The sequence below is a fragment of the Streptomyces sp. NPDC041122 genome (genome assembly GCF_055592445.1).
On sequence record NZ_JBVIYQ010000012.1, the window covers coordinates 54,461 to 109,631 of the forward strand.

Consider the following 55,171-nt stretch of genomic DNA (forward strand, 5'->3'; position numbering starts at 1 on the left):
CGAACGCCCGCACCCGCAGGCTGCGCACCCGCGCCTCGCCGCGCTCGTCGAGGGGGTCGGCGTCGATGTCGTCCCCGGCCTGGCGCAGCAGCGTGCCGGCGGTGTGCAGCAGCAGGTCGACGGCGCCGAGGTGGGCCGCCGCGTGGTCGTTGAGCCGGCCCGCCGCGGCCCGCTCGAACAGCGGCGCGGCGACCGCGTGGGCGCCGCCGAGCCAGCAGGCGGCCACGCCGATGCCGCCGTGCTGGAAACCGGGACGGTCCAGGTAGGAGTCCACCTGGCCGACCGCGCGTGCGGGCACGTCCTCGAACGACACGTCCAGGCTGTCGCTTCCGGCCATGCCGACGGCGGGCCACGTGCCCCGCACCGGTGTGACGCCGGGGTGCGCCAGCGCCACCGCGAAGAGGCGGTATCCGTCGTCCGCGTCGGCGCTCACCAAGGCGTGCGTGCAGGCGCGGGCGCCGGAGCAGTACGGCTTGACGCCGCTGAGCGTCCAGCCCTGCGCGGTCCGCGTCGCCCGGACGCCGGGGCCCGGCGGACGCGCTGCCCACACGCCCCACCGCTCCCCCGGCGCGGGCGCGGAAGCCTCCACCTCGTCCAGGATCGCCGCCGCGTCCAGATGTCCCTCGGCGAGCCGCACCAGCGACAGGTCACGCCGTCCGAGCGCCGTGAGAGCGGCGAACCGGCGGGCGGTCGACCGGCCGGGGAGCGGTACCCCTGCGGCCTCCCGCTCGACGAACTCCGTGAACAGGTCCGCGGTGCGCCGCTCCGCGGCGCCGAGCGGTTCTCGCTGCTCGGTCAGTTCCGGAGGCGTGGTGATCACGCGGACCTCCTGTGGATCTTCGATCTTCGACGACACCGACACGCGACCTGTTAACCGGAGGCTCCCGGTCAAAACCACCGGTCACTCTGTGTGCGGGCCGTGCTCCGGTGCGCGCGGGGCGGCACGGACGCCGGGCCGTGGACGCGAGGGGTACGTGACGGGCCGGGGAGAGGCCGTACGTGGGCGTACGCGGGCGTGTGTACTGGGACGGGTCGGCGCCGCACGTTCCGCCCCGCACAGTGACAGCATCGGCCAGCGCGCGGGGCCCCGCCACTTCAACCGGTGCGGCCTGCACGGGCAGCCACCGCCCACTCGCACCGCGCTTCCCGGGCCGCTCCCGCGCCACCCGCACCGGGCTTCCCGGGCTGCGCCGCGCCCGTACGCGTCGCACCCTGGAGTCATGTCACCGGCCCCGGGCGACACCCCGGCCCCGATAGTCGTCCACCGCCCCTCACCGTCGGGCGGGCGGCGGGTGACGGCGCGTGGGCAGATCCTCGGTCTCGCCCACTCCGACCACGACGTCGTGGAGTTCCTGCGCCGCGCCGGGCTGCCCGACGCGGAGGGCCTGCTCGACGACCCCGCGTGGGTGACGTGGCGAGGGGGCCGCGCCCACCACTACGAGGCGGCCTGAGGGTGACCCGGAAGCGGGGGGCGGCGTCAGCCGCTCGGCGCCGTGCTCCGGAACCGGGCGCGGTAGGCGGTCGGAGTGGTCCCCAGAGCGTGCTGGAAGACGCGGCGCATGGTCTCCGAGGAGCCGAGGCCGGACTCCTCGGCCACCTGCTCGACCGTGTCGTTGCCCGCTTCGAGGAGGGCGCGGGCGGCCTCGAGTCGTACGGATTCCAGGTACCGCCCCGTCGTCATCCCGGTCTCCCTGCGGAACAGCCTGCCGAGGTGGCGGGCGCTGACGCCGACGTCGCGCGCGAGCGAGTCCAGGCTGTGCGGGGCGGCCGGATCCGTTCCGACGCGGTCCATCACCTGACGTACCACCGGGTGCCGCGCCTCACGCGGTGTCAGCCGGGCGCTGAACTGGGACTGCCCTCCGGGCCGTGCCATGAAGACGACCAGCTCGCGGGCCACCTCCCGGGCGAGGTCGGCCCCGTGGTCGTCCTCGACCAGGCACAGGGCGAGGTCGATGCCCGCGGTGACACCGGCCGAGGTGATGACGTCGCCGTCCCTGACGAAGATCGGGTCGGTCTCCACGCTCACCTCGGGATAGGCGGTCGCCAGCTGTGCGGCGAGCTGCCAGTGCGTGGCGGCGCGCCGTCCGTTCAGCGTGCCCGTCTCGGCCAGGACGAAGGCTCCGGCACATACCGACGCGGTCCGCCGTGCGCGGCCGGCGACGTCGGTGACGAGGTCCACCAGCTGCCGGTCGGCGACGGCCCTCCGCCAGTCGCGCCGGCCCGGCACGACCACCGTGCCGAGCCGCCCGGGCAGCGCGTGCGCCTCGGCGTCGACGCCGATGCGCACGCCCGATGAGGTGCGGACGTCGGTGCCGGTCGGCGAGACGATCCGTACGTCGTAGCGGGCGCCGAAGGCGTTGGCCGTGGTGAAGACCTCGACGGGGCCGGTGACGTCCAGCAGTTGCACGCCGTCGAAGGCGGTCACCACGACCACGTGGCGCGCCGGCGTGCGGGCGGCTACTCGGCCCACGGGGAGTCCAGGATCGTGCGCACGAAGTCCCCGCGCTCGAATCCCGGCACGTAGTGCGCGAGCACATCGGCCTTCACGTTGCCGAACGTGGTCTGCGGCTTGGGGCGCACTCCGTCGGTGAAGGCCTCCAGGATGCGCTTCTTGAAGCCGGGGCGCGGGTGCGCGGCGACGACCGCGGCGCGGTCCGCCGCGTCGAGGTCGTGGTAGCCGATGCCGAGGACGTCGTACTCCACGCCCGCGGTGACCAGCGCCACCTCCGGTTCCATGTGCGCGGGGATGCCCGGGGTGGTGTGCAGGGCGATGGCGGTCCACACGCGCCGGATGCTGTCCTCCGGCACTTGGCGCGCCTGGAGGAACCGGCGGGCCTCGTCGGCGCTGTCCACCTCGAAGCGCCGCCCGCTGTCGTGGAAGGGTTCGTTCAGGCCGAGGTCGTGGAACATCGCCGCGACGTAGAGGAGCTCGGGGTCGAAGCTCAGGTCCCGGCGGGCGCCCTGGAGGCTGCCGAAGAAGTACACGCGGCGCGAGTGGTGGTAGATCAGCTCGCCGGTGCTGTCGCGCACGAGCTCGGTCGCCTCCCGCGCGAGCCTGGAGTCCGGCACCCGCACACCGGCCGGAGCAGAGGAGTCGTCCGTCATCGCCATCACCTGGTTCCTCGGTCCACCGGTCCTTCCGGCGACATCTCAAGTCTCCGGTGCGCCGGCGTGCCGCGCCATGGCTGTGGGGCCGTGTACCCCACAGATACGGACACGGCCGCCCCCGGGGTCAGTGCGCGGCGCCCAGCCGCTTGCGCACCGGTGTGCCGGTACGCGTGCGGTGCGCGAGACGGGCCGTGCGGGTGGCGACGTCCACCGTGTACGCCTCGACGGTCATCGCCCGCCCGGACACCTTCAGGACCATGAAGCCGTGCTCGGAGAAGTTCTGCCAGGCCGACGGGTGATCGAAGTGGGCTTTGCCGTCACCGGACTTGGCGGCCGCGCCGCAGACGATCTGCCGGGTGCCGCCGGTGCGGGCGGTGGGCTCCAGGATCTGCAGGGTGTGGTCGTGCCCGGAGAGGATCAGGTCGGCCTGCCCGCACACCACCTCCTCGTACAGCTCCTTGAGGTGGATGCCGCTGGTGTAGTTCCCGATCACGAAGCCGTCGTACGAACCGGCGCTGCCGTGCTGGCCGTTGTTGAGGTACGGGTGGTGGCCGAGCACGATCTTCCAGCGGGCCCGCGACGCCTTCAGCGCGCCGTCCAGCCAGCTGCGCTGCGCGCGCATGTACGGGCCGTTCCACCAGTAGTGCGGGTCGAGCTGGGCGACGTACGAGGAGACGGGGTTGGTGTCGAGCGCGAAGAACTCCACGACCGGGTCGCCGTCGTCGCCCGTGCCGGCCGGCAGGGCGACGTTGTAGTAGCGGCTCGGCATGTACCAGCGCGGTGACGTCGCGGCGTACGCGACCTCGCGGTCGCCGCGCGAGGGGTCGCCGCCGCTGCCGGGTATCAGGCCGGAGCAGTCGTGGTTGCCGAGGACCATCAGCCACGGGATGTCCAGACCGGAGTTGGGGTCCTCGAACTTGGTGCGGAACTCCGAGTCGTCGGCGGACTCGGGCCCGTTCTCGTAGATGTTGTCGCCGAGGCCGACCGCGAGGCCGATGCCCTCCGCGCGGCACACCTCGCGGGCCGCGGCGGCCACCGCGTGCTGGGCCTCCTCTCCGGTCCCTGCGTCACCGGTGAGGAGCACCGCGTACTCCCCGGCCCTGTTCGGGGCGGTCGGCAGCGGGAACTTGCCGGTGCGGGCGGTGGTGGCCGTCGCCGGAGCGGGGGAGCCGCCCGGCAGGACGGTCAGCGCGGCCGCCCCGGCGACCACGCCGCCCAGCACGGCCCGGCGGCGCGGCGCCCGCAGCTGCCTGACCCGCTCCCCCACCGGTCCTTCGGCCAGGGCCGGGTCGGCCGTCAGCCACTGATCCTCCGTCAGATCCGCGCTCGGCGGTATCAACTCGTCGTCGCACATGGAGGGTTTCTCTCATGGGAGCGCGTGCCGATGGTGGGGAACCGATGAACTCCTGGTGGACGAATGGACACGGATCATGGTCCGCCCGCGCGGAGTTCAGGCCGCCTCCACGACCTCGGGTGCCTGTGTCGGGTCCGTGGGGTTCTTCGGGTCCGTGCCCTTGGCGAACTGGGTGCGGTACAGCTCCGCGTAGCGGCCGTTCAGGGCGAGGAGTTCCTCGTGGGTGCCGCGTTCCACGATCCGTCCCGCCTCGACGACGAGGATCTGGTCGGCGGAGCGCACCGTGGAGAGCCGGTGGGCGATCACCACGGCGGTGCGGCCCTCCAGCGCCTCGCCCAGCGCCTCCTGGACCGCGGCCTCGGAGGTGTTGTCGAGGTGGGCCGTGGCCTCGTCGAGGATGACGACCCGCTGTCCGGCGAGGAGCAGCCGCGCGATGGTCATGCGCTGGCGCTCGCCGCCGGAGAGGCGGTATCCGCGCTCGCCGACCACCGTGTCGAGGCCGTCGGGCAGGGAGCGTACGAGGTCTTCGAGGCGGGCGCGCCGCAGGACGTCCCAAAGGTCGTCCTCGCTCGCGCCGGGCCGGGCGAGGAGCAGGTTGGCGCGGACGGACTCGTGGAAGAGGTGGCCGTCCTGCGTGACCATGCCGAGGGTGGCCCGCATCGACTCGGCGGACAGGTCCCGCACGTCGACGCCGCCGATGCGGACGGCTCCCGCGTCGGTGTCGTACAGGCGCGGCAGCAGTTGCGCGATGGTCGACTTGCCCGCCCCCGAGGAGCCGACGAGGGCGACGGTCTGGCCGGGTTCGGCGCGGAAGGACACGCCGTGCAGCACCTCGTCGCCGCCGCGGGTGTCGAGGGTGACGACCTCTTCGAGCGAGGCGAGGGAGACCTTGTCGGCGGACGGGTAGGCGAACCGCACGTCGTCGAACTCGACCGCCACGGGGCCCTCGGGCACCGGCACCGCGTCGTCCTTCTCCTCGATGAGCGGCTTCAGGTCGAGCACCTCGAAGACCCGCTCGAAGCTGACGAGGGCGCTCATGACCTCGACGCGGGCGCCGGCCAGCGAGGTCAGCGGCGCGTACAGCCGGGTGAGGAGCAGGGCGAGGGAGACGACGGCGCCCGCCTTGAGGGAGCCCTCCAGCGCGAAGTAGCCGCCCAGGCCGTAGACGAGGGCCAGCGCGAGGGCCGACACCAGGGTGAGGGCGGTGATGAAGGCCGACTGCGCCATGGCGGTGCGTACGCCGATGTCCCGCACCCGGTGGGCGCGCTCGGCGAACTCCGCGGACTCGTCGCCGGGCCGGCCGAAGAGCTTGATGAGGGTGGCTCCGGGCGCCGAGAAGCGCTCGGTCATCCGGGTGCCCATGGCGGCGTTGTGGTGGGCGGCCTCGCGCTGGAGCCGGGCCATCCGCGAGCCCATCCGGCGGGCGGGGACGACGAAGACGGGCAGCAGGACCAGCGCGAGCAGGGTGATCTGCCAGGAGAGCGTCATCATGACGACGAGGGTCAGGAGCAGGGTGACGACGTTCCCGACGACGCCGGACAGCGTGTTGCTGAACGCCCGCTGGGCGCCGACCACGTCGTTGTTGAGGCGGCTGACCAGGGCGCCCGTGCGGGTGCGGGTGAAGAAGGCGACGGGCATGCGCTGGACGTGGTCGAACACGGCGGTCCGCAGGTCCAGGATGAGCCCTTCGCCGAGGTTCGCCGACAGCCAGCGGCTGAGCAGTCCGAGCCCGGCCTCGGCGAGGGCGATGCCCGCGATGAGCAGGGCGTACCGTACGACGACCGAGGAGTCGTCGCCCGAGACGATGGCGGTGACGACGTATCCGGCGAGGACCGGCGTCGCCACGGCGAGCAGTGCGGTGACGATGCTGAGCAGCACGAACTGCCAGATGCGTCGGCGGTGGGGCCGCGCGAAGACGGCGATGCGGCGCAGTGTGGCGCGGGCGAAGGGGCGGCGGTCCTGCTGGGCATGCATGACGCTGTACATCTGCGTCCATGCCGTCGTTTCCATGCTCATGCGGAAAACGTTAGAACCTCAACTAAAGTTGAGGTCAAGCCCCGGCGGGTATTTCACCCTCCAGAACCGCCGTTCCCACCCCGGGGTGTCCGGGGCCGGACGGGCCCGGTGCCGGTCCGGCCGACACGGTCCCTAGCCGAGTTCGAGCGAGGTGACGCCGAAGACCCGCTCGTGCGCGTAGTCCCTGATGGGTCCGGTGTACATGCGGGCCGTGTCGAAGGTGGGCTTCATGCCGCGGGTCTCGGCGAGCGCCACCGCCTCCGGGTTGGTGTCCGGCACGTCCATCGCGACGGGAAGGCCGTCCGCCTCCGCGGCCAGCGCGTCGAGGAGCGCCTCGGCGTCGGCGCGGGTGTCCGCGAAGAGCGGGCCGACGCGGCGGGCGTCGCGGCCGGGCCTCAGCACCCCGTATCCGGTGAGCCTGCCGTCGACGATACGGGCGAGGGAGCGGTGGCCGGGGGCGGTCAGCCAGGACTCCAGGAAGCGTGGCCGGTCCGCGGGCAGGCACGCGCTGTCGTACGCGACGAGCGCCCGCAGGCCGGCCGCCTCCACCGGGCGCACGTGCCGGTCGGGCGCGTCGGTCACGGGGAGCGTGCCGAGGTATCGCTGGGTGCCGTGCTTCCGTACGAAGCCGGAGCGGCGGTAATTGTCCTGCTGGGCCGGGACGCCGTCCAGTCCCACGGTCCGGTCCCCCGCGTGCGCGAGCCCCGCCCGCCAGGTGGCGAGGCCGTGGCCGCGGCCGCGCAGGTCGGGGCGGACGAGGTAGCAGCCGAGGAAGGCGTACGCCTCCCCGTAGTTGACGACGGAGATCGCGGAGACCGGTTCACCGTCGACGCGTCCCAGGAAGAACCCGTCGGGGTCCTGCGCGAAGAACGAGGGGGTGTCGGTGAGGCCGGGGTTCCAGCCCTCGTCCGCCGCCCAGCCCGTCACCACCCGCCAGTCGTCGGGCGTGGCCCGTGTGATCGCGAGCCGCCCGGGGGCCGAATCCGTCATCGCTGCACCCTTCTCGATCCGATGGGGCGGCGTGGACCACCGCGCCCGGGTGCATCCTGCCCGACCCCGCGTCAGCCGATGCCCGCCACATGACGCTCGCGCGCGGCGCCGAACCCGGCCACGACCTGGGGCAGCAGCAGGACGAGCAGGAGGACCAGCGGCACGGTCCAGCTGTGCGAGACGTCGTGGACGGCGCCGAGCAGGGTCGGCCCGGTGGCGGCGAGGATGTAGCCGAAGCACTGGGCCATGCTGGAGAGTTGGGCCGCGTGCCGGGCGTCGGGGGCCCGCTGCACGATGAACAGGAGCGCCAGGCTGATGGCCGCGCCCTGGCCGAGGCCGAGCAGTGTCATCCACAGGTAGGCGCCGCCGACGGGCGCGGCGAGCAGTCCGCCGTAGCCGAGGGCGCAGAGCACGGCGCCGAGCGCGGCCAGGGCGCCCGGGCGCAGCCTGCCGCCCACGACGACCGGGGCGAGGAAGGAGCCCGCGATGCCGAGCAGCGAGGAGAAGGAGAGCATCCAGCCGGCGTCACCGGCGGCCATCCCCGCGTCCTGGAACACCGTCGGCAACCAGGCGGCCGCGGCGTAGTAGTTGAGGGACTGCAGTCCCATGTACGCGGTGACCTGCCAGGCCAGCGGGGAGCGCCAGAGGCCTCGCACGGGGTGGGCCGCCTGCCGGACCGTCGCCGCGCTCACCCGGGTACGGGAGCGCAGCTGCGGCAGCCACACCACCAGGGCGACGACCGCGAGGGCGCCCCAGCAGGCCAGGGTGGTGCGCCAGTTCATGCCGCTCGCCTGCTGCACGGGCAGGGTGACGCCGGCCGCGAGGGCGGCGCCGCCGAACAGCGACATCGAGTAGAGGCCGGTCATCAGGCCGGCCTTCGCGGGGAAGTCGCGCTTGATCAGGCCGGGCAGCAGGACGTTGGCGACGGCTATGCCGGCGCCGATGACGACGGTGCCCGCGAAGAGCGCGACGACCGAGTCGAGCAGGCGCAGGGCCGTGCCCGCGCAGATCAGTGCCATGGTGCCGAGCAGCGACCGCTCCATGCCGAAGCGGCGGCCGAGCCGCGGCGCGACCGGCGCGAGCAGGCCGAAGCAGAGCAGCGGGAGCGCAGTGAGCAGGCTGGTCGCGGCGGCCGACATGCCGCTGTCGTCGCGGATGGTGTCGGCGAGCGGGGAGACGGCGACGAGGGCGGGGCGGAGGTTGAGCGCCAGCAGGACGACGCCGAGAGCGAGGTAGAGGGCACGGCGCCCGACCGGGAGCGAGGAGGGGCCCGGCGCCGCGCCGGCCCCGGCAGACGTGGTCCCCTGGGCCGCACCGGCGTCGCCGGACCCGAGTTCCTGGGTCGCACCCGCTGCGACCGGCCCGTGCTCCGGGGCGGCGCCGGTCTCGCCGGACGTGCGCGCCGGGCCCGCACCGGTCCGCGCGGCGCCGTCGGGTGCGGCCCCGCCGGTGGCCGGTGCTGCTGTCTCACTCATGTACTGCTCCTGCTTCGCGTGCTGCTGGTGGCTCATGTGCGGTGTGCGGCGTCCGCCGCGTCCGGGTCGTCGTCGAGGACGTCGCCGGGATCGTCCAGCGGCTGTTCGCGCAGGGCGGCCATGCCCTCGGAGATGTGGGCGAGCACCGCGGCCTCGGCGGCCCCGGCGTCCCGCGCCTCGATGGCGTCGACGATCGCCTTGTGACCGGCGAGCTGGTGGCGGACGGAGTCGGGGACGGGCGCCCCCATGACGGACTGCACGGTGGAGCGCAGGGCGTCGCTGAGGTGTCCGTACAGCTCGGCGAGGACGGTGTTGTGCGCCGCGTCGGCGACGGTGCGGTGGAAGGCCATGTCCGCGTCGACGAACGCCGCGGTGTTGCCGCTCTCCCAGGCCAGGGTGCGCTCCTCCAGCGCGGCCCGCAGCGTCGCGAGGTCCTCGTCCGTGCGGCGCTCCGCGGCGTACCGGGCGGCGTCGCGCTCGAGGCCCGCGCGCACTTCGTACGCCTCCAGGATCCCCGCCCTGCGCATCCTGCGCTGGACCGCGGCGCCGAAGTCGCTGTTGGCGCGCACATAGGTGCCGTCGCCCTGGCGGGGTTCGAGCATGCCGGTGTGCACGAGGGCGCGGACCGCCTCGCGCACGGTGTTGCGGCCCACGGCGAGCTGCTGCACCAGCAGCGGTTCGGCCGGGATCTTCTCGCCGACGCGCCACTCGCCGTCGGCGATGAGGCTCTCCATCTGGGCGATGACGAGGTCGACGAGGTTGGTCCGGGCGGCGCTGCGCAACGGCATCGGTCGGCACACCTTCTCTCGGGGACGCCATACCTGGGAACATCCCATGTATACGAGACATGGGAACATCCCATGTTTCTCTCTGTCAAACGACGCGGACCCCGTCACGGACATGGCGCGAACGAGGCGCGAACGAGGGCAGACCGCCCGTCGGTCGCAGGTTTTACCCGCTCCCCCTGGTCTAGACCTTGACAGGTTCAGACCATTTCGCTTGAGTCGCGGCACCCCCATGGCGGCGCGGGCCCCAAACCGCCCTGCCCGTAAGGAGAGTTGGCATGATCAGACGCATCACCGGCTTCGCGGCCGCGCTCGCCGCACTCGGCGCCATGATCGTCCTCGGCCCGGCCGCCACCTCGGCGTCCGCCGCCGAGTGCGCGGCCCCGTGGAACTCCTCGTCCGTCTACACGGGCGGCAAAGCGGCCTCGTACAACGGGCACAACTGGACCGCCAAGTGGTGGACCCAGAACGAGACCCCGGGCCGCTCCGACGTCTGGGCGGACCAGGGCACCTGCGGCGGCGGCTCGAACCCGGGTGACCCCGACCCGTCCGGCTTCGTCGTCAGCGAGGCCCAGTTCAACCAGATGTTCCCGAACCGGAACTCGTTCTACACGTACCGGGGCCTGACCGACGCGCTCAAGGCCTACCCGGCCTTCGCCAACACCGGCAGCGACACGGTCCGGCGCCAGGAGGCGGCGGCGTTCCTCGCCAACGTCAGCCACGAGACCGGCGGCCTGGTGTACGTGGTCGAGCAGAACCAGAGCAACTACCCGCACTACTGCGACCAGTCCCAGCCCTACGGGTGTCCGGCGGGCCAGGCCGCCTACTACGGGCGCGGACCGATCCAGCTCAGCTGGAACTTCAACTACAAGGCCGCGGGCGACGCCCTCGGCATCGATCTCCTCAACAACCCCTACCTGGTGGAGCAGAACGCCTCCGTCGCCTGGCAGACGGGCCTGTGGTACTGGAACACCCAGAGCGGCCCCGGCACCATGACCCCGCACAACGCCATGGTGAACGGCGCCGGCTTCGGTGAGACCATCCGCGCCATCAACGGCACCCTGGAGTGCAACGGCGGCAACCCCGCGCAGGTCCAGAGCCGCATCGACCGCTACAAGGCCTTCACCCAGATCCTCGGCACCACACCGGGCTCGAACCTCAGCTGCTGAGGCCCGGACACGCCGCACCGTCCACCGTCCGGCGCCCTCCGGGCGGGCCCGCCCCACGGCCCGCCCGGAAGCGCGTCACTCACTCCGCGGGCACCAGCCGGAACACCGGATGCCGCGCCGCCTCCGCCGCGAACTCCGCGTCCGTCGACTCCTCGGTCACGTCGAAGTAGGGCCGGGTGACGGGGACTTCGCGCCAGTACTGGCGCAGCACCGGCACGCTCTCCTCGGGTCCGAGCTCGACCACGCCCACGCTCTCCGCGCCGCCGCCCCGGCTGAGGCCGATGCGTCCGGCGGCGCGGGCGTTGCGCACCCAGTCGCTCACCCCATAGGCGGCCACGACCCAGCGCTCGCCGTCGGCGGACATGACGTCCACCGGAGTCGAGTACACGCGCCCGGACTTCCTGCCCGGCACGCTCAGATTGTGCCGGTACGCCTTGCCGAGCCCGAGCCCGGTCATGGCGTGGAACACCCGATTGATCATGCGCGTGCCGAACGTCACGCGGTATGCCTTCGCCATCGCCCCTCGCCCCTCCTCGTACTGAACGGACGGAGCTTACGACGTGCCCAGCAACAGCAGCACCAGCGGCCCGACGAGGCCCTCGGGAGCCTCCGTGTCGGCGACGAGGCCGGCCATGTACTCCCGGAAGGCGCCCTGGTGGGCCCGGACGACGTCGGCCACCGCCGGGTCGACGGCGCCGAGCTCGCCGACTCGGGAGCCTCCGTGTCGGCGACGAGGCCGACCATGTACTCCCGGAAGGCGCCCTGGTGAGCCCGGACGACGTCGGCCACCGCCGTGTCGACGGCGCCGAGTTCGCCGTAGGCGTGGACGAAGGCGCATCCGCGGAAGTCCGGCTCGCCGAAATGCCGCGCTCGTACTCGTAGAAGAGCGCCTCTGCGGCGTCGAGGAGCCCGACCGGCACACGGCGTCCGGCACACGGCGTCCGGTACGCGGCGGCCTCCGCGTGTTTCTCCCGGGCGCGGACCACCGTGGGAGTCGGCCGCCCCTCCCACGGCACTGGGCGGCCGACTCCCCGCATGCCGCCTCGTGTGGGTCGGCCTACGCTGAGATGCCCCGGTACGCGGCGCGCGGAGCCCCGGTGCCCGGCGCCCGGGAGGCGCCGCCGGCCGCCCGCACGCCGCGCACCACGATCCGGGCACCTGGGCCCCCGAGGAGGAACCGCATGCCCATCGCCACGGTCAACCCGGCCACCGGTGAGACCCTCGAGACCTTCGAGCCGCTCACGCCCGACGAGATCCAGCAGCGTCTGGCGGCCGCCGACGCCGCGTACGCACACCACCGCACCACCGACTTCGCCGAGCGCGCCCGCCTGCTCGAGCGCGCCGCCGACCTGCTCGAAGAGGACGTCCCGGCCATCGCGCGCACCATGACGACGGAGATGGGCAAGCCGGTCAAGGCAGCGCGGGCCGAGGCGGCGAAGTGCGTCAAGAGCATGCGCTGGTACGCGCGGCACGCCGAGTCGCTGCTCGCGGACGAACACCCCGCGCGGGAGGACGTGGCCGACTCGGGCGCCTCGCGGGCCGTCGTCCGCTACCGCCCCCTCGGCGTCGTCCTCGCCGTGATGCCGTGGAACTTCCCGCTCTGGCAGGTCGTCCGCTTCGCCGCCCCCGCACTGATGGCCGGCAACGTCGCCCTCCTCAAGCACGCGTCGAACGTGCCCCGCACCGCCCTCTACCTCCAGGACCTCTTCACCCGCGCCGGCTACCCGGAGGGCTGCTTCCAGACGCTCCTGATCGGCTCGGGCGCCGTCGAGGACATCCTGCGCGACCGGCGGGTGGCCGCGGCGACGCTCACCGGCAGCGAGCCGGCCGGGCGCGCGGTCGCCTCCGTCGCGGGCGACGAGATCAAGAAGACCGTCCTGGAACTGGGCGGCAGCGACCCGTACATCGTGCTGCCGAGCGCCGACGTCGAGCGCGCGGCCGCGACCGCGGTGACGGCCCGCGTGCAGAACAACGGCCAGTCCTGCATCGCCGCCAAGCGCTTCATCGTGCACACCGACGTCTACGACGCCTTCCGCGACCGGTTCGTCGCCGGCATGCGGGAGCTGACCGTCGGCGACCCGATGGACGAGGACACCGACGTGGGCCCGCTCTCCAGCGAGCAGGGCCGCGACGACCTGGAGGAGCTCGTCGAGGACGCGCTGGGCCAGGGCGCCACCGCGCTGTGCGGCGGCGAGCGGCCGAAGGGGCAGGAGCGGGGCTGGTACTACGCCCCGACCGTCCTCGCGGACATCACCCCGCGGATGCGGATCCACCGGGAGGAGACCTTCGGGCCGGTGGCCACGCTCTACCGCGTCGCGGACCTGGACGAGGCGGTGAAGCTGGCCAACGACACGCCGTTCGGGCTGAGTTCGAATGTGTGGACCCGTGACGACGCCGAGGTCGAACGGTGCGTGCGCACCCTGGAGGCGGGCGGCATCTTCTTCAACGGCATGACCGCCTCCCACCCCGGCCTGCCCTTCGGCGGCGTCAAGCGGTCCGGCTACGGACGGGAGCTCTCGGGCCACGGCATCCGGGAGTTCTGCAACGCCACGACCGTCTGGCACGGCGCCCAGCAGGAGTGACCGAGGGGAGCGAGGGAGCCGTCCGTCACGCGGTCAGCAACGAGTCGTCCATGGTCCTCGCACCCGGCAGCCGGTGCCCCGCCGCGACGACGGCCGCGTCGACGTCGCTGGTGCCGGTCGCGAGGCACAGGCTGTACGCCACGTCCTCGTACGCCTGACGGCTCTCGGCGCTTCCCTGATCGGCGCGGAGCACCGCCAGGACCTTGTAGCGCTCCAGCAGGTCTTCCAGGACGACGGGGTGCGCCAGCAGCATGGGAGGCTCCCTGGGGGTCGGATGCGATGATCATTCGGACTCCGTCTGCCCGCCCGCGACGACTCGAATCAAACACGTGCCCGCGTTTCGCTCCCCCGTTTGTGGAGTCCCTGGTTCCTGGGGCACACGCGTGATGCGGACAACCGTTGGCGCTGCGCCCCGCCTCAGCGCCTCACGTGTCCGCGTTCTTGCCTATGTACAGCTCCGCGAAGGCCGCGGCCCCGGTGGGCGAGGCGAGGAGCCTGCGCAGCCGGGCATCCGCGACGCCCGCCTCGAACGGGTCGCCCGACGAGGCCCCGTGCAGCACGTCGGCGAACCACTGCGAGAACTCCTGGTACTGCCACACGCGCGGCAGACAGTCCGCCGAGTAGCCGCGCAGTCCGCTCTCGTCGCCGTCCCGGGCGTGTGCGACGAGGGCGTCGCCGAGCGTCAGCGCGTCGTGCAGGGCGAGGTTCATGCCCTTGGCCGCGATCGGCGCCGTGAGGTGAGCGGCGTCGCCCGCCAGGTACAGCCGGCCGCGGGACATGGGCGCCACCACGTAGTTGTGCATGTCCAGGACGCGTTTCTCGACGATCCGTCCCTCGGTGAGCGGCGGCGCCCCGTCGGCGGCCAGGCGCGCGTGCAGCTCCGCCCAGACCCTCTCGTCCGGCCAGCCGGCCGGGTCGTCGCCGGGCGGACACTCCAGGTAGTAACGGGTGATCCCGGGGCTGCGGGCCATGTGGGCGGCGAAGCCCCGGGGGTGCAGACCGAAGACGACGCAGTCCGACGACGGCGGCGCCTCGGCCAGCAGGGCCAGCCAGCCGATGCCATAGTCACGCCGCGCGACGACCGCGCCGTGTTCCGCGGTGAGATGGGCGCGGGTCACTCCGCGCGCCCCGTCACAGCCCGCCACGGCGTCACAGGCGATGCGCACGCGCCCGCCGGTGGCGGGATCCGTGTACGACACCGCGGGACGGGCCGTGTCGATGTCGTGCAGTCGTACGTCCCGGACACCGAAGCGGATGTCGCCGCCCGCGTGGTCCGCGTAGGCCCGCACCAGGTCCGTCACCAGCAGTGGCTGGGGATAGACGAAGTGGCGATGGCCCGACAGTTCGGCGTAGCGGAACCGGTGGCGCTCCCCCGCGCTGCGGAACTCGCACTCGGTGTGCGTCCGCGCGCGCTCCAGGAGCGGCCCGGCCAGCCCTCTGCGCTCCAGCGCGCGCACCGCCCACTCCTCCAGGAAACCCGCGCGGGGCCGCTGTTCGATGAACTCCCTGCTCTCCGTCTCCAGCACCACGCAGTCCACGGAGGCGGCACGCAGGATGTTGGCAACGGTGAGTCCGGCCGGTCCGGCCCCCACGACGACGACGGTCATCCGAGCAGTATGGCGGTGCCTCCCGGCGAGGGCCGCGGCGCGTCCGCCCTTTCCGCCCCGGGGGCCCCAGAGGTGTGGATCACGGTGGCAGGGGCACCCAGTTCCAGGACCAAAGCAGGCAGCTATCCGCCCGGGTCGCCGTATGTCACCACGTGTCACCGTTCGAGTGGTGGCCGGCGCCGAACCGGCGGAGCGTGGAGGGAGGAGCGTCTTCGTGGAGTTTCCGCAGACGGGAGATGCCGCATGACCGCGCACACACGGACACCGATGCCGACGCCGGCCCGCCCGGCGCCCCTGTTCACCCTGCCGGGCGTGTACGCGCCGCAGCACGACACCGAGCTGCTCACCCGCGCCCTGGATCGCGAAGACATCGTGGACGGCACTTCCGTACTGGATCTGGGAACCGGTTCCGGGGCGCTCGCCGTGGCGGCCGCCCGGCGGGGCGCGCGGGTGACGGCCCTCGACATCTCCTGGCGGGCCGTACTGACCGCCCGGCTCAACGCATGGCTCAGCCGGCAGTCGGTCACCGTGCACCACGGCGACCTGACGACCAGGGTGCCGCGGGGCCCCTTCGACCTGGTCCTCAGCAATCCCCCTTACGTGCCCTCACCCTCCCCGATGCTGCCGCGGCGCGGTGCCGCGCGCGCCTGGGACGGCGGACCCGCAGGCCGGCTCGTCGTGGACCGCGTCTGCGACACGGCGCCGCGGATCCTGCGGCCCGGCGGCGTTCTGCTGATGGTGCACTCCGCGCTCTGCGACGAGGAGCTCACCCTGGACCGGCTCGCGCTGCGGGACATGAAGGCCGAGGTCGTCGAGCGGCGGTTCATCCCGTTCGGGCCCGTACTGCGCTCGCGCCAGGCGTGGTTGCGCCGCCGCCACCTCATCGGCGACGACGAGACGAGCGAGGAGCTGGTGGTGGTCCGTGCCGAACGCGCCTGAACGCCCCCGCCGCGTCACGGTCGACCCCGAGGGGCCGCTGCTGATGGAGGGCCCCGTCGAGGTGGTGGCCGCCGACGGGACCGTCTCCGTCTCGGAGCGTTTCGCCGTCGCGATCTGCACCTGCCGGCGCAGCCGTACGTACCCCTGGTGCGACACCAGTCACCGCAAGCGGGTCAGGCCCCACGAGGAGAAGCCGTCCGCGCACGACACCGAGGAGCCGGAGGCCTCGTCATGACCGCCCCCACCGAGACGGCCGCGCCCGTCGAATCCCGCCGCCACGTCCCCGCACTCCCCTCCCCGCGCGGCACGTTGTCCCACGCCCTCGTCACCGCGCTGCGGGGCGAGGGCCCGGCCCCCGACCCCGGGCAGGCGCACCGGGCCGAGCCGTACGGGGACGACCTGCAGCTGGCGCTCTACGTCCTCTACGAACTCCACTACCAGGGGTTCTCCGGAGTCTCCGACGAGTGCGAGTGGGACCCGGCCCTGCTGGCCCTGCGGCGCGCTCTGGAGCAGCGCTTCCTGGACGCCCTCGACGCCGACGTGCCCCGCCGCGAGGACGCCGACGAGGCGCTGGGCGCGCTCCTGGTGGAACCGGTCGGGCACGACGCGTCGAGCGTCAGCCACCATCTGTGGCGCGACGGAGAGGCGTGGCAGATGCGGGAGTACGCGGCGCTGCGCTCCCTGTACCACCTCAAGGAAGCCGACCCGCACGCCTGGGTCATCCCCCGGCTGCACGGCCGGGCGAAGGCGGCGATGGTGGCCATCGAGTACGACGAGTTCGGGGCGGGGCGCGCCGAGGACGTGCACGCCCGGCTCTTCGCCGACCTCATGTCCGATCTGGGCCTGGAGACGGCGTACGGCCACTATCTGGACGCCGCCCCCGCCGAGGCGCTCGCCACCGTGAACCTGATGTCCCTGTTCGGACTGCACCGCGCCCACCGCGGGGCGCTGGTCGGCCACTTCGCCGCCGTGGAGGTGACCTCGCCGCCCGGTTCCCGGCGGCTGGCGGCGGCCCTGCGCCGGATCGGCGCGGGCCCCGCCGCCCAGCGGTTCTACGACGAGCACGTGGAGGCGGACGCGGTGCACGAACAGGTGGTGCGCCGTGACGTCGTCGGCGGCCTGCTGGACGCCGAACCGGGGCTGGAGCCCGATGTGGCCTTCGGCGTACGCACCACCGGCTTCCTGGAGGACCGCCTCGCCGCCCGGCTCCTTGCGGCCTGGCGCGAGGGCCGGAGCGCGCTGCGCGTACCGCTGCCGGACGCGCCCAAGGCGTCCGGCGCGTCCGGCCCGGGCGCCCTGGGCGCGTAGCGGCCCTTACGGCCCGTGGCGGTCGGTCAGCCCTCCTCGATCGGCGCACCGTGCTCGGGGCCGGTCAGGCGGAGCTGTACGTCGACCTCCTGGTCGCCGGACGAGGTGCCGACGGCCGCCACCACGAAGGCCGATTCGAGGGCCTCGCGCAGGCGGCCGACCGCGACCGGCCCGCCGTGCAGGTCGGCGGTGACGGGGCCCGCGAGCAGGGTGCCCGGCACGTGGCCCGGGCTCCGGGCGGCGAGGAAGCCGCCGGTCCAGACGGCGGGCCCGGGATCCTCGGTCTGGCGCGGCGCGTCGGCGCCGCGGTCGGAGGGGAAGTGGGCGCGCAGGACGGTGAAGACGGTGTCCGCGTCGGCCACCGAGCACTCGCCGAGGACGACCTGTACGAGGTCCGCGGACGGCGGGTGCGGGGCGGCGGGCGCCTGGTCGGGCGTGGGATTCATGGGGCGGTCTCCTTCCGGTGGTACGTGGGCGCGGGGTGTGTCACAGCTCCCGCAGCGCCGGCAGCAGTTTCTTCTCGGCCCACTCGATGAAGGGACGCTGGTGTTCGCCGCCCACCTGGACCAGGGCGATCTCGGTGAAACCCGCCTCGGCGAAGGGGCGTACGGCCTCGACGAAGGTGTCGACGTCGTCGCCGCACGGGATCTGCTCGGCCATGTCCTGCGGGGTGACGAACTGCGTGGCTCCCGCGAAGGCGGCGGGCCCTGGCAGTTCGGCGTTGACCGGCCAGCCTCCGACGGACCAGCGGAACTGGTCGTGGGCGCGGGCGACGGCCGCGTCCTTGTCGGGGTCGTAGCAGACGGGCAACTGGCCGACCCGGGGCTTGCCGCGGCCGCCGTGCCGTTCGAAGGACTCGACGAGTTCGGCCTTGGGCTCGGTGGCGATGACCAGGTCGGCGTGTTTGCCGGCCAGTGCGCAGGACCGCTCGCCGGAGACGGCGATGCCGATGGGCGGCAGCTCGGCGGGCAGGTCCCACAGACGGGCGTTGGCCACGTCGAAGTGGGTGCCCTCGTGATGGACGTTCTCGCCCGTGAAGAGCGCCTTGATGATGCCGACCGCCTCCTCGAACATGTCGAGGCGGACCCGCGCGGAGGGCCAGCCGCCGCCGACGACGTGCTCGTTGAGGTTCTCGCCCGAGCCGAGCCCCAACCGGAAGCGGCCCTCGGAGAGCAGCTGCATCGTCGCGGCCTTCTGCGCGACGACCGCGGGGTGATAGCGGGTCGTCGGGCACGTCACGTACGTCATGAGCGGGATGCGCGAGGTGGCCTGCGCCGCCGCGCCGAGCACACTCCATGCGTACGGGGAGTGTCCCTGGGAATCGAGCCACGGGAAGTAGTGGTCGGAGGTGACGGAGAAGTCGAAACCGGCCCGCTCCGCCGCGACCAGGTCGTCCACGAGTGCGCGCGGTCCCGCCTGTTCGGTCATCATTGTGTAGCCGATTTGCACCATAGATGATCGTTTTGCCGAATCACCTCCGCTGAAACCTCCGACGGTTCGACGCGCCACCGGACGGCTGCGGACGCCGTGCCGGGGTATCCGGGGTACCACAGTCACGGACAGAGAGGCAGCCTCCTTTGCGCACCGTAGGAGTGGAGGAAGAACTCCTCCTGATCGACCGCACCAGCGGGGAACCGCGGGCCCTTTCCTCGGCGGTCCTGGCCCGGGCGGCCAAGGACACCGCAGAGAACGCCGAGAAGGCCGAGAACGCTGAGCACGCCGAGAACACGGAGAAGGCGGAGAACGAGAAGCAGGACTGCGACTACCGCGAGCCCGAGGACGAGGCGTTCGAAAAGGAACTCCACGGACAGCAGCTCGAATTCGCCACACAGCCCCGGGAGAGCATGTCCGACCTCAAGGACGAGGTGGTCCGGTGGCGCGCGGACGCGGCCCGGCACGCCGGTGACGTGGGCGGTGCGGTCGCCGCCCTCGCCACCTCTCCGCTGCCCGTGAGCCCGTCGGTGAACACGGGCCACCGCTTCCAGTGGATGGAGGAGCAGTTCGGGCTGACCACCCAGGAGCAGCTGACCTGCGGCTGTCACGTCCATGTGTCGGTCGGGTCGGACGAGGAGGGCGTGGCGGTCATCGACCGCATCCGGCCCTGGCTGCAGGTCCTGGTGGCCCTGAGCGCCAACTCGCCCTTCTGGCAGGGGCACGACAGCCTGTACAGCAGCTACCGCAGCCGGGTGTGGGGCCGCTGGCCGATGGCGGGCCCGACCGAGATCTTCGGCTCCGCAGAGCGGTACGAACAGCAGGTGCAGGACATGGTCGCCACCGGCGTGCTGCGCGACCGGGGCATGGTCTACTTCGACGCCCGGCTCTCCCACCGCTACCCCACCGTGGAGATCCGGGTCGCCGACGTCTGCCTGGAGGCCTCGACCACCATCCTGGTCGCGGCCCTCGCCCGGGGCCTGGTGGAGACGGCGGCTCGCGAGTGGCGGGCGGGCCGCCCGCCCGCCGCGCACGGCATCCCCCTGCTCCGCCTGGCCTCCTGGCGGGCCGGCCGCTCCGGTCTGGACGACGTCCTGCTCCATCCGCTGACCATGCGCCCCACCCCCAGCCGCGAGGTGCTCCAAGCGCTCCTCGACCACGTACGGGACGCCCTGGAGGACAGCGGGGACCTCGACATGGTCCGCACCGGCCTCGCCGACCTGCTCAAACACGGCAACGGAGCACGCGTCCAGCGAGACCTCCTGGAGCGGACGGGCAGCCTGGGCGCCATGGTCGCGGAGTGCGTGAGCCGCACCCAGGCGGCGTAAAAAGCCGGCACCCGGCAGGCACACGTCCGTCCTCGGGGGAGATCGTTTGGGAGCGTGTGTCGCGGGCACACCGATGGATCGGCCCGCCGTGGACAGCGGCGGGCACGACCGCACCACACCCCGAGCGCGAGGTAGTCATGAACGACCAGAACATGGCGGACGACGCCTACCAGCCCACCGGCGACAACGAGGAGCAGGAGGACGCCACGCCGCTGGACCTCCAGGACGCGGTGGACGAGCGCACCTACGACGACATGCTCGACGAGGGCTACTCACCGCCCGAGAAGCCGCTGGGCGTGACCAAGAGCGGCACCACGGCGGCCGAGCAGCACGAGGGCGAGTCGCTGGACGAGCGGCTGCGGCAGGAGGTGCCGGACACGGGACAGCCCGACGGCGACGGCGTCGGCGACCTCCCGGACGGCGAGGGCGAGCCCGTGGATCCGGAGGCCGGCGCGGAGCGCGCGGGCCGTCTGGTGGCCCCGGACGAGGGCGCCCACGAGGACACCACCAAGGAGGCCGTCGCCACGGACGAGGGCATCGACGGCGGCGCGGCGGGCGCCGAGGAGGCGGCGATGCACATCGTCTCCGACGAGGACCTGCCGCCGGCCCCCGGCGGCCGGGACTGACGGTGTCCGCGGCCAGGGGCCGGGCCCGCCGGATCACCCCGTGGGTGTTCCACGGCCCGGCTCACGGCCGGGGGTTCACCCGCCGCCAGGAGGGCCGCGCGTCGTCTGACCGGGCCCGACGCCTCGTACCTGACCGTCGCGTCCTGGGTCGCCGAGAGGCCCGGTGCGCGTCGCGCGGAGAGGTGACGCGGTACGGCCTGCGGTATAAGGGAAGTCCGGCATAAGGGAAATCCGCCCGTGTCGAACCCCGCGGGCCCGGGTACCGGTGCTACCTGGAGCAGGGATCGACGGAGACCGGCGCGCCGCACGGTCGTGCGACGGCCGGCGGCCGGAAACGGAGCAGCAGGTGACGCCGAACGCAGAAGACACCACTCCCGACGCACGCAACCCGGTCACGGAACTGCGTCCGGCCGGCGTGGCGACCGGGGGCTCCCCGCACCACCAGGTGTGCGTCGAGGAACTTCCCCCCGATCTCAACCAGGCCATCCTGGAGGCGACCAAGCAGGTCGCCGCCATCCTCAAGCGGCGCGAACACGACTTCGCCCTCGCCGGAAGCGTCGCGGTCTACGCCCACGGCGGCACCGGCAACCTCCAGCACGACGCCGACTTCTGCATCAGGCCCGAGGACGCCGAAGCGGTGGCGGCCTCGCTGGAGGAGGCCGGTCTTCCGGTCTACGCGCCGCCGGAGGACTGGCTGCTGAAGGCCAAGTGCCTCGGCCAGGACATCGACCTCATCTTCCGGCTCGCCGCCCGCCCGGTCTCCACGGAGCTCCTCGAACGCGCCACCCGACTGCCGGTGGACTCGGTGCACATGCCGGTCCTCTCGCCGACCGACCTGGTGCGGTCGCTGCTCGCGGCGTTCTCCGAGCACCACTGCGACTTCGGCGCCGTGCTGCCGATCGCCCGGCAGCTGCGCGAGATGGTCGACTGGGAGGCGCTGCGCGACGAGTACGGCGACACCCCGATGCCGGCCGCCTTCCTCTTCCTGCTCGAACGCCTGGAAGTCATCGCCCCGCGAGGAGGAGACCGATGAACGACCACGCCAACGTCGAGTACCGCATCGCGCACCTGCAGGACCGCCTCGCGGCCGAGGAACTCGGCGAGCTCGGCATCCGCATCGAGGCCCGCGGTTCGTCCGTGGCGGTCGTCGGGACGGTGCCCACCGCGCAGTGCCGCGAACAGCTGCTGCGCACCGTGCACGAGGAACTGGCCGGACAGACCGTCCACTTCGACGTCGCGGTGGCCGACGCATCGGCCCCGGACCACCCGGAGGAAGTGACATGATCCGCATCGCGGCCGTGGGCGACATCCACATGAGCCTGGACAGCCAGGGGGTGTTCCGCCCCGCCTTCGAGACGCTCGACGACTGCGCGGACCTGCTCCTGCTCGCCGGCGACCTCACCCGGCACGGCACCCCGGAGGAGGCGCGGGTGGTCGCCCGCGAGGTGAGCGCGCTGCCGGTGCCGGTCATCGCCGTGCTCGGCAACCACGACCACCACGACGAACGGCCCGACGAGGTCACCGCCGTGCTCCGGGACGCCGGCGTGCGCGTCCTCGAAGGTGAGGGCACGGTCGTCGAGGTCGGCGGGGCCCGGGTGGGGGTGGCGGGCACCAAGGGGTTCGGCGGGGGGTTCGTCGGCCGCTGCGGCAGCGAGTTCGGCGAACGGATGATGAAGGACTTCATCCGCTACACCCGGCGCTGCGCCGACGGCCTGCGGACCTCCCTGGAGGAGCTGGCCGAGCAGGGCTGCGACACCCGGGTGGCGCTCACCCACTTCGCGCCCGTGCCGGACACCCTCGCGGGCGAACCCCTGGAGATCTACCCGTTCCTCGGCAGCTATCTGCTGGCGGAAGCCGTCGACGCGGCGGGCGCGAACCTGGCCGTGCACGGCCACGCCCACGCGGGCACCGAACACGGCATGACCAGCGGTGGCGTCCCGGTGCGCAATGTCGCCCAGCCCGTCATCCGCAAGGCGTTCAACGTGTACCACCTCAAGGAACACAGCGAACACAGCCCGGCTCAGGCGACGACGGCCGCCCACGGCGGGTGACCGCGGCCGTGCCCCTCGTACGACGGGGCTATCCCGTGAAGACCGCGGTGCCGTCCGGGCCCCGGGCCTCGACCTGGGCGCCGTGCTCGACGGTGCGGCTGACCGTGCAGTACTTCTCGTGGGTCAGCCGGATCGCGCGTTCGAGCTTCTCGGCGGCGTCGGCGTCGCCCTCCGGCAGTTCGAGTTCGTAGGCGACCCGTACGACGCCGATCCGGCCGTCGTCCTCGGGACGGGAGACGGACTCCACGACGATGCGCAGTCCGTCGTGTTCGACCGTGCGGGCGGTGCGGTCCACGACGAGTCCCCCGCAGCCGCCGACCGCGGCGAGCAGGAGTTCGACGGGGGTGAAGGAGGGCTGGGCGTCCGGCTTGTCCGCGGGGGCGACGCGGACCTCGGCGCCGCGGTCGTTGCGGGCGGTCCAGTCGCGTTCGCCGTTGCGGACGGTTTCGATGCGGTAGTCGGCCATGGCAGGACCGTATCCAGGGGCGGGCCGGTGCGCGCGCAGGCCGGTCCGGTGCGGGTCAGGGAGCCTGCTGGACGTCGCCCCGGGTGGAGGAGGCGACGGTGTCGCGGTGCGCGAAGTCGCCGGGCGGGATGCCCGGGTGGTGGCCGGGCAGTGGTTCGGCGGTGGTCGCGGCGGGGCCGAGGGTGAGCCGGGAGACGATGCGGTAGCGGTCGCCGCGGTAGAGGGAGTGCACGTACTCGACGGGCACCCCGTTCGTGTCCGAGGTGAGCCGTTCGAAGAGCAGCGCGGGCGACAGCTCCGGCACGTCGAGGAGCTCCGCCTCGGCCCGGGTCACCACGGTCGGCTCGATGGCCTGTACGGCTTCGCGCACGTGAACGTCGTGGTGTTCGCGCAGATGCGCGTAGAGGTCGCCGTTCTCCAGTTCCTGGGCGCTCAGGCCCGGCACCAGGTCGGCACGGATGTGCAGGTGCTCGATGGCCATCGGCGTCCCGTCGACGAGGCGGAGCCTGGCCACGTAGACGATCTGGGCGGCGGGCGAGAGGCGCAGCTTGCGGCCGACCCGGGCGCCCGCCTGGATGGTGGTGAACTCCAGGAGACGGCTGGACCAGGCGCCGGCGGCCGGCGGCACCGTCAACGCCTGTTCGCGGGAGACTAGTTCCTGAGTGATCTTCTTCTGGGCGACGAACATACCGCGTCCGTGTTCGCGGACGAGAAGGCCGGCCGCGACGAGTTCGTCCACGGCGGCGCGCAGCGTGGGGCGGGAGACGCCGAGGGCCGCGCAGAGGGCGCGCTCGGAGGGGATGGCGTCGCCGGGGCGCTGTGACTCGATGAGTTCGAGGATGTGGTCGCGGACCCGCTCGCGCTTGAGCACCGCCCCCGGCGGCCGGCCCGCCGCTTCGGTACCCCCCGGCCGCCGCGCGTCCCGCGTGCCGGTGTCGGCCGTCCCCTTCACGTCGGCGTTCACCGCCCACCCCCTCGCGCCCTACGACCAGTTGCCTGACCAGTTGACCACAAGGGCGCGGAGATCGACAACTGACCAGCATTTACCGGGGGGTTGACGCCTCCATTGGTCCATGCCACCTTTCTCCATCACCAGAGGTCACCTGACCAGTCACCCAACTGGTCAGGTCCGACTCCCAGAGGTGACCCGTGAAGCTCCGCTTGCTCGCCGGCCTGTCCGCGTTCGTCGCGGCCGCCGGGCTCAGTGCCTGCAGTTCCGGCTCCGGCGACGGGGTGTCCGGGGACGGCGGGCGGACCACCCTCGACGTGTGGCTGATGCGCGACAGCGTCTCCACCGCCTTCCAGAAGCGGTTCGAGAAAGCCTTCGAGGCGGCACACCAGGACATCGACGTACGGATGCAGATCCAGGAGTGGGACGGCATCGGCGAGAAGGTCACCGCCGCGCTGGCCAGCAACGACGCACCCGACGTGATCGAGACCGGGAACACCCAGGTCGCCCAGTTCGCCCAGAGCGGCGGCCTGTGGGACCTGAGCGGGAAGGTGGACGAACTCGGCGGCCGCCACTGGCTGAAGGGCCTCGCCGAACCGGGCTCGTACGACGGCAAGCAGTACGGCATCCCGTACTACGCGGCGAACCGCGTCGTCATCTACCGCAAGGACCTCTTCGCGAAGGCCGGTGTCGACGCCGGCGCCATCAAGACGCGCGCCCAGTGGATCGCGGCGACGAAGAAACTCGACGAGGGGGACCGGCAGGGGATCTACCTGCCCGGCCAGAACTGGTACACCCTCTCCGGCTTCATCTGGGACGAGGGCGGCGAACTCGCCGAGAAGAGCGGCGGCGAATGGCGCGGCACGCTCGACACGCCCGAGGCCCTGCGCGCGATGGCCTTCTACGAGAAGCTGCAGGCGCTCGGCAAGGGCCCCAAGGACTCCGACGAGGCGCAGCCGCCCCAGCACGAGGTGATGGCCAAGGGACAGGTCGCCCAGATCATCAACACACCCGGCGGCGCCGACGTCATCGCGCAGAACAACCCCGACCTGAAAGGCAAGTTGGGCTTCTTCCCGATCCCGGGCAAGACGGCCGGCACACCCGGCGCGGTCTTCACCGGCGGCTCCGACCTGGTGATCCCCACGGTCTCCCGGCACCACGACGCCGCGTACACGTTCGTCAAGGAACTCACGGGTGAGACCTGGCAGAAGAAGCTCGCCGTCGCGATGAGCTACGTGCCCAACAGGACCACACTCGCCGGTGCCGTCGCCAAGGACCCCGGCGCCTCCGCGATGGCGGTCGGCGCGGCCGCCGGGCATGCCACGCCGAACACTCCGGGCTGGGCGGCCGTCGAGGCCAAGAACCCGGTCAAGGACTACATGACGGCCGTGCTGACCGGCGCGGACCTGGCGCACGAGGCCGAGAAGGCCTCCGCCGCCATCACCTCCGCGATGCAGTCCGGATCCTGACCTCCGTCACGAAGGGAGTGAGCGCCGTGTCGGTCGTCCGCGAGCGGACCGCACCACGCCCCCTCACCGGGCCGCCCCGCCGCCCCGAGCGGCCTGCCCGCCGCGCCACCGGCGGCGGACCGTGGCCGTACCTCCTGGTGGCGCCCGCCGTCCTCGGCATGCTGTACCTGCTGCTCTACCCGCTGGCCCGCACCGTCCTGATCTCCTTCCAGGACTTCGGACTGCGCCAGCTCATCCTCGGTGACGCCCGGTTCACCGGTTTCGACAACTACACGACGCTGCTCTCCGACCCGCGCTTTTGGACAGTGGTGCGCCGCACCTTCCTCTTCATGACGGTCGACGTCGTGCTGATCATGGCGATTTCGACGCTGGTGGCCCTGATGCTGGAGCGCCTCGGCAGGATCTGGCGGACGGCGGTGCTCAGCGCGCTGGTGCTGGCCTGGGCCATGCCGGTGGTCGCGGCCACCACGGTGTTCCAGTGGCTGTTCCACTCCGAGTTCGGCATCGTCAACCACGCGCTCACCGGCCTCGGGTTCACCTCGTTCGACGGCTACCCCTGGCTCGCGCACGGTACGGCCGCCTTCGCGATCCTGGTGACGCTGGTGGTGTGGCAGTCGGTGCCGTTCGCCGCGATCACCCTGTACTCGGCGCTGACCACCGTGCCGGGCGAGCTGTACGAGGCCGCGCGCATCGACGGCGCGTCCGCCGCGCGTGTCTTCCGGTCGGTCACCCTGCCGATCGTGCGGCCCATCTTCATGCTGGTGCTGTCGCTCGAGGTGATCTGGACGTTCAAGGCCTTCGTGCAGATCTGGGTGATGACACGCGGCGGCCCCGGCGACGCGACGACCATCCTGCCGGTCTACGCGGTCCAGACGGCGCTGTCGGGCCAGCACTACGACCTCGGCTCGGCGGCCTCCATCGTGACGGTGCTGCTGATGTCGGGCGTGCTCGTCCTCTACTTCCGGCAGATGTTCCGACAGGAGGCCGAGCTGTGACGTCCCCGCGCGCACTGCGCAGGCTGCCGCTGCACATCGCGGCCACGCTCACCGTGGTCCTCTGCCTCTTCCCCGTCTACTGGATGCTCACCACGGCCCTCAAGCCGTCCCGGGACATCCAGTCGGAGCATCCGCGCCTGCTGCCGCGGAGCTGGACGCTCGACCACTTCCGGCGGGCGGTCGAGGCGGACGGCTTCGGACTGTTCTGGCGCAACAGCATCCTCGTCACGCTCGGCGCGGTGGCACTCTCCCTGTTCGTGGCGCTCGGGGCGTCGTTCGCGGTGGCCCGGATGCGCTGGCGGGGGCGGCGGCAGTTCATGCTCATGGTGTTCGTCGCGCAGATGGCCCCGTGGGAGTCGCTGATCATTCCCGTGTACATCATCGCGCGGGACACCGACATGCTGGACCGGCTGCCGACGCTGACGCTCGTCTACTTCATGATGACGCTGCCGTTCACGATCGTCGTCCTGCGCGGCTTCCTCGCGACGATCCCTGCGGAGCTGGAGGAGTCGGCGCGGGTGGACGGCTGCACCCGGCTCGGCGCCTTCCGGCATGTGGCGTTCCCGCTCCTCGCGCCCGGCCTGATGGCGACCTCGCTGTTCGGCTACATCACGGCGTGGAACGAGTTCGCGTACGCCAACTTCCTGATCATCAAGCAGCAGGACCACCGGACGCTGCCGGTGTGGCTGTCCTCGTTCCACAACACCTTCGGCACCGACTGGGGCGCCACGATGGCCGCCTCCACCCTGTTCGCGCTGCCCGCGCTCGTCATCTTCCTGCTGCTCCAGCGGCATGTGACCTCGGGGTTCGCGGCCGGCGCCGTAAAGGGCTGAGCCGCCCGCCACCCGGAGCCGACCCCGCCCCCCCCCTGGGCCGACCCGCCACCCCGGGCCCGCCCCGCCCCGCTCCCCTGGAGGTCCGCAGTGCCCGCACGCCGCCCCGCACCCCTCCCCCACCCCACTCACCTCGCCTGGCGCCCCGGCCACTTCACCCTGGACGCCGCGACGACGGTCCGCTCGGCCCCCGGCGCCCGCCCCGCCCTGGACCTGCTCCGTACCCTGCTCACCCCGGCCACCGGACTGCCCCTGCCCCCGTCGCCCGAGGGGCGGTTCGTGCTGGCCCTCGACCCTCGGCTGCGCGGTCTCGGCGACGAGGGGTACGGCCTGACGGTGGGACCCGACGCCCTCCTCCTGCGCGCCGCCCACCTCACGGGCCTGTTGCGCGGCGTCCAGACGGTCCGTCAACTCCTGCCGGTGCAGGCGCTGTCGGGCCGGCCACAGCCGGACACGCCGTGGCGACTGCCGTGCGTCGAGATCACCGACGTACCGCAGAGCGCCTGGCGGGGCTTCATGCTCGACGTGGCACGGCACTTCCAGCCGGTGGGTGTGCTGCGGAGATACGTGGACCTGCTCGCCCTGCACAAGTTGAACGTCCTGCATCTGCATCTCACCGACGACCAGGGCTGGCGGATGCCGGTCTCCGCCTACCCCCGCCTCACCGAGGTCGGCGGACGGCGCGCCGAGTCGATGCTGGGCCCGGCGGTCACGCACCGGAACGCCGCCGACCTCACCTTCGACGGCTCGCCGCACCAAGGTGCGTACACCCGGGGCGAGTTGACGGACCTGGTCACGTATGCCGCCGCGCGGGGCGTGACGGTGATGCCGGAGATAGAGATGCCGGGCCACGCCCGCGCCGCCCTCGCCGCCTACCCCGACCTGGGGAACGCCCCGGGGCGACGGCTCGATGTCTGGACCCGCTGGGGCGTGTGCGACACCGTCCTCGGGGTCGGCGACCCGGTCCTCGACTTCTGCCGCACCGTCCTCGACGAGGTCATCGACGTCTTCCCCTCGCCGCACGTGCACATCGGCGGCGACGAGTGCCCCACCACGGAGTGGGCGGCCAGTCCCGTGGCGCGGGCCCGGGCCGTCGCCGAGAAGCTCCCGGACACCGACGCGCTGCGCGAGTGGTTCCTCGGCCGTATCGGGGCGCATCTCATCGAGCGTGGGCGCGTTCCGACGGCATGGGCCGAGACGGGTGAGGGGCTTCCGCCGGAGTTCACGGTGATGACGTGGCGCAACCCCGAGCACACCCGGATCGCGTTGAAGCGGGGCCACGCGGTCGTCAGCTGCCACCACCGGGCCGCCTACCTCGACTACCCGCAGTCCCACGCGCCGACCGAGCCGCCGGGGCAGCCCGGCGCGGTGGTGGACCTGCGCTCGGTGCACGCACACGAGGCGGGATACGGCCCGGGCGCCACAGAGAGCACCAATGGCTCCGGCGGCACCAGGCATTCCGGCAGCCCAGACGGCTCGGACCGCCCAGGCACACCCGATCCCCCCGGCCAACTCCTCGGCCTGCAAGCCCAGTTGTGGACGGAGTTCGCCCCCACCGCCGACCACGTCGACTACCTCGCCTTCCCCCGCCTGTGCGCCCTGGCCGACCGGGCCTGGCACGGCGCCGCGCCCTGGCCCGGTGTCCACGCCCGGCTCCGGGCCCACGCCGCCCGGCTCGCCGCCCTCGGCCTGCGGCACGGCCCGCTCGACGACCCGTACTCCCCCGCACCCGGACCCCGAGATCCCCTCCCCCACCACCCCGTCCCCCACCGTTCCGGAAAGGAACAGCCATGAGCAGGACGAACCCCACCGGATCGCGCACGCCGTCGGCATCGGCCGCGAAACGCTCCCTCACGGCCGCCGTCGCCGTGGCTCTCGGCTGCGCGGGCCTCGTCGCGCTCCCGCCGAACGCCGCCGCGGCCACGGGCGATCTGACCGTCCAGTACCACGCGGGTGCCACCGGGAGCGACCAGGCCGAGCCCTGGCTGAAGGTGAAGAACACCGGCACCACCTCCGTCGCGCTCAGCGGCGTCAAGATCCGCTACTACTTCAAGTCGGACGCGGGCTCACCGAGTTACCGCTTCGCCTGCTCCTGGGCGGTCAAGGGGTGCGCCCACGTCACCGGCACCTTCGGCACCCTCGCCCACCCGACCGCCACCGCCGACCGCTACCTGGAGATCGGCTTCACCTCCGGCGCCGGCTCCCTCGCGGCCGGCACCGACACCGGCGACCTGCAACTGCGCTTCCACCGCACCGACTGGCAGGCCCTGAACCAGGCCGACGACTACTCCTTCGGCGCCGCGCAGTCGGCGTACGCGAACTGGTCCAAGGTCACCGCCCAGCTCGACGGCGCGACGGTCTGGGGCACGGCCCCCGAGGGCAACGACCCGACCGACCCCACGGATCCGACCGACCCGACCGACCCGCCCGGCGACGGGGCCACCCTCTTCGACGACTTCACCTACAGCGCGTACGACGACCCGAAGATCTCCGCCCACGGCTGGAACGTGCGCTCCAACTCCGGTGGTCCCGGCGTGCCCGGCGCGACGTGGGCGCCGCAGAACGTGACGTTCCCGTCGTCGGGCGGCAACACCGTGATGAACCTGGAGACGTCCACGGCCGGCACCGGCGCGAGCACCGAGCAGACGGAGGTGCTCACCAAGGCGATGAAGTTCAGATACGGCACCTACGCGGCGCGCGTGAAGTTCGGCGACGCGCCCCGCAGCGGGCCCGACGGCGACCACCTGGTGCAGACGTTCTTCACCATCAACGACCTCAAGGCACCGATGGCCGACGACTACGCCGAGTACGACTTCGAGTATCTGCCCAACGGCGGCTGGGGCGAGCAGTCGAACATCCTCTACACGACGTCCTGGGAGACCTACGCCCCGGACCCGTGGCAGGCCGTCAACCAGCACACGGAGAGCCGGCAGAGCTACGCGGGCTGGCACGACCTGGTGGTGACCATCGACAACAGCTCCATCCGCTACTACGTCGACGGACAGCCGTTCGGCACGCACGACGCGGCGTACCTTCCGGAGCGGCCGATGTCGATCAACTTCAACCAGTGGCTGATCGACCTGGCCGGCCAGTCGAGCACCACGCCCCGCTCGTACGACCAACAGGTGGACTACGTCCTGCACGTCAAGGACCAGGTGCTGACCCCGGCGCAGGTGTCGGCGAAGATCGCCGGCTACCGGGCGGCGGGAACAACCTTCGAGGACACCGTCCCGGCGCCATGACCCCGTAACCTCGTGCACGCACACGTCGGGAGACGATGTGCGTGCACGAGGCTGGTCCAAGACACGGTACGTCGGGGAGGCGATGGTGCTCGGACGGGGCACAGGGGTGCTCGCGGGTGCCATGGCGGTGGCGTGTCTGCTGCTGATCGGCCCCAGCGCGCCGAGCGGCGCTCTCTACGGCAGGACGCTGCCCGCCGAGGCGGTCAGGGACATCGTGCCGAACCGCGTCATGACGTGGAACATCTGCAACCCGTGCGAGGAGAACAACGTCGGCCGTGCGGCGGAGATCGCCCGCTACGCGCCGCAGGTCATCGGCCTGCAAGAGGCGTGCGTACGCGACGTCGAGCGGATCCGGGACTACCTGGAGCAGCTCTACGGCCTCGTCTACCACGTCGAGTACGGGTCGGTGCTGCGCAATTGGGGCCGCTGCGGAGGCTGGCCGTGGAGCCCCGGAGGCTTCGGTCAGGCGCTCCTCTCCGCGGCGCCGATGACCGACCGCGTCCTGGTGGAGTACCCCGACGGCGGCTCCGAGGACCGCGGCTATCTGGCGGTCACCACCTCGGTGGCGGGCCGGCCGACGCGGGTCTTCAACACCCACCTCGCCCAACGCGAGCAGGCGCCGGTCCGGGCCGGGCAGGTCCGGGTACTGGCCGCGGAGGTCGCCCGCCACGACCGGGCCATCGCCCTCGGCGACTTCAACGCGGTGCCGTACTCCCCTGAACTCGCCCCCATGTGGGCCCTGTCCTCCGGCGCGGCCCCCGGCTGCCGGCCCGCGTCGGCCGGCCCGGACGGAAGCGGCGCCGCAGACGACACCGGCGGCACGGGGGACGACGCCTGCGAGCCGACCACCGACTGGCAGAGCACGTTCGACTACGTCTTCCTGCGGGGCCTCACCCCGCTCAGGCACCACGTGCGGCCCTCCCCCTACTCGGACCACCACTCGCTCTACGCGGACGTGACGGCCTCGGCGGACCGGTCGAGGGCCCCCGAATAATCGATTGCCCGCCGGTGTCGGGGACGGATGCAATGTCCACCATGGTCACCGAGGAGCGCAGCACGTCGTCGTCATCTCCCGGAGCGGGCCGGGGGGACGGACCACCCGTCAGGATCGGCGCGCTCGTCCCGCTGACCCGGCCCGGCTGGGTCGGGGCGGGGGAGCATCTGCTCGCCGGGCTCGAACTGGCCGTGCGCGAGGTCAATGACGAGGGCGGGATCGCCGGCAGGCCGCTGGAGCTGGTGGTGCGGGACACCGCCGCCGATCCCCGGCGGGCGACGGCGGCCGTCGACGAGCTGGCGGAGCTGGGCGTGGCCGCCCTGGCGGGCGAGTACCACAGCGTCGTCGCCCGTGCCGCCGCCACCAGGGCCGACGCGCTCGGCCTGCCCTACCTCTGCTCGTCGGCGGTGCTCGACACCCTCACCGAACAGCCGGCCGACCGGGTCGCGCGCCTCTCCCCGCCGCAGTCGCGCGGCTGGCGGACGTACGCGGACTTCCTCGTCGGCGCGGGTCACAGCCGCGTCGCCGTGGTGACCCAGCCGAGCGTTTACTGGGCGGCCGGCACCCGGATCCTGCGGGACCACCTCACGGCGCGGGGCGGCAGCGTCGTCGAGTACGACCTGAGCGAAACGCCTCCCGCGCACCTCTGCGACCGGCTCGCCGACGGAGACGCCACCGCCCTCCTGCTGCTGGCCGGCCACCCGGAGCCTGCCGTTCCGATCGTCACGTCGGTCCGCCGCGACCCGCGCCTCGCCGACCTCCTGATCGGAGCGCCGGCCGGACAGCCGGAACTCGCCGAGTGGGAGCAGCTGCTCGGGCACGACGGCGCCGCGGTGCCGTTCCTGCGCTACCTGCCGGATCACCTGACACCGCTCGGCGCACGCGTCGAGAACGCACTGCGCGAGCGGCTGGGAGGGCCGCCGTCCTTCGTCGCCTTCGAGGGCTACGACACGGTCGCCGTCCTGGCCGACGTGCTGCGCTCCCACGGCACGGACCGGGAGCGCACCGCCGGGGCCTGGCCGGACGTGGCCGTGGACGGTACCCGCGGGCGGATCAGCTTCTCCCGCGAGCCGGGCATCGGTGTCTGGCAGTGGGCCCGGCCCCCGATCCAGGTCGTCGACCGCGATCCGGCGGAACGCGGGCGCTTCCGGGTCCTCCACACCGGCTGAGGAAGGCGGGCACACCGGCTGGCGGCCTGGCCGGCCCGCCGCTCACCCGCGCCGACGCTCCTCCCGCCGCTGGATCAGCTCCTCGACCGCGCTCGGCAGCGTCGTCTCGAAGTCGATCAGCTTCGCCCACGTGGGCGTCACGACGATCCGGACCATGCCGTCGGTGTAGAGCGAGCGGATCTCCGCCTCCCACTCGACCCGCTGCTCGGGCGTCATCTCGTACGTGCTGGTCGACTGGAGGTACTCGGCCGGGATGCCATCGACGGGGTCGAGCTCCGCCCGGCCGCGGATGAGCAGGATCTTGGGCGGGTGCGACTCGGTGTCGATCGTCAGCGCGACCATCGGATTCGCGCGCAGCGAGGGGAGCTTCGGGGAGTTCTTCGGTGTGCACACGACGATCGTCGAGCCGTTCCAGGCGAAGATGATCGGAATGTTGCGCGGTGTACCGTCCTTGGCGACGTAGGCCATCCGGACCACATCACGCGCGAGCAGTTCCTGACTGACCGGCCGGTTCAGGACTTCGGTGACCTCATTGGCGTCCACGGTGTACCTCCTGGTGTCGTTGCCGTACGCGTCCCACTCGTACACCGGGGACGGAGCCGCCGCCGTGTTCTCGACATCGGGCCAGGACGCGCCTTGCTGGAGACTTCCCGGGACGAGGTCGACGGCTCCCCGTGAGGGGATGGTGCGGGACCGGGCTCGCTCGCGTGCGCGCGTCGTGGCACGTGACACCCTGGCTCCCGAGTGTCCGTGATCGTCGAGGAGGTGTGCCACGTGGCGCAACAGCAGCCGCGGGAGACCACCGGGGCCCCGGATGTCCGCGCCGAGGAGAGCCGGTTGCGCAAGGACCTCGGGTTCTGGGGTCTCACCGCGATCGGGTTCTCCAACATCCTCGGCTCGGGCTGGCTGTTCGCCGCCATGTACGCCGCCCAGACCGCCGGGCCGGCCGCGCTGCTCTCCTGGGTCGCGGCCGGCCTGCTCTGCGCTCTGGTGGCCCTGGTCATGGTCGAACTCGGCGCCACCCGGCCGGAAGGCGGCGGCACGGTCCGCTGGCCGTTGTACGCGAACGGCCGGCTTGTGGGCACGGTCGTCGGCTGGTCCGTCCTGCTCTCCGTGGGCGGCACCGCGGCGGAGATCAGCGCGATCATGCAGTACGCCGCCCATTACGTGCCCGGCCTCTACCGCGGCGGCTCCCTCACCGCCTCGGGCCTGGCTGTCGCGGCCGCACTGAGCGTGCTGCTCACCGCGCTGAACTGGTTCGCGGTGCGGATGTTCGCCCGCTTCAACAACCTGGTGTCGGTGTTCAAGGTCGTCGTCCCGGTGCTCACGGTGGTCGCCCTGTTCCTCTCCGGCACCCACTCGGGCCGCCTCACGGACCACGGCGGATTCGCCCCGTACGGGTACGCGGCCTGCCTCACCGCGCTCGCCGGGGGCGGCATCGTGTACTCGGTGAACGGGTTCCAGGCCCCGCTGGACTTCTCCGGGGAGGCGCGCAATCCGCGCCGCAACGTACCCGCCGCCGTCCTCACCGGAATCGGCCTCGCGGTGCTCGTCTACCTCGGGCTCCAGCTCGCCTATCTCTACACGGTGCCCGACACGCTGCTCGCCCACGGCTGGCAGGGCGTCAATTTCGACTCCCCGTTCGGTCAGCTCGCGCTCGTCCTGAACCTGCACTGGCTCGCCACCCTGCTCTACGCCGACGCGGTGGTCTCCCCGGGCGGCTCCGCCTACGTGGGCGTCGCGATCGACGCCCGGCACACCTACGCCCTGTCGAAGAACGGTCTGCTGCCCCGCTTCTTCATGCGCATCGATCCCCGCTCCGGCATCGCGCGCCGCGCCCTGGTCCTCAACCTCGCGGTCATCATCGTCTTCATGCTGCCGTTCGGCGGCTGGCAGGACATCGTGAGCGTGATGGGAGACATGTACCTGATCGTCTATGCCGCCTCGGCGGTGGCCGTGGCGTCCTTCCGGGCCCATGACCGCGAACGTGGCGTACTCTCCGCCGACGGCCGTATGCCGGGAGTCCACTGGATCGCGCCGGTCAGCTTCGCCGTGGCGACCGAGTTCGTCTACTGGTCGGGCTGGCACGACCTGCGACTCGCCCTGCCCCTCGTCCTCGCCGGCGTCCCGCTGTTCTGGCTGCAACGGCGCAAGGCGGCGGGCGGCGCCCCGGCCGCGGAACTGCGCCAGGGCGCCTGGCTCGTGTTCCACCTGGCGGCGCTGACCCTGCTGTCGTGGCTCGGCACGTTCGGCGGCTCCGGACACCTGCCGGCGCCGTACGACTCCGTCGTGGTGGGCGTCGTCGCCTTCGCGGTCTTCGGGTGGGCGGTGCGTTCGGGCGCCGCTCACCTGCGCACGAACCCCTCCTACTAGGTACTCGACCTGGTACTCGACGGCGGTTGGTCGGTGGTGGACGCGATAGACACAGGTCAGAGCGGTTAAGGAGTCAGGGAGACCTACGCACCGACGCCCCAGGAGGCATCCCGTGGACTTCGCACAGCGCACCGTCGACCTGGCCCGCCAGAACGTGGTGGACGGCGGCCGGCCGTTCGCCACCGTCATCGTCAAGGACGGCGAGATCATCGCCGAACGCGCCAACCAGGTCGCGCAGACCCATGACCCGACCGCCCACGCGGAAGTGCTCGCCATCCGCGACGCGTGCACCCGCCTCGGCACCGAGCACCTGACGGGCGCCACGATCTACGTGCTCGCCCAGCCGTGCCCGATGTGCCTGGGCGCCCTGTACTACTGCTCGCCCGACGAGGTCGTCTTCGTCACCACCCGGGACGCGTACGAGCCGCACTACGTCGACGACCGCAAGTACTTCGAACTCGACACCTTCTACGATGAGTTCGCCAAGCCCTGGCAGGAGCGCCGACTGCCCATGCGCCACGATCCGCGCGAGGGGGCGGTGGACGTGTACCGCCTGTGGCAGGACCGCAACGGCGGGGACCGCCGGGTGCCGGGTGCCCCCGCCCGCGACACCGAGGGCTGATCGAGGGCTGATCGAGGGCTGATCGAGGGCTGTACCCCGTCAGGGGCCGGTCAATGCACCCGATCGTGTCGTTCCGAACGGCGTCCCGGCGGACAGACATCGCCCAGCGGCGCACACGCCACGCCGGTCCCCGGACCGCAGGTGTCCGGGGATCGTTGGTACGACGGCAAGGAGGGCCCGACCGTGGCCAGCCAGTTCCAGCGGGAGAAGCTGCAAGCGATGTTCGCGGCCTTCGACGCCGACTCCGACGGATACCTCCAGGCGGACGACTTCGACGCGCTCGCGGCCCGGTGGGGCCGGCTGCCCGGTGTGGAACCGGGCACCGAGCTGCGCGGGCGCGTGGAGCAGGTCTGCAGGGGCTGGTGGGCGACGCTGGCGGCGGCCGCGGACGCCGACCACGACGGCAGGGTCGACATGGGGGAACTCCTCTCGGTCGTCGACCGGTTGCCCACCATGCGCGAGGAGGTGACGGCCACGGCCGACACCCTGTTCGACGCCGTGGACACGGACGGGGACGGCCGCATCTCCCCCGCCGAGCACCGCCGGCTCGTCGAGACGTGGCACGGACACCCCCTCGACACGCACGACGTCTTCCACCTTCTCGACGTCGACGGGGACGGCTACCTCACCCGGCCCGGGTTCGCCGCGCTGTGGACCCAGTTCTGGATCAGCGACGACCCCGCCGAGCCGGGCAACCTGGTCTGCGGCCGCATTCCCGGCCAGAGCCCGGGGAACTCCCGGCAGGTACCCGCCTGAAGCCGACGGGCGACGCCGCCACGACCTCAGCGCCGGTGCATGGTCTGCAGCGCCTCCACCAGGACCTTCGGGTCGTGCTTACCCTTGAAGACCGGCGGCGGCCGCCGGTCGAGGCCCAACAGCTGGGCCACGGCGGTCCAGGCCGTACGCACCGAGTACTCGACGGTGAACACCACGTCGTCGGGGACTTCGGCGTACTGGCCGATGAAGGCCAGGTTGGTCGACCCCTCGGGGACGACCTGAGGGCGGTCGTCGGGCCCGCGGACCAGGAACTGGCTGGTGATGTACGGCATCAGCGCGGGGATGACGGTCGAACGCTCCAGGATCTGCGGCGCCTCCTCGAACCGCAGGTGGTGCAGGACCTCGTCGAGGATCTCCCGGCCGGTGCACTCGCGCATCGGCTTGCGGACGAAGTCCCCTTCCTTGTCGGGGAAGAGGGCGTAGCCCCACCACACGAACGTGTCATCGGGCTGGTCGCGGAAGTGCGGCTGGTGGTTGAGGACGATGGTCAGCAGCCAGCCGGAGTCCTTGAAGGTGATCAGGCCGCCCTTGCCCGCCTCACTGCCGGAGAACTTCTCCATCCGTTCGAAGAACGTGGGGTCCTTCGTGGTGACCGTGAACGACTCCCAGGTCGAATCGTCGATGTGGGAGTCGAAGACCTCGGGGTTGCCCAGCCCCGGGCGCTTGGCCGCCAGGGTCCGCCACAGCTGCCAGGAACCGCCGCCTCCCGAGGTGTTCGGCACGGGCGCGGCATCGGTGGAGCCGAGGGTCGAGTCCGCCGTCATGGAGCCGTTGGTCACCAGGACCAGGTCCTCCGGGGCGATCGGCACCTCCTCGGTGCGGCCCTCCCGCGTCCAGGTCAGCGCCTCCGCGGTGAAGGTACCGCCGTCCCCGTCCACCAGCGCCACGTCGGTGACCCGCGTGCCGTGTCGCAGGGTGACCCCCTGCTCGGTGAGCCACCGCAGCAGCGGGAGCACGATGGAGTCGTACTGGTTGAAGCGGGTCCGGTAGATGCCCGACATCGAGTCGAACGTCTTGAACAGGTGGATGAAGCGGTTGAGGTAGCGGCGGAACTCGATCGCGCTGTGCCACGGCTCGAACGCGAAGGTGGTGCACCACATCCACCAGAAGTTCGTCGTGAAGAACTCCTGGCTGAAGCAGTCGACGATGCGCTTGCCCGCCAGCATGCCTTCCGGGGTCCCCGCGCACTTGACCAGCTCCAGGCGGTCGCGCTCGGAGAAGCCCATCGAGTGGGCGTCGACCAGCTTGCCCGCGCCGTCCACCAGGCGGGCGTGGTCGTCCCAGGCGAAGTCCTCGTGGAACGCGAACGTGTCCTCGGTGACCGACTTCGACGGATCGTCCAGCGACGGGATGGAGCCGAGCAGGTCGTAGGTGCACTCGAAGTGGATCTCGAACATGCGCCCGCCGCGCATCGTGTAGCCGGTCTCGGGGGAGCCCGCCGCGTCGAGGCTGCCGCCGGTGCGGTCCTGTTCCTCCAGGATCACGATGTCCGACCCCGCGAACCGTCCCTCGCGGATCAGGAATGCCGCCGCCGACAGCGACGCGATACCGCTTCCGACCAGATACGCCTTCGCCATCTCCGAGCTCCCTGTGCGCGCCGCCGAACCGACGCCTCGAACGCGTGGTCGCGCGGCGCCTCCCTCCGGCATCTTCAGGGCCGCGGAGGCGGAGGGCAGCCGGGACGGGCCACACAGGTGACAGGGTGCCCATGTCACCGTCGGCCGCAGGAGCGGTCACAAACGATCGAGGGCCGTTTCAGATCGCTCTGAAACGGCCCTCGATGTACGACTCTCACGAGTCGGGACGACAGGATTTGAACCTGCGACCCCTTGACCCCCAGTCAAGTGCGCTACCAAGCTGCGCCACGTCCCGGTGTGTTCTGTGCGGTGCCCCGCGTGATCACAGGTAGAACTCTACCCCACGCCAAAGGGTGCTCCGTTCTCCGGTGACCGCCGTCAGGCACGCGCGACAATCGGCGTATGAGCACTGCACCTGGACCGGACGAGCGTGGCCGTGAGCGGGATCGCGACGAGGAGGGGCGGGCGCGGAACCAGCGGCCGCGCGACGGCCTCGGCCGGCCGTTGCCCTATGGCTCCGACGGCGTTCCCCGCCAGCCCGAGGGCGTCGTCCGCGCGCCGGAGGAGTCCGTCGACGAGGCGCAGGCGCTGCTGGATGCCGGGCGGCCCTTCCACGCGCACGAGGTCTTCGAGGACGCCTGGAAGTCCGGCCCCGAGAGTGAGCGCGGCCTGTGGAAGGGGCTGGCCCAGCTCGCCGTCGGGCTCACGCACTCGGCCCGCGGCAACACCACGGGCGGGGCGCGGCTGCTGCTGCGCGGGGCCGGGGCCGTCTCCGCGTGGGGCACGGAGACCGGGCAGGAGCGGCCGTACGGGATGGACCTCGCGGAACTGGTCGCGTGGGCGGAGGCGTTGGCGGAGCTGCTGGGGCGGGAGGGAGCCGCGGTGGACGCGGCGGGGCACGCGCCGCGGCTGCGGGGCGGCCCGACGGTGCGGGACCGGTAGCGCGGCGGGGCGGAGGAGTGAGCGGAGGGAGCGGCCTCCCGCTTCCGTCACCGAACCGGCCCGCCCGGCATGCACACGCCCGGTGCCGGTGTGAGGGTGGCCGTGTGACCACCACCGATCAGCCGGCCGCGTCCGCCCCCGCCGAGGCCCAGGCGCCGCCCGTCCTCGACCGGCGGCGCCGCAACGTCGTCTTCGTGACGATCATGCTCGGGATGCTGCTCGCCGCCCTCGACCAGACGATCGTCGGCACCGCGCTGCCGACGATCGTGTCGGACCTCGGCGGCGCGGAGCACATGTCGTGGGTGGTCACCTCGTATCTGCTGGCGGAGACCGTGGCCACGGTCCTCGTCGGCAAGTTCGGTGACCTGTTCGGGCGCAAGGTCGTCTTCCAGCTGTCGGCGGTCATCTTCATCACCGGCTCGTTCCTGTGCGGTCTGTCGACGAACATGACGCTGCTCATCGCCTGGCGGGCGATGCAGGGCATCGGCGCGGGCGGGCTCATGGTCACGTCCATGGCGCTGATCGCCGATGTCATCCCGCTGCGCGAGCGCGGCAAGTACCAGGGTGCGATCGGCGCGGTCTTCGGGGTGTCCACGGTGATCGGGCCGCTGCTCGGCGGGCTGTTCACGGACCATCTGAGCTGGCGCTGGGCGTTCTACGTCAACGTGCCCATCGCGATCGTCGTGGTCATCGCCGCCGCCCGCACGATCCCGGTGGTGAAGTCGGCCGTGCGGCCCGTCATCGACTATCTGGGCATCGCGCTCGTCGCGGTCGGCGCGAGCGCGCTGATCCTGGCGACGAGTTGGGGCGGCAACCAGTACGCGTGGGGGTCGCCGACCATCATCGGGCTCTTCGTCGGCGGCCTGGTCGCGCTGGCGCTGTTCTGCGTCGTGGAGACGCGGGCGGCCGAACCGATGCTGCCGATGCGGCTGTTCGCGAACCCCGTCTTCACGGTCTGCTCGATCCTCAGCTTCATCGTGGGGTTCGCGATGCTCGGCGCGATGACGTTCCTGCCGACCTATCTCCAGTACGTCGACGGGGACTCGGCGACCATCTCGGGCGTGCGGACGCTGCCCATGGTCATCGGGCTGCTCATCGCGTCGATCTTCAGCGGCAACGTGGTCAGCAAGACCGGCACCTACCGCATCTTCCCGATCGTCGGCGCGCTGGTGATGGCCCTCGGGCTCTATCTGCTGTCGCTGATGGGCAGCGCGACCAGTACCTGGCTGGAGTCGCTGTACATGTTCGTGCTCGGCACCGGGATCGGGCTGTGCATGCAGGTCCTGACGATCGCCGTGCAGAACACCGTCCCGTACGCCGATCTGGGCACGGCCACGTCGGGCGTGACCTTCTTCCGTACGCTGGGCAGCTCCTTCGGCACGGCCGTCTTCGGGACCATCTACGCCAACACCCTCGCGCCCCACCTCAGGGACGGGGTGGCCGAGGCGACCCGGGCGAGCGGCGGTGATCCGGCCGCCATCGGCCGGGCGGCGCAGAACCCGGGCGGGCTGCACGAGCTGCCCGCGGCCGCTTCGGGGCCGATCGTCGAGGCGTACGCGGACACCCTGCACACCGTCTTCCTGTGGACCGTGCCGGTCGCCCTCATCGGGTTCCTGGTGGCGCTCTTCCTCAAGCAGGTCCAGTTGCGCGACAGCGCCCGCCTGGGCGCGCCGGACATGGGCGAGGGCTTCGCGCAGCCGATGAGCGGCGACTCCGGTCATCTCCTGGAGCGGGGCGTGGCGCACATCATCCGCAATGTCGGCATGAACACGGCGCGCGGCATCATCCGCGGCTCGGACACCCGGCTCGACATCGCGGGGGCCTGGGCGGTCATGCAGGTCTCGCTCTTCACCCGGATGGTCGGGCACGCCAGCCTCGGACTGATCGCGGCCCGGCACCGGATCCCGCCCGAGGTGCTGGTACCCGTCTTCGACCGTATGACGGACGAGGGGTATCTGACCCGTACGGGCACGTACTTCTCGCACACGCCCGCAGGGGAGCGGGAGGCGGAGGTCATCTCCCGGGCGTGGGGCTCCTGGCTGGGCGAGGCGATCGAGAAGGACCTGGGCAGGCCGCCGGACAAGGACCTGGTGGCGGCGGTCGACGTGATCGCGAAGCGGCTGCTCGCGGAGGACCTGGAACACGGCCTCACACCCGAGACCCTCTCCCCCGACCTGGCGGGCGCCTCGGTGGCAGGCCGCTGACCACGCGCCCCCGACCGGCCGTCACGCCGGCGCGTCGGGGCGCCGTCCGGACCCGCCGATGCTCGAACCCGGCTTGCGCGGGCGCCGGTGGCCGCTGATGCCCGCCCAGACGAGGGCCAGGATCAGCACGACGGCCCCGGCGGCGGCCAAGACGTTCGAGAAGGTGACCGTCAGCACCTCGGGGTGCAGCCGCCCGCCGTCCAGCAGCCCGTCGTCCAGCGTGTACGCGCCGCCGATGCCGGCGAGGTCGGCGCCCACCAGGACGGGCAGCAGGAAACCGTCCCGCGCCCGCAGCCAGAGGACGGCGGCGACGCTGATGGCCAGGGCAACGAGCGAGCTGCCCAGCGTGGCCAGTTCACCGGAGTCGATGACGATCCTCGAGTCGGCCCACGCCCCGGCGACGGTCGCCGCACAGGCGGCCAGGAGCATCAACACCCAGCGCCACAGCGATCCCGGCGCCGTGCGGGGCGCGGGCTCCGCGAGGGCCGGGGACAGAGCTGAAGGCGTGGCGGAAGTCATGCCCACATCATGACCCACTTCGCTCAGGGATCCGCCGAGGGGGCGGTCAGCGCAGCAGCAGTTGGAGGCCGCCCAGGATCGTCGCCGCGATCACCAGGCGTTCGAAGAGTCGCTGGTCGATGCGGTGCACCGTGTACGTGCCCAGGACCGCGCCCGGCACCACGAACAGCACCAACAGCGCGTCCAGGGCGAGGGAGTGGGCGTCCACCAGGCCGAGGCCCACGCTGAACGGCACCTTCGACGCGTTGACGATCAGGAAGAACCAGGCGGACGTGCCCAGGAAGCCCAGTTTCCGGAAGCCCGCCGAGAGCAGGTACATCGACATCACCGGGCCGCCCGCGTTGGCGACCATCGTGGTGAAACCGCCGAGCACACCGTAGGAGGGGGCCTTGAGGCGGCTTGCCGGAGCGGGCTCGGGGGGCTCCTGGGCCTCCGTCCGCGTCGTCGCCCTGCGCCGGGCCACCGTGACGCCCGCCATCAGGAGCAGGATCGCGCCGATGGACGTGCGGACCACCGCGTCGTCGGCCCAGGTCAGGAAGAGCGTGCCGATGACCACTCCCCCGGCGACCGCGGGGAACAGCCGCCACAGGGTGGGCCAATGGGCGTGTCTGCGGTAAGTGAGCACCGCCAGGACGTCGCCCGCGATGAGGACGGGAAGCAGGACGCCGGTCGACGCGCGGGCCGGCAGGACGGCGGCGAAGACCGCGAGGCTGATCGTGTTCGCCCCGCTGACGGCCGTCTTCGAGAAGCCGACCAGCATCGCCGCCGCGGCGAGCGCGGCGAACTGGCCCGCCGACAGGTCCCACGCGTCCCAGACATCCCGCACAGCCCACATACGGGCATTCTCACGCGCCGTAGTGGGCGCGCAGTTCCCGTTTCAGCACCTTCATGCTGGGGCCGAGCGGGAACGCGTCGATGAACTCGACGAGCCGGGGGTACTTGTGACGGCCCAGGTGCTCCTTGGACCACTCGATGATCTCGCCCGCCGTCTCGGGCGTCGCCTCGGCGGCCGGGACGACCACCGCGCACACCTCCTCACCGTGCACGGGGTCGGGCAGGCCGATCACGGCGGTCTGGGCGACGGCCGGGTGGCGCATCAGGACCTCCTCGACCTCGCGCGGGTAGACGTTGAAGCCGCCGCGGATGATGACGTCCTTCTTGCGGTCGACGATGGTCAGAAACCCGTCGGCGTCCTTGGTGCCGAGGTCGCCGCTGCGGAACCAGCCGTCGACCAGGGCCTCGGCGCTCGCCTCGGGTCGGCCCAGATAGCCGGAGAAGACGTTGTGGCCGCGGACGACGACCTCGCCGAGCTCCCCGGTGGGCAGCAGTTCGACGCGGTCGTCGACGTCCGCGCGGGCGATCTCCACGTCGACACCCCACGGCGGGTGGCCGACGCTGCCGGGCCTGGTGCCGAAGTCGGGCTGGTTGACGGAGGCGGTCGGGGAGGTCTCGGAGAGCCCGTACCCCTCGTAGACCGGGGTGCCGAAGGCCTTCTCGAAGCGTTCGAGGACGGCGACAGGCAGCGAGGCTCCGCCGGAGATGCAGATGCGCAGCCGCGGCAGTGCCTCGGCGGCCTCGGCCGCGGCGACCAGCCCCACGAACATGGTGGGCACGCCGTGGAAGGTGTTGACCTCCTCCTCGACCATCAGCTCGATGGCCCGCGCGGCGTCGAAGCGCGGCAGCAGGACCAGTGTCGCGCCGGCCCGCCACGTCGAGTTCATGGAGACGGTCTGGCCGAAGGCGTGGAAGAGCGGCAGGGCGCCGAGGGCGATGTCGTCGGGGCGGACGTCGTTGGCGTCGAAGGCGTTGACCGTCGCGTTCATGACCAGGTTGAAGTGGCTGAGCACCGCGCCCTTGGGGATGCCCGTGGTGCCGCTGGTGTAGAAGACGACGGCGGGGTCGTCCGCGTCCCGGGTGGCGTACGAGGCGAGGGGCTCGGTGGCGCGGGCCAGCGCCTCCAGCTCGCCCTCGTCGCCGAGGCGCAGCATGCGCACCCCGGCGGCCTCGGCGGCGGCCGCGCCCGTCTTCGCCTGCGCGGGGTGGCAGAGCAGCAGGGTCGCGCCGCTGTCCCGCAGGACGTGTTCGACCTCGTCCGGGGAGAGCAGCAGATGGACGGGGACCACGACGCCGCCTGCGGCGAGGATCGCGAAGTAGGCCCGGGGGAACTCCGCGGTGTTGGGGGCCATCAGGGCGACGCGGTCCCCCGGCCGCACGCCGAGCTCCGCGAGGGCGGCTCCCTGGGCGCGGGCCTGGTGCCACAACTCCCGGAAGGAGAGCCGCAGATCGCCCTCGACGAGTGCGATGCGGTCCGGGTGGCGGCGGGCGGGCTCGGCGAGGATCGCGGCGAGGGACAGCGTGGCCATGAGGGAGGGCGCTCCGTTTCCGTGGGGCTTGCGGTGGATCACATTCCGTGGGGCGTTTGGTACGGCACTTCGTTTCCTGACGGCGGCGGCGCGCACACACCGCCGCTGTCAGGCCGCGCCGCCGCGTCGGCGGCGCCGGCCCGTCGTCAGTCGCGCTCGACCAGGAGCGCGCTGCCCTGCCCCACGCCCACGCACATGGTCGCGAGGCCCCGGGTGGCGCCGGTGCGGCGCATGCGGTGCAGCAGGGTGGTGAGGATGCGGGCGCCGGAGCAGCCGAGGGGGTGGCCGAGCGCGATGGCCCCGCCGGAGGGGTTGACCAGCTCCGGGTCGATGCCGAGGGCGTCGACGCAGGCCAGCGCCTGCGCGGCGAACGCCTCGTTGAACTCCGCCTCGTGCAGGTCGTCGATGCGCCAGCCGACCCGGTCGAGCACCTTCCGGGTGGCGGGGACCGGGCCGATGCCCATGACGTCCGGGTGGACGCCCGCGGAGGCGCCCGCCGCGTACCGCCCGAGGGATTCCAGGCCGAGGTCGTTCAGCGCCTCCTCACTGACGAGCAGCAGCCCGGCGGCCCCGTCGTTCATCGGCGACGCGTTGCCCGCGGTGACGGTGCCGTCCTTACGGAAGACCGGCCGCAGACCGCTGAGCTTCTCGTACGAGGTGTCCTCGCGCACGCACTCGTCGGTGTCGACGACGATGCCGTCCGGCCGGGTGACGGGGAGGAGTTCGTCGTCGAAGTGGCCGTCCTTGCGGGCGGCGGCGGCCCGCTGGTGGCTGCGCAGCGCGAACTCGTCCTGGCGCTCCCGGGTGATGCCGTGCCGCGCGGCGACCTCCTCGGCCGTCTCGCCCATCGCGAGGACTCCGTGCAGGTCCTTCATCGCCGGGTTCGTCAGGCGCCAGCCGAGGCGGGTGTCGGCGGTCTCCATGCGGTGCGGCAGCGCCTCGTCGGGGCGGGGCAGGACGAACGGCGCGCGGCTCATCGACTCGGACCCGCCCGCGAGGACGATGTCCGCCTCGCCGGCGGCGACGGTGCGCGCGGCGGTCGTGACGGCTTCGAGGCCGGAGGCGCACAGCCGGTTCACGGTCGCTCCGGGCACCGACTCCGGGAGGCCCGCGAGGAGGACGGCCATCCGCGCGACGTTGCGGTTGTCCTCGCCCGCCTGGTTGGCGGCGCCCCAGTAGACGTCGTCGATCCGGGCGGGGTCCAGCTGCGGGATGTCGGCGAGGAGCCCCTTCACGACGCCCGCTGCGAGGTCGTCGGGGCGGACGGAGGAGAGGGCGCCGCGGAGTCTGCCGATGGGGGTGCGGCGGGCGGCGGCGAAGTGGACGGTGCGCACGATACGGCTCCGGATCGTTCTGCGGGGTCTCGGTGCTTCGGTCTCGCGGGGGTGTGGCTCGGGTGGATCGAGTCGCTGCGTAGGTCGAGTGGGTCGAGTCGCCACGTAAATTAGCGCTGCTAGTTTTGGAGTGTATGCGGGAGGCGGGGGCGATGGGAAGAGGGGTTCGGGCGCGCCGACCGGGCAGGGCGTGCCGCGCCTGCGTACCACCGGTCGAGAGCGCGCACCGGCACCCGTCCGCCGGGGCCCGCGCCCGGCCGCTACGCCAGCGCGACCCGCACCGCGCCTCCCCTGGCGTCCACCCGTGCCGTCCAGCTTCCGGAGATGCGGAACGGGCGGTTCGGAAGGGCCGGGCGGCGCAGGCCGGCGCGGTGCAGGGTCCTGCCGTCCTGCGTGATCACCAGCGCCGGGCGCGCGAGGAACGCGGCGGTCCGCAGCACGAACCCCTCGCTCGGCTCGTCCGCGGTCAGCCGGTTCGGGGCGACCCAGGCGAGCGGCGCGGCGACCCGCAGCGGCACCGTCGTCGAGGGCCAGTCGCCGTCGTGGAGATAGCGCCGCACGGCCGCCGCCGCCACGCTCCCCTCGTGCGCCACCGCGCGGGCCGGCTCGGCGGCGTGCAGGACGTTGCCCACCGCGAAGACGCCGCGCGCGTCGGTGCGGAAGTCGCCGTCGACCGCCGGGCCCCGGGTGCCCGGGTCCATCGACAGGCCGCCGCGCCGGGCCAGTTCGTGGTCCGGTACGAAGTCGCCGGTGAAGACGACGGTGTCGCAGGCGACGTGCGCCGTCCTGCCGTCCCGGTGCCGCAGCGCGACGCCCGAAAGGCGGCCGCGGCCGAGGAGTTCGGTGACCGTGGCGTCCGTGAGCAGGGGGACGCCGTGCCGCAGCCGGGCGTCGAGGGCGCGGGCCCGTGCCGCCTGGTGGCGCGGATGCTCGGTGACCAGCGCGGCGACGGCGACCCCGGCCCGCCGCAGGGTGTCCAGGGCGGCGTAGCTCACCGGCTCGGCGCCGACCACGACGGCCCGGCTGCCGACCCGCTGTCCGTGCAGGTGGACGGCCTGCTGGAGCTCGCCGGTGGTGAGGACCCCGGCGGGCCGGGTGCCCGGTACGAGGCGTGCGGCGCGGGGCCGTTCGCGGGCGCCCGTGGCGAGGACGACCGCGCGGGCGGTGATGCGCTCAAGGCCGCGCGGGCTGGTGGTGTCCACGGTGAGCGGCGCCGCCCACGCGGTCACGCTCACCCCGGTCCGCAGGACAGCGCCGTGACCCACGGCCGCCGCCACGCAGCGCTCCGCGTACTGCGGCCCGGTCATCCCGAGGCGTCCGAAGCCGCCGTGCAGACAGTGCCGGGGGACCCCGCCCGCCTGCCGTTCCCGGTCCACGACCTCGACCTCGCCGGCCCCCGACGCGGCGAGACCGGCCGCGGTGGCGAGACCCGCGGGCCCCGCGCCGACGACCAGTACGTCGACGATGCGCTCGCGCCTCATCCGGTACCCAACTCCGCACCCCGTTCGTAGAGTTCCCGCACCTCGGCACCGCAGTAGAAGCCCTGGCAGCGGCCGCTCCGCGCCCGGGTGCGACGGCGCAGCCCGTCCAGCGAGCCCGGTGGCACGGCCGACGCGAGCGCGTCGCGGATCTCGCCGCGGCTCACGCGCTCACAGTGACAGACCACGTCGCCGTACGCGGGGTCGGCCGCGATGAGGTCGGCGCGCTCGCAGGGGCGCGGGAAGGCCTCGCCGAGGTTCGGCATGCGGACGGCCGGCAGCTCACGGGGCCCGGGCAGGTGCAGTCCCGTGGCGCCGAGCAGTTCGGTGACGTGGGCGGCGATGGCCAGGGAGGCGGTGAGGCCGGTGGAGCGGATGCCGCCGACGGTGACGCGGCGTTGCTCCTTGTCGGCGCTGATGCGGTAGTCGTCGTGCTCGGTGGCGGCGCGCAGTCCGGCGTAGACCGCGGTGACCTCCTCGTCGAGCAGCTCCGGGAGGATGCGGCCGCCCTGTTCGCGCAGGGCGGCGATGCCGTCGGCCGTCGATCCGGTGGCCGTCTTGTCGTCGAGCTCCTCGGCGGTGGGTCCGAGCAGGACGTTCCCGTACACGGTCGGCGCCACCAGGACGCCCTTGCCGAGCGCCGTGGGGACCGGCAGCAGGATGTGCCGCACCAGGTCGCGGGCGAGCTTGTCGAAGACGAGAAGCTGGCCGCGGCGCGGGGTGACGGTGAAGTCGTCGTGGCCGAGGAGCCGGTCGAGGGAATCGGCGTGCAGACCGGCGGCGTTGACGAGGTAACGGGCGCGCACCGGGCCACGGCCGGTGATCAGCACATGCGGGTCGGCCGACGGACCGACGTCCTCCACGCGGCAGTTGAGGAGCAGGTCCACCCCCGCGCGGACCGCCTGGGTGGCGTAGGCGAGGGTGGTGGTCCAGGGGCAGATGATGCTCTCGCCGGGGACGTCGAGTGCGCCGCGGGCGCCGGGACCCAGGTGCGGCTCGCGGGCCCTGACCTCCGCGGCGCCGATGATGCGGGCGTCCTCGTAGCCGTTGCGTTCCGCCTTCTCCAACAGCTGCGGGAGGGCGGCGAGTTGTTCGGCGTTCCAGGCGACCAGCAGGGCGCCGACGGGTTCGACGGCGATGCCGGTCTCGGCGGCGTACGCGGCGAGCAGTCGGCTGCCCTCGCGGACCAGGCGGGCCTCCAGGGAGCCGGGCACGGCGTCGAAGCCGGTGTGCAGGATCGCCGTGTTCGCCTTCGACGTGCCCTCACCGACGTCGTTCGCGGCCTCCACCAGGGCGACGCGGAGGCCGGGGCGACGGGCGAGGTCGCGGGCGACGGCCGTGCCGACGACTCCCGCGCCGACCACGGCCACGTCGTACGTCACGTCGGGCAGCGCGCCCCGCCTGACCACGGCCATCAGGGCGTACGTTCCGTCAGAGCGGTCACGGCGGAACGGAAGCCCGCGAGGCGTTCGGCCGCCCGGTCCGCGTCGATCCGTGGTTCGTAGACGGCGGCAGGCCGCCACGCCGGGACCGCGTCGGCGACGGCGAGGGAGGGGTCGAGGCCGATCCGGGCGACGGCGGCCGCGCCGAGCGCGGTGACGTCGGGCAACGCCGATACCTCGACGGGCAGCTGGAGCAGATCGGCCTGGGTCTGCATGAGCAGCGCCGAGCGCGTCAGGCCGCCGTCGACGCGCAGGCTCGTCAGGGGCTCCCCCAGGTCGGCGGCCACCGCGTCGGCGAGCGCGGCGACCTGCGCGCCGATGCCCTCGCACAGGGCACGCACCAGGTGGCCCGCGGTGGTGTCGAGGCCGAGCCCGGTCAGCGACCCGCGCACGTCGCCGCGCCACCACGGCGCGGCGAGTCCGGCGAGGGCCGGTACGAAGGTGACGCCGCCGGCGTCCGGTACGGCGGAGCCGACGGGGTCGATGTCCTCGGCCCCCGCGATCACACCGAGGTCGGTGAGCCAGCGGACGGCGGACGCGACCGTGTACACCTGCCCGTCGAGGCAGTAGCTGCTGCGCCCCGCGAGCCGCCAGGCGACGCACGAGACGAGCCCCGATGCGCCGCGCCGCGGCCGCGATCCGGTCTGCGCGAGCAGGAACGCCCCCGTTCCGTACGTGCACTTGGCGCTGCCCGGCGTGGTCACGTCCTGCGCGAGCAGGGCGGCCTGCTGGTCCACGAGGAGTCCGGTGACGGGGAGTTCGGGGCCGAAGGCGGTGGTCGTCCCGACGGGTCCGGCGGCGTCGACGACCTCGGGCAGACGCTCGTCGCCGAGTCCGTAGAGTTCCAGTGCGCGCGGTGACCACTGGACCGTGTCGAGGTCGAGGAGCTGGGTGCGGCCGGCCGTCGCGGCGTCGGTGACGTAGGTGCCGGTGAGCCGGTGGACGAGCCAGGCGTCGCTGGTCGTGACCACGCCGCGCCGGGTGAGGTGGCGGCGTATCCACGCCATCTTGGGCGCCGCGAAGTACGGGTCCAGCGGCAGTCCGGTGAGCTCGTGCAACTCCTCGGCGTGCTCGGCGAGTCCGGCGCAGACCGAGGCGGCGCGGCGGTCCTGCCAGACGAGAGCGTCGGTGAGCGGTTCACCGGTCGCGGGGTCCCAGGCGAGGACCGTCTCGCCCTGGTTGGCGAGGCCGACCGCGGCGACCGGCTCGCCCGCGTCCGCCAGCGCCGCGCGGCCCGCCTCGACGACGGAGCCGTAGAGCTCGGCGGGGTCGGCCTCGACCAGGCCGCCGGGGAGGAAGCGGGGCCGCACCACGGCCGTGCCCGCACCGATCACGCCGCGTTCCGGGCAGACGACGAGGGCCTTGGTGCCGGACGTGCCCTGGTCGACGGCGAGCACGGGCCGCTGCGCCGAAGTCCGCTCATAGGTGATCACCGCGGCAGCGTGCTACAGCGGCACGGAAGGCGTCAAGGGACCTGAATGACACGTTCTGCACACCAAATGACCGATCGGCGTGCCGTGTTGACAAATCAAGGTCACAAAAGATCCACGAATGGCCTTGGCACCGGAAGGGCCGGATCTACACTGTCGGCCATGTCACATCCTCAACTCCCGTAACACCCACATCGTTCAACCGTTCAACCTCCGCCCTCTTCCCCCAACAGAGGACTCATGCCCATGGCGTTAGGCCGCCCGGTGTACCACCCGGCAGGCCACGACGAAGCGCTGCGCGCGGTGCTCCAGGACCTCAGGACCGGTCGCTGGGTCTCCACGCGCAACCTGCTGACCGAGACACCCGACTGGGGGTTGTGGACACAACGCACACAGGTCCTCGGCGCCGCCGTCGCCGGTTCCGACGTGGTGCGGGCCTGGCGTGCCGAGGAGCCGCACAGCGCGTCGGCCGCCGTGCTGCACGCCCGCGTCCTGGTGGAGCGCGCCCTGCGCGCCCACCGCACGGGGCACCACAAGACCAACGACCTGTGGCGCGAGGCCGTCGCCGCGTGCGGCGACGCGTCGGCCCTGTCGCCCGAGGACCCAGTGCCGTGGATCTGTCTGCTCGCCCTGGCCCAGCTCGACGTGGGCCAGCGATGGGACGAGCACCGGGCGGCGCCGCCCGAGCCGATGCTCTTCCCAGGCCCCTGGCAGCTGCTCGCCGAGGCCGACAAGCGGGATCCGGGCAACCGCGAGGCGTACCACCGGATGCTGCAGTTCGTGTACGGGCGCCGCGCCGGAGGCCCACTCACCGAGGCGTACAACTTCGTGCAGTGGGCGTCGGCCGCCGCGCCCGCCGGCTCCGCACTGCACCTGTTGCCGCTCTACGTGCGCGTCGAGCGGTACCGCCGGGAGTCCGGGCAGGAGCAGGCCCTCGACCTGCACTGGATATCCGAGGACGCCACGCGCTCCGCGCTGCTCGCCCTGCAGCTGTGGTTCGACCACACGACGCCCTCCGCGACCTCGCTGCTCGACCTGAACTACCTCGCCCACGCCTTGTGGGGCGCGCACCAGTTCCACGACGCCTCACGGGTCTTCCAGGCCCTCGACCCGTTCTTCACCACAGTCCCGTGGGCGTACCGCACCCACTCCCCCGGCGACGCCGACGCCGCCGCCGAGGTCTTCGTCCAGGCCCGCGCCCGCTGCTTCAGCGCGTCCCGCGGCCCCGGCTAGCCCACCCGTCCGCCCCTGCTCCCCGCGCCCCCCGCCGCTCCCCCGGAGGTCCCACCGTGTCCCGCACCACCTGGTCGTCGAGCACCGTCCCAGCGCCACGCCAGGACGAGGAACAACGCCTGAGAGAACTCGGCTACCAGCCCGTCCTGGCCCGCCGCATGGGCGGCTTCGGCAACTTCGCCATCAGCTTCTCGGTCATCTCCATCCTCTCCGGCTGCATGACGCTGTACGGCTTCGGCATGAACACCGGCGGCCCCGCCGTGATGCTCTGGGGCTGGGCGGGCGTCGGCCTGTTCGTGCTCTGCGTCGGCATGGCGCTCGCCGAGGTCACCAGCGCGTACCCGACGTCGGGCGCCCTGTACTACATGGCCGACCGGCTCGGCGGACGCCGGTGGGGCTGGTACACGGGGTGGCTCAACCTGCTCGGGCTGCTCGGCGCGATAGCGGGCATCGACTACGGCGCCGCGCTGTTCACCGGCGCGTTCCTCAACCTGAAGTTCGGCTTCACGCCGACCCCCGAGAAGACCTTCCTGATCTTTCTGTGCATCCTGCTCCTGCACGCCGTCCTGAACCTGTTCAACGTGCGTCTGGTCAGCCTGCTCAACTCGATCAGCGTGTGGTGGCACGTGGCCGGCGTCACCGTGATCGTCGGCGTCCTCGCGATCGTGCCCGACCACCACCAGTCGCCGTCCTTCGTGTTCGGCGAGTTCGTGAACGGCACCGGCTGGGACAACCCGCTCTACGTGACGGCCATCGGCCTGCTCCTCGCCCAGTACACGTTCTGCGGCTACGACGCGTCCGCGCACCTGTCGGAGGAGACCTCCAACGCCTCGGTGACCGCGGCGCGCGGCATCGTGCGCGCCATCTGGGCGTCGTGGATCGCCGGTTTCATCCTGCTCGCCGGACTGACCTTCGCCATCCAGGACTACGTGGGCGCCCAGGAGAGCGCGACCGGCGTGCCGCCCGCGCAGATCATGATCGACGCGATCGGCGAGTCCGGCGCGACGGCGCTGCTGCTCATCGTGATCGTGGCGCAGCTGTTCTGCGGCAACGCCGAGACCGCCGCTGCCAGCCGCATGGTGTTCGCGTTCAGCCGCGACAACGCGCTGCCCGGCTCCGCGATCTGGCGCAAGGTCAGCTCCCGTACCCAGGTGCCGGTCCCCGCGGTATGGCTGTCGGTGGGGCTCGCCGCGGTCATCGCGCTGCCCTCGCTGTACTCGACGACCGCGTACACGGCGGTGACCGCCATCAACGTCATCGGCATCACCCCCGCGTACGCCATCCCGATCTATCTGCGGCTGCGCGCGGGCGACCGATTCCAGCCGGGCCCGTGGAACCTCGGCCGCTGGAGCAAGCCGGTCGGCTGGATCGCGGTGCTCTGGGTGCTGTTCGTGACGGTGCTGTTCTGCCTGCCGCAGGCCTCGCCGGTGACCGTCGACTCGATGAACTACGCGTCGATCGCGCTCGCCGTGGTGCTGCTCCTGGCCACCGTGTGGTGGTTCGTGGCGCGCCGCTCCTACAGCACGCCGCAGGCGTACGGTTCGGACCGCGAGCAGGCCGAGGTCGCGGAGAACATCGTCTGAGTCGCGGTGCCGAACCGCCTCACGCGGGGCGGTCGTTGAGGATCTTCTGGAAGAGCCGGTGGTCGCGCCAGGCGCCCTTGATGAACAGCAGGCGCGGCGCGACCCCGTACTCCTCGAAGCCGCACTTCGTGAGCACGCGCCGGGACGCGGTGTTGTGCGGCTGGGTGCCCGCCTCGACACGGTGCAGGCCGAGTTGGGTGTCGGCGGCCTCGCACACGTGCCGCGCGGCGGCGGTGGCCAGGCCGCGGCCCACCTGCTCCGCGTCGATCCAGTAGCCGAGGTTCCCGCTGCGCAGCAGGCCGTACACGATGTTCGACAGGGCGGCGTGACCGACGATCTCGTCGCCGCTCTCCAGCACCCAGTGCGCGGACCGGCCCGCACGGCCCTCCGCCAACTGTGCCCGGGTCCGCTCCGCCTGGCCCTGCGCGGTGTAGAAGGAGGCGGGTCGGGCCGGGTCCCACGGGTCGAGGTGCGCGCGGTTGCGCCGGTAGGCACGCGCGAGCGCCTCGGCGTCCTCGAGCGTGACGGGGCGGATGAGGACGTCGGTCGCGAGCGTGCCCGTTCCACTGATCATGCGCCCAGCGTACGAGCCGCCGTGCGGCCGGCGTCAGCGGCCGCCGGCCACCCGTACGACCGTGCCGGTCGCGTACGACGCGTCGTCCGAGAGCAGCCAGGAGACGGCCGCCGCGATCTCCGACGGCTGCCCCGAGCGTCCCAGGGGGATGCCCGCCGCGAGCTTCGCGGGGCGCTCGGGGTCGGCGTGGAACTCGGTCCAGATCACGCCGGGGGCAACGGCGTTGACGCGGATGCCGTCGCCGGCGACCTCTTTGGACAGGCCGACCGTCATCGTGTCGACGGCGCCCTTGGCCGCCGCGTAGTGGACGTACTCGCCGGGGGCTCCGAGGGTGGCCGCGGCGGACGAGATGTTCACGATCGCGCCGCCGCCGTTCGCCGTCAGGTCCCGCACCGCGCGCCGCGCGCAGAGCAGATAGCCGAGGACGTTCACTTCGAGCGCCCGGCGCATGCCCTCGGTGTCGGCCTGCGCGAGAGGCCCGACGGGGCCGCTCACGCCGGCGTTGTTCACCAGGCCGGTGACCGGGCCGAGTTCGGCGGCGGCGGTGTCGAAGAGGCGGTCGACATCGGCCTCGTCGGCGGTGTCGACCCGGACGGTGACGCAGCGGCGGCCGGCCGCGCGGACCGCGTCGGCGGCCTCTTCGGCGGCCACCTCGTCGGAGTGGTAGCCGATGACGATGTCGTGGCCGTCCTCGGCGAGACGGGCGCTGACGGCCGCGCCGATGCCTCGGCTGCCGCCGGTGACGACGGTGACGGGCTGGTGCTGCACGGGGGACCTCCGGCTCTGGGTGGCTGACTGTCGCGCCGCCCGGACGCGGGGGTCGCCCGCGTCCGGATCACGCCGTCATCCTACGGAGCGGTGATCTTGACCGGCGGGCAGGTCCTGCCGGCCGGTGGGCAGGTCCGGCGCCAGCGGGATCAGGGTGGCGCGGCCGGTGCCGTGCCGCAGCCGCAGCAGCCCGCGGCCGGGCTCCCACTGGACGACGCCGTGGTGGGCGCGCAGCTGCGCCCGCAGCCGTTCCGGCTCAAGGGTGCGCAGCGCGGCGGGGGCGCCCAGGGTCGGGCCGAGGAGGTGGAGCGGGATCAGACCGTCGTCGCGTACGTCGTACGAGGAGAGCAGTACGTCGACCCGCTCGACCTGGTCGACCTCTTTCTCGACCTGCTCGACGTCTTCGACCGCAGGAGTGGGGGTGGGGGTGGCGTGCTGGTGCGTCATGGTGCGCCTCCGGAGTCGTGGACCCCGGGTGTCGCCGACCCCGGTGATCCGCCGTTCCCCGTGCACGTCGCACGGGGCGGGTCGTCACCCGGGGCACCCGCGACGGAGCGGGGTGCCGTCCAGCGAGCCGGGGCTTGACGCTGGAACTCGTGACCCGCACCGACCGTAACACGGTGTCCCGGAGGCCTGCCCGGGGTTTCTCGCGCCCTCGGGCAGGCCTCCGGGCGGGGCCTACGGCGCTTCGGCCGGAACGACCGCGTCCTCCGGGGCGGCCGCCTCGGCGGGCAGGCTGTCCATGAACGAGCTGACCGAGAAGACCGCGTTGCCGGGGCCCGCGGGGCCGTAACCGGGGGGCGACGACAGGCCGTTGGCCTCCATCGTGGCGCGGTAGGCCTCCAGGAGCCGCACGTGGTACTCCAGCGGGGCGCCCTGCGGGTTGGCCTTGCCGAGCGGTGTCGTGGGCTCCGGGCACCACGTGGTGAAGCGGGGCGTGATGCCGCGCGACATGAAGTACTGCAGGCCCTCGACGGTGGAGTCGATGGCCTCGTCGACCGTCTTGAAGCCGAACGGCTCCGCCATCTCCACGCCCGCGACGAAGTTGGGGATGACGTTGCGCGGC

The 55,171-nt window shown here is 72.5% G+C and carries 54 protein-coding genes, 1 tRNA gene and 1 riboswitch (2 of these 56 cut by a window edge); of the genes, 25 read left to right on the forward strand and 30 right to left on the reverse strand.

Annotated elements, in window-relative coordinates; genetic code table 11:
• Positions 1 to 817 carry the 5' portion of an acyl-CoA dehydrogenase family protein gene (locus ACZ6B8_RS34825; protein ID WP_471609966.1) on the reverse strand. Its footprint begins 191 nt before the window's first position, so 817 of the gene's 1,008 nt are visible here — the first part of the coding sequence; it begins with the start codon at positions 815 to 817; the stop codon falls past the left edge of the window.
• A 403-nt stretch (positions 818 to 1,220) separates the two neighbouring features.
• On the opposite strand from ACZ6B8_RS34825, the gene ACZ6B8_RS34830 reads away from it, so the two are divergent.
• Positions 1,221 to 1,451: a hypothetical protein gene (locus ACZ6B8_RS34830; RefSeq protein ID WP_471609761.1), complete on the forward strand. Its 231-nt coding sequence runs from the start codon at positions 1,221 to 1,223 to the stop codon at positions 1,449 to 1,451.
• A gap of 26 nt (positions 1,452 to 1,477) precedes the next feature.
• On the opposite strand, the gene ACZ6B8_RS34835 is transcribed toward ACZ6B8_RS34830, so the two are convergent.
• From ACZ6B8_RS34835 to ACZ6B8_RS34865, 7 genes are all read right to left on the reverse strand, one after another.
• Entirely contained in the window at positions 1,478 to 2,470 is a 993-nt protein-coding gene (locus ACZ6B8_RS34835; protein ID WP_471609762.1) for a GlxA family transcriptional regulator, read from the reverse strand.
• Positions 2,458 to 3,105 carry an HD domain-containing protein gene (locus ACZ6B8_RS34840; protein ID WP_471609967.1) on the reverse strand — a complete coding sequence of 216 codons (648 nt, stop codon included), beginning with the start codon at positions 3,103 to 3,105 and terminating at the stop codon, positions 2,458 to 2,460. Before ACZ6B8_RS34840 ends, ACZ6B8_RS34835 begins: the two co-directional genes overlap by 13 nt.
• Before the next feature lie 127 nt (positions 3,106 to 3,232).
• On the reverse strand, positions 3,233 to 4,462 hold the full coding sequence (locus ACZ6B8_RS34845; protein ID WP_471609763.1) for a metallophosphoesterase: 1,230 nt from the start codon (positions 4,460 to 4,462) through the stop codon (positions 3,233 to 3,235).
• A 96-nt stretch (positions 4,463 to 4,558) separates the two neighbouring features.
• Positions 4,559 to 6,478 (reverse strand): ABC transporter ATP-binding protein, encoded by a 1,920-nt coding sequence (locus ACZ6B8_RS34850; RefSeq protein ID WP_471609764.1) that lies wholly within the window; start codon positions 6,476 to 6,478, stop codon positions 4,559 to 4,561.
• 132 nt (positions 6,479 to 6,610) lie between these two features.
• Positions 6,611 to 7,468, reverse strand: coding sequence for a GNAT family N-acetyltransferase (locus ACZ6B8_RS34855; protein WP_471609765.1), 858 nt, complete (start codon positions 7,466 to 7,468; stop codon positions 6,611 to 6,613).
• A gap of 71 nt (positions 7,469 to 7,539) precedes the next feature.
• Entirely contained in the window at positions 7,540 to 8,943 is a 1,404-nt protein-coding gene (locus tag ACZ6B8_RS34860; protein WP_471609766.1) for a CynX/NimT family MFS transporter, read from the reverse strand.
• A gap of 32 nt (positions 8,944 to 8,975) precedes the next feature.
• Complete coding sequence (locus tag ACZ6B8_RS34865; RefSeq protein WP_471609767.1) at positions 8,976 to 9,731, reverse strand: FadR/GntR family transcriptional regulator; 756 nt, start codon at positions 9,729 to 9,731, stop codon at positions 8,976 to 8,978.
• A gap of 275 nt (positions 9,732 to 10,006) precedes the next feature.
• On the opposite strand from ACZ6B8_RS34865, the gene ACZ6B8_RS34870 reads away from it, so the two are divergent.
• Positions 10,007 to 10,897: a glycoside hydrolase family 19 protein gene (locus ACZ6B8_RS34870; RefSeq protein ID WP_471072114.1), complete on the forward strand. Its 891-nt coding sequence runs from the start codon at positions 10,007 to 10,009 to the stop codon at positions 10,895 to 10,897.
• 79 nt (positions 10,898 to 10,976) lie between these two features.
• Here the strand turns inward: ACZ6B8_RS34870 and ACZ6B8_RS34875 are convergent, their stop codons facing one another.
• Positions 10,977 to 11,414 carry a nitroreductase/quinone reductase family protein gene (locus ACZ6B8_RS34875; protein ID WP_471609768.1) on the reverse strand — a complete coding sequence of 146 codons (438 nt, stop codon included), beginning with the start codon at positions 11,412 to 11,414 and terminating at the stop codon, positions 10,977 to 10,979.
• A gap of 36 nt (positions 11,415 to 11,450) precedes the next feature.
• Complete coding sequence (locus tag ACZ6B8_RS34880; protein WP_471609769.1) at positions 11,451 to 11,576, reverse strand: hypothetical protein; 126 nt, start codon at positions 11,574 to 11,576, stop codon at positions 11,451 to 11,453.
• A 502-nt stretch (positions 11,577 to 12,078) separates the two neighbouring features.
• On the opposite strand from ACZ6B8_RS34880, the gene ACZ6B8_RS34885 reads away from it, so the two are divergent.
• Positions 12,079 to 13,479, forward strand: coding sequence for an NADP-dependent succinic semialdehyde dehydrogenase (locus ACZ6B8_RS34885; RefSeq protein ID WP_471609770.1), 1,401 nt, complete (start codon positions 12,079 to 12,081; stop codon positions 13,477 to 13,479).
• Positions 13,480 to 13,504: 25 nt separating this feature from the next.
• On the opposite strand, the gene ACZ6B8_RS34890 is transcribed toward ACZ6B8_RS34885, so the two are convergent.
• The gene (locus ACZ6B8_RS34890) at positions 13,505 to 13,732 is read right to left on the reverse strand and encodes a DUF5133 domain-containing protein (protein WP_471072125.1); all 228 of its coding nucleotides are present in this window, start codon (positions 13,730 to 13,732) and stop codon (positions 13,505 to 13,507) included.
• A gap of 172 nt (positions 13,733 to 13,904) precedes the next feature.
• Positions 13,905 to 15,086 carry a 4-hydroxybenzoate 3-monooxygenase gene (locus ACZ6B8_RS34895; protein WP_471609771.1) on the reverse strand — a complete coding sequence of 394 codons (1,182 nt, stop codon included), beginning with the start codon at positions 15,084 to 15,086 and terminating at the stop codon, positions 13,905 to 13,907.
• A 243-nt stretch (positions 15,087 to 15,329) separates the two neighbouring features.
• Here ACZ6B8_RS34895 and ACZ6B8_RS34900 point away from each other — a divergent pair, with 243 nt between their 5' ends.
• From ACZ6B8_RS34900 to ACZ6B8_RS34910, 3 genes are read left to right on the forward strand one after another with little or no spacing between them, the layout of a single operon-like run.
• Positions 15,330 to 16,025, forward strand: a complete 696-nt coding sequence (locus tag ACZ6B8_RS34900) for a HemK2/MTQ2 family protein methyltransferase (RefSeq protein ID WP_471609772.1) — start codon at positions 15,330 to 15,332, stop codon at positions 16,023 to 16,025.
• Positions 16,009 to 16,260 (forward strand): CDGSH iron-sulfur domain-containing protein, encoded by a 252-nt coding sequence (locus tag ACZ6B8_RS34905; protein ID WP_471072133.1) that lies wholly within the window; start codon positions 16,009 to 16,011, stop codon positions 16,258 to 16,260. Before ACZ6B8_RS34900 ends, ACZ6B8_RS34905 begins: the two co-directional genes overlap by 17 nt.
• Positions 16,257 to 17,333 carry an iron-containing redox enzyme family protein gene (locus ACZ6B8_RS34910; RefSeq protein WP_471609773.1) on the forward strand — a complete coding sequence of 359 codons (1,077 nt, stop codon included), beginning with the start codon at positions 16,257 to 16,259 and terminating at the stop codon, positions 17,331 to 17,333. The genes ACZ6B8_RS34905 and ACZ6B8_RS34910 overlap by 4 nt, the downstream gene beginning before the upstream one ends.
• A 26-nt stretch (positions 17,334 to 17,359) precedes the next feature.
• Here the strand turns inward: ACZ6B8_RS34910 and ACZ6B8_RS34915 are convergent, their stop codons facing one another.
• The gene (locus tag ACZ6B8_RS34915; RefSeq protein WP_471072139.1) at positions 17,360 to 17,779 is read right to left on the reverse strand and encodes a hypothetical protein; all 420 of its coding nucleotides are present in this window, start codon (positions 17,777 to 17,779) and stop codon (positions 17,360 to 17,362) included.
• A gap of 40 nt (positions 17,780 to 17,819) precedes the next feature.
• The gene (locus tag ACZ6B8_RS34920; RefSeq protein WP_471609774.1) at positions 17,820 to 18,785 is read right to left on the reverse strand and encodes an LLM class F420-dependent oxidoreductase; all 966 of its coding nucleotides are present in this window, start codon (positions 18,783 to 18,785) and stop codon (positions 17,820 to 17,822) included.
• A gap of 125 nt (positions 18,786 to 18,910) precedes the next feature.
• On the opposite strand from ACZ6B8_RS34920, the gene ACZ6B8_RS34925 reads away from it, so the two are divergent.
• The 5 genes from ACZ6B8_RS34925 to ACZ6B8_RS34945 all read left to right on the forward strand — a co-directional run bounded on the left by ACZ6B8_RS34925 (position 18,911) and on the right by ACZ6B8_RS34945 (position 22,769).
• Positions 18,911 to 20,092: a glutamate--cysteine ligase 2 gene (locus tag ACZ6B8_RS34925; RefSeq protein WP_471072145.1), complete on the forward strand. Its 1,182-nt coding sequence runs from the start codon at positions 18,911 to 18,913 to the stop codon at positions 20,090 to 20,092.
• A 137-nt stretch (positions 20,093 to 20,229) separates the two neighbouring features.
• Positions 20,230 to 20,718 carry a DUF5709 domain-containing protein gene (locus ACZ6B8_RS34930; RefSeq protein ID WP_471072148.1) on the forward strand — a complete coding sequence of 163 codons (489 nt, stop codon included), beginning with the start codon at positions 20,230 to 20,232 and terminating at the stop codon, positions 20,716 to 20,718.
• Between the two features lie 346 nt (positions 20,719 to 21,064).
• Positions 21,065 to 21,751 (forward strand): nucleotidyltransferase family protein, encoded by a 687-nt coding sequence (locus tag ACZ6B8_RS34935; RefSeq protein ID WP_471072150.1) that lies wholly within the window; start codon positions 21,065 to 21,067, stop codon positions 21,749 to 21,751.
• A complete protein-coding gene (locus tag ACZ6B8_RS34940; RefSeq protein WP_355806444.1) occupies positions 21,748 to 22,002 on the forward strand; it encodes a hypothetical protein in 255 nt (84 codons plus the stop codon). The genes ACZ6B8_RS34935 and ACZ6B8_RS34940 overlap by 4 nt, the downstream gene beginning before the upstream one ends.
• The gene (locus ACZ6B8_RS34945; RefSeq protein ID WP_471609775.1) at positions 21,999 to 22,769 is read left to right on the forward strand and encodes a metallophosphoesterase family protein; all 771 of its coding nucleotides are present in this window, start codon (positions 21,999 to 22,001) and stop codon (positions 22,767 to 22,769) included. Before ACZ6B8_RS34940 ends, ACZ6B8_RS34945 begins: the two co-directional genes overlap by 4 nt.
• Positions 22,770 to 22,797: 28 nt before the next feature.
• Here ACZ6B8_RS34945 and ACZ6B8_RS34950 read toward each other — a convergent pair whose 3' ends face one another.
• Both ACZ6B8_RS34950 and ACZ6B8_RS34955 read right to left on the reverse strand, forming a co-directional pair.
• On the reverse strand, positions 22,798 to 23,235 hold the full coding sequence (locus tag ACZ6B8_RS34950) for an OsmC family protein (protein WP_471609776.1): 438 nt from the start codon (positions 23,233 to 23,235) through the stop codon (positions 22,798 to 22,800).
• 55 nt (positions 23,236 to 23,290) lie between these two features.
• The gene (locus ACZ6B8_RS34955; RefSeq protein ID WP_471609968.1) at positions 23,291 to 24,106 is read right to left on the reverse strand and encodes a GntR family transcriptional regulator; all 816 of its coding nucleotides are present in this window, start codon (positions 24,104 to 24,106) and stop codon (positions 23,291 to 23,293) included.
• A 278-nt stretch (positions 24,107 to 24,384) separates the two neighbouring features.
• Here ACZ6B8_RS34955 and ACZ6B8_RS34960 point away from each other — a divergent pair, with 278 nt between their 5' ends.
• From ACZ6B8_RS34960 to ACZ6B8_RS34990, 7 genes are all read left to right on the forward strand, one after another.
• The gene (locus ACZ6B8_RS34960) at positions 24,385 to 25,653 is read left to right on the forward strand and encodes an extracellular solute-binding protein (RefSeq protein ID WP_471609777.1); all 1,269 of its coding nucleotides are present in this window, start codon (positions 24,385 to 24,387) and stop codon (positions 25,651 to 25,653) included.
• Between the two features lie 26 nt (positions 25,654 to 25,679).
• Positions 25,680 to 26,648 (forward strand): carbohydrate ABC transporter permease, encoded by a 969-nt coding sequence (locus ACZ6B8_RS34965; RefSeq protein ID WP_471609778.1) that lies wholly within the window; start codon positions 25,680 to 25,682, stop codon positions 26,646 to 26,648.
• Positions 26,645 to 27,481, forward strand: coding sequence for a carbohydrate ABC transporter permease (locus ACZ6B8_RS34970; RefSeq protein WP_471609779.1), 837 nt, complete (start codon positions 26,645 to 26,647; stop codon positions 27,479 to 27,481). Before ACZ6B8_RS34965 ends, ACZ6B8_RS34970 begins: the two co-directional genes overlap by 4 nt.
• A 90-nt stretch (positions 27,482 to 27,571) precedes the next feature.
• A complete protein-coding gene (locus tag ACZ6B8_RS34975; protein WP_471609780.1) occupies positions 27,572 to 29,275 on the forward strand; it encodes a beta-N-acetylhexosaminidase in 1,704 nt (567 codons plus the stop codon).
• Positions 29,272 to 30,723, forward strand: coding sequence for a cellulose binding domain-containing protein (locus ACZ6B8_RS34980; protein ID WP_471609781.1), 1,452 nt, complete (start codon positions 29,272 to 29,274; stop codon positions 30,721 to 30,723). Before ACZ6B8_RS34975 ends, ACZ6B8_RS34980 begins: the two co-directional genes overlap by 4 nt.
• A gap of 82 nt (positions 30,724 to 30,805) precedes the next feature.
• Positions 30,806 to 31,717: an endonuclease/exonuclease/phosphatase family protein gene (locus tag ACZ6B8_RS34985; protein WP_471609969.1), complete on the forward strand. Its 912-nt coding sequence runs from the start codon at positions 30,806 to 30,808 to the stop codon at positions 31,715 to 31,717.
• Between the two features lie 32 nt (positions 31,718 to 31,749).
• Positions 31,750 to 32,886 (forward strand): ABC transporter substrate-binding protein, encoded by a 1,137-nt coding sequence (locus ACZ6B8_RS34990; RefSeq protein WP_471609782.1) that lies wholly within the window; start codon positions 31,750 to 31,752, stop codon positions 32,884 to 32,886.
• A 42-nt stretch (positions 32,887 to 32,928) separates the two neighbouring features.
• Here the strand turns inward: ACZ6B8_RS34990 and ACZ6B8_RS34995 are convergent, their stop codons facing one another.
• Positions 32,929 to 33,429: a pyridoxamine 5'-phosphate oxidase family protein gene (locus ACZ6B8_RS34995; protein WP_471072176.1), complete on the reverse strand. Its 501-nt coding sequence runs from the start codon at positions 33,427 to 33,429 to the stop codon at positions 32,929 to 32,931.
• A gap of 231 nt (positions 33,430 to 33,660) precedes the next feature.
• Between ACZ6B8_RS34995 and ACZ6B8_RS35000 the strand changes: the two genes are divergently transcribed.
• The 3 genes from ACZ6B8_RS35000 (at position 33,661) to ACZ6B8_RS35010 (ending at position 36,637) form a co-directional block, all read left to right on the forward strand.
• A complete protein-coding gene (locus ACZ6B8_RS35000; RefSeq protein ID WP_471072179.1) occupies positions 33,661 to 35,259 on the forward strand; it encodes an APC family permease in 1,599 nt (532 codons plus the stop codon).
• Between the two features lie 112 nt (positions 35,260 to 35,371).
• The gene (locus ACZ6B8_RS35005; RefSeq protein ID WP_471072182.1) at positions 35,372 to 35,881 is read left to right on the forward strand and encodes a nucleoside deaminase; all 510 of its coding nucleotides are present in this window, start codon (positions 35,372 to 35,374) and stop codon (positions 35,879 to 35,881) included.
• A 183-nt stretch (positions 35,882 to 36,064) separates the two neighbouring features.
• Positions 36,065 to 36,637, forward strand: coding sequence for an EF-hand domain-containing protein (locus tag ACZ6B8_RS35010; protein WP_471072185.1), 573 nt, complete (start codon positions 36,065 to 36,067; stop codon positions 36,635 to 36,637).
• 26 nt (positions 36,638 to 36,663) lie between these two features.
• Here ACZ6B8_RS35010 and ACZ6B8_RS35015 read toward each other — a convergent pair whose 3' ends face one another.
• Both ACZ6B8_RS35015 and ACZ6B8_RS35020 read right to left on the reverse strand, forming a co-directional pair.
• On the reverse strand, positions 36,664 to 38,235 hold the full coding sequence (locus tag ACZ6B8_RS35015) for an oleate hydratase (RefSeq protein ID WP_471609783.1): 1,572 nt from the start codon (positions 38,233 to 38,235) through the stop codon (positions 36,664 to 36,666).
• Between the two features lie 221 nt (positions 38,236 to 38,456).
• Positions 38,457 to 38,530, reverse strand: a tRNA-Pro gene (locus ACZ6B8_RS35020).
• A gap of 107 nt (positions 38,531 to 38,637) precedes the next feature.
• Between ACZ6B8_RS35020 and ACZ6B8_RS35025 the strand changes: the two genes are divergently transcribed.
• Both ACZ6B8_RS35025 and ACZ6B8_RS35030 read left to right on the forward strand, forming a co-directional pair.
• Positions 38,638 to 39,177, forward strand: a complete 540-nt coding sequence (locus ACZ6B8_RS35025; protein ID WP_471609784.1) for a DUF309 domain-containing protein — start codon at positions 38,638 to 38,640, stop codon at positions 39,175 to 39,177.
• A 104-nt stretch (positions 39,178 to 39,281) separates the two neighbouring features.
• Entirely contained in the window at positions 39,282 to 41,381 is a 2,100-nt protein-coding gene (locus ACZ6B8_RS35030; RefSeq protein ID WP_471609785.1) for an MDR family MFS transporter, read from the forward strand.
• 21 nt (positions 41,382 to 41,402) lie between these two features.
• Here ACZ6B8_RS35030 and ACZ6B8_RS35035 read toward each other — a convergent pair whose 3' ends face one another.
• From ACZ6B8_RS35035 to ACZ6B8_RS35065, 7 genes are all read right to left on the reverse strand, one after another.
• Entirely contained in the window at positions 41,403 to 41,900 is a 498-nt protein-coding gene (locus tag ACZ6B8_RS35035; protein ID WP_471609786.1) for a hypothetical protein, read from the reverse strand.
• A gap of 46 nt (positions 41,901 to 41,946) precedes the next feature.
• Complete coding sequence (locus ACZ6B8_RS35040; RefSeq protein ID WP_471609787.1) at positions 41,947 to 42,735, reverse strand: sulfite exporter TauE/SafE family protein; 789 nt, start codon at positions 42,733 to 42,735, stop codon at positions 41,947 to 41,949.
• Positions 42,736 to 42,745: 10 nt separating this feature from the next.
• Positions 42,746 to 44,263 carry a long-chain-fatty-acid--CoA ligase gene (locus ACZ6B8_RS35045; RefSeq protein WP_471609788.1) on the reverse strand — a complete coding sequence of 506 codons (1,518 nt, stop codon included), beginning with the start codon at positions 44,261 to 44,263 and terminating at the stop codon, positions 42,746 to 42,748.
• Positions 44,264 to 44,409: 146 nt separating this feature from the next.
• Positions 44,410 to 45,597: a thiolase family protein gene (locus ACZ6B8_RS35050; RefSeq protein ID WP_471609789.1), complete on the reverse strand. Its 1,188-nt coding sequence runs from the start codon at positions 45,595 to 45,597 to the stop codon at positions 44,410 to 44,412.
• Between the two features lie 260 nt (positions 45,598 to 45,857).
• A complete protein-coding gene (locus ACZ6B8_RS35055; RefSeq protein WP_471072209.1) occupies positions 45,858 to 47,078 on the reverse strand; it encodes an NAD(P)/FAD-dependent oxidoreductase in 1,221 nt (406 codons plus the stop codon).
• Positions 47,075 to 48,490, reverse strand: coding sequence for an FAD-dependent oxidoreductase (locus ACZ6B8_RS35060; RefSeq protein WP_471609790.1), 1,416 nt, complete (start codon positions 48,488 to 48,490; stop codon positions 47,075 to 47,077). The genes ACZ6B8_RS35055 and ACZ6B8_RS35060 overlap by 4 nt, the downstream gene beginning before the upstream one ends.
• Positions 48,490 to 49,950, reverse strand: coding sequence for an FGGY family carbohydrate kinase (locus tag ACZ6B8_RS35065; protein WP_471609791.1), 1,461 nt, complete (start codon positions 49,948 to 49,950; stop codon positions 48,490 to 48,492). Before ACZ6B8_RS35065 ends, ACZ6B8_RS35060 begins: the two co-directional genes overlap by 1 nt.
• Before the next feature lie 237 nt (positions 49,951 to 50,187).
• Here ACZ6B8_RS35065 and ACZ6B8_RS35070 point away from each other — a divergent pair, with 237 nt between their 5' ends.
• Positions 50,188 to 51,180 (forward strand): hypothetical protein, encoded by a 993-nt coding sequence (locus ACZ6B8_RS35070; protein WP_471609792.1) that lies wholly within the window; start codon positions 50,188 to 50,190, stop codon positions 51,178 to 51,180.
• A 56-nt stretch (positions 51,181 to 51,236) separates the two neighbouring features.
• A complete protein-coding gene (locus ACZ6B8_RS35075; protein WP_471072220.1) occupies positions 51,237 to 52,763 on the forward strand; it encodes an amino acid permease in 1,527 nt (508 codons plus the stop codon).
• Positions 52,764 to 52,782: 19 nt separating this feature from the next.
• Here ACZ6B8_RS35075 and ACZ6B8_RS35080 read toward each other — a convergent pair whose 3' ends face one another.
• The 4 genes from ACZ6B8_RS35080 to ACZ6B8_RS35095 all read right to left on the reverse strand — a co-directional run.
• Complete coding sequence (locus ACZ6B8_RS35080; protein ID WP_471609793.1) at positions 52,783 to 53,337, reverse strand: GNAT family N-acetyltransferase; 555 nt, start codon at positions 53,335 to 53,337, stop codon at positions 52,783 to 52,785.
• Between the two features lie 33 nt (positions 53,338 to 53,370).
• Positions 53,371 to 54,105, reverse strand: a complete 735-nt coding sequence (locus tag ACZ6B8_RS35085; RefSeq protein WP_471609794.1) for an SDR family oxidoreductase — start codon at positions 54,103 to 54,105, stop codon at positions 53,371 to 53,373.
• Between the two features lie 75 nt (positions 54,106 to 54,180).
• Positions 54,181 to 54,552 carry a hypothetical protein gene (locus ACZ6B8_RS35090; RefSeq protein ID WP_471609795.1) on the reverse strand — a complete coding sequence of 124 codons (372 nt, stop codon included), beginning with the start codon at positions 54,550 to 54,552 and terminating at the stop codon, positions 54,181 to 54,183.
• Between the two features lie 45 nt (positions 54,553 to 54,597).
• A riboswitch (SAM riboswitch) is annotated at positions 54,598 to 54,707 on the reverse strand.
• Positions 54,708 to 54,783: 76 nt separating this feature from the next.
• A protein-coding gene (locus tag ACZ6B8_RS35095) for a radical SAM protein (RefSeq protein ID WP_362361309.1) crosses the window boundary here: on the reverse strand, positions 54,784 to 55,171 show its 3' end. The gene runs 971 nt beyond the window's last position; the window shows 388 of its 1,359 coding nt (coding positions 972-1,359); its start codon lies off the right edge, out of view; it ends in the stop codon at positions 54,784 to 54,786.

What these genes read in the sequence shown, in the direction of transcription:
- ACZ6B8_RS34875 (WP_471609768.1), bottom strand. Translation starts at nt 11,414, where the DNA reads ATGGCGAAGGCATACCGCGTGACGTTCGGCACGCGCATGATCAATCGG.
- ACZ6B8_RS34890 (WP_471072125.1), bottom strand. Translation starts at nt 13,732, where the DNA reads ATGCTGCTGGCGCACCCCGTCGTCCTGGAAGACCTGCTGGAGCGCTAC.
- ACZ6B8_RS35040 (WP_471609787.1), bottom strand. Translation starts at nt 42,735, where the DNA reads ATGTGGGCTGTGCGGGATGTCTGGGACGCGTGGGACCTGTCGGCGGGC.
- ACZ6B8_RS34945 (WP_471609775.1), top strand. Translation starts at nt 21,999, where the DNA reads ATGATCCGCATCGCGGCCGTGGGCGACATCCACATGAGCCTGGACAGC.
- ACZ6B8_RS34865 (WP_471609767.1), bottom strand. Translation starts at nt 9,731, where the DNA reads ATGCCGTTGCGCAGCGCCGCCCGGACCAACCTCGTCGACCTCGTCATC.
- ACZ6B8_RS34930 (WP_471072148.1), top strand. Translation starts at nt 20,230, where the DNA reads ATGAACGACCAGAACATGGCGGACGACGCCTACCAGCCCACCGGCGAC.
- ACZ6B8_RS34895 (WP_471609771.1), bottom strand. Translation starts at nt 15,086, where the DNA reads ATGACCGTCGTCGTCGTGGGGGCCGGACCGGCCGGACTCACCGTTGCC.
- ACZ6B8_RS35070 (WP_471609792.1), top strand. Translation starts at nt 50,188, where the DNA reads ATGCCCATGGCGTTAGGCCGCCCGGTGTACCACCCGGCAGGCCACGAC.
- ACZ6B8_RS35015 (WP_471609783.1), bottom strand. Translation starts at nt 38,235, where the DNA reads ATGGCGAAGGCGTATCTGGTCGGAAGCGGTATCGCGTCGCTGTCGGCG.
- ACZ6B8_RS34920 (WP_471609774.1), bottom strand. Translation starts at nt 18,785, where the DNA reads ATGGTGCAAATCGGCTACACAATGATGACCGAACAGGCGGGACCGCGC.
- ACZ6B8_RS35090 (WP_471609795.1), bottom strand. Translation starts at nt 54,552, where the DNA reads ATGACGCACCAGCACGCCACCCCCACCCCCACTCCTGCGGTCGAAGAC.
- ACZ6B8_RS34860 (WP_471609766.1), bottom strand. Translation starts at nt 8,943, where the DNA reads ATGAGTGAGACAGCAGCACCGGCCACCGGCGGGGCCGCACCCGACGGC.
- ACZ6B8_RS35060 (WP_471609790.1), bottom strand. Translation starts at nt 48,490, where the DNA reads ATGGCCGTGGTCAGGCGGGGCGCGCTGCCCGACGTGACGTACGACGTG.
- ACZ6B8_RS35035 (WP_471609786.1), bottom strand. Translation starts at nt 41,900, where the DNA reads ATGACTTCCGCCACGCCTTCAGCTCTGTCCCCGGCCCTCGCGGAGCCC.
- ACZ6B8_RS34840 (WP_471609967.1), bottom strand. Translation starts at nt 3,105, where the DNA reads ATGACGGACGACTCCTCTGCTCCGGCCGGTGTGCGGGTGCCGGACTCC.
- ACZ6B8_RS35025 (WP_471609784.1), top strand. Translation starts at nt 38,638, where the DNA reads ATGAGCACTGCACCTGGACCGGACGAGCGTGGCCGTGAGCGGGATCGC.
- ACZ6B8_RS34940 (WP_355806444.1), top strand. Translation starts at nt 21,748, where the DNA reads ATGAACGACCACGCCAACGTCGAGTACCGCATCGCGCACCTGCAGGAC.
- ACZ6B8_RS34855 (WP_471609765.1), bottom strand. Translation starts at nt 7,468, where the DNA reads ATGACGGATTCGGCCCCCGGGCGGCTCGCGATCACACGGGCCACGCCC.
- ACZ6B8_RS34985 (WP_471609969.1), top strand. Translation starts at nt 30,806, where the DNA reads ATGGTGCTCGGACGGGGCACAGGGGTGCTCGCGGGTGCCATGGCGGTG.
- ACZ6B8_RS35055 (WP_471072209.1), bottom strand. Translation starts at nt 47,078, where the DNA reads ATGAGGCGCGAGCGCATCGTCGACGTACTGGTCGTCGGCGCGGGGCCC.
- ACZ6B8_RS34870 (WP_471072114.1), top strand. Translation starts at nt 10,007, where the DNA reads ATGATCAGACGCATCACCGGCTTCGCGGCCGCGCTCGCCGCACTCGGC.
- ACZ6B8_RS35080 (WP_471609793.1), bottom strand. Translation starts at nt 53,337, where the DNA reads ATGATCAGTGGAACGGGCACGCTCGCGACCGACGTCCTCATCCGCCCC.
- ACZ6B8_RS35045 (WP_471609788.1), bottom strand. Translation starts at nt 44,263, where the DNA reads ATGGCCACGCTGTCCCTCGCCGCGATCCTCGCCGAGCCCGCCCGCCGC.
- ACZ6B8_RS34850 (WP_471609764.1), bottom strand. Translation starts at nt 6,478, where the DNA reads ATGAGCATGGAAACGACGGCATGGACGCAGATGTACAGCGTCATGCAT.
- ACZ6B8_RS34950 (WP_471609776.1), bottom strand. Translation starts at nt 23,235, where the DNA reads ATGGCCGACTACCGCATCGAAACCGTCCGCAACGGCGAACGCGACTGG.
- ACZ6B8_RS34845 (WP_471609763.1), bottom strand. Translation starts at nt 4,462, where the DNA reads ATGTGCGACGACGAGTTGATACCGCCGAGCGCGGATCTGACGGAGGAT.
- ACZ6B8_RS34990 (WP_471609782.1), top strand. Translation starts at nt 31,750, where the DNA reads ATGTCCACCATGGTCACCGAGGAGCGCAGCACGTCGTCGTCATCTCCC.
- ACZ6B8_RS34910 (WP_471609773.1), top strand. Translation starts at nt 16,257, where the DNA reads ATGACCGCCCCCACCGAGACGGCCGCGCCCGTCGAATCCCGCCGCCAC.
- ACZ6B8_RS34980 (WP_471609781.1), top strand. Translation starts at nt 29,272, where the DNA reads ATGAGCAGGACGAACCCCACCGGATCGCGCACGCCGTCGGCATCGGCC.
- ACZ6B8_RS34915 (WP_471072139.1), bottom strand. Translation starts at nt 17,779, where the DNA reads ATGAATCCCACGCCCGACCAGGCGCCCGCCGCCCCGCACCCGCCGTCC.
- ACZ6B8_RS34900 (WP_471609772.1), top strand. Translation starts at nt 15,330, where the DNA reads ATGACCGCGCACACACGGACACCGATGCCGACGCCGGCCCGCCCGGCG.
- ACZ6B8_RS34885 (WP_471609770.1), top strand. Translation starts at nt 12,079, where the DNA reads ATGCCCATCGCCACGGTCAACCCGGCCACCGGTGAGACCCTCGAGACC.
- ACZ6B8_RS34830 (WP_471609761.1), top strand. Translation starts at nt 1,221, where the DNA reads ATGTCACCGGCCCCGGGCGACACCCCGGCCCCGATAGTCGTCCACCGC.